Source organism: Microbulbifer sp. Q7 (assembly GCF_001639145.1).
Classification (GTDB): Bacteria; Pseudomonadota; Gammaproteobacteria; order Pseudomonadales; family Cellvibrionaceae; genus Microbulbifer.
This window is the reverse complement of sequence record NZ_LROY01000002.1, coordinates 2474440-2532110: the sequence shown is the minus strand read 5'-3', so window position 1 is coordinate 2532110 and position 57671 is coordinate 2474440. Positions and strand designations below refer to the sequence as shown.

The window sequence follows — 57671 nt, the reverse complement described above, 5'->3', positions numbered from 1 at the left end:
GCGTGACGCCCGCCGGTAGCGGAGAGTCAATGATTACCGCAAACGCGACATCGGCGGAGGCACCCGCCGCCACATTGCCCACATTCAGGGTAAAGGTGTTGCCATTTTGCACCCAGCCGGCGGCAGAGTTGGCCGCGTCAAAGCGTGCAAAGTCCGGCAGGGTTTCCGTGATGACCACGTCCTCCGCTTCGGCGGTACCGTTGTTGGTATAGGTCAGCGTATACACCACCACATCACCGGGCGTGGCGGTGATCCCGCCATCGTCCTTGACGATGGTGAGATCCACATAAGTGATATCGAAGGTTTCACGGTCCGTATTGTTGTTGGGCGTGGGATCTGGCCCGTTGCTGCCATCATCGGTCACCTCGACGGTATTGGTCTGGGTGGGAATGGTGGTAGGCACCGTGTCATTGACGATGGCCGACAGTGTGAAGGTGACCGAATCGCCCGCCGCGAGATCGCCCACATCCCAGATCACCGTGCCCGCCACCAGATCGATTACCCCGCCACTGTCGGCCGTAATACTGTTGAGCAGGCTGGTATCCGGCAGGGTGTCGGTGACCACCACTCCGGTGCCGTCCTGGTTGCCGGCATTGGTGACGGTGATACTCCACTCGATGGTGTCGCCGGGGTTGGCCGGATCGTTGAAGTTTTCCACCTTGTCGATCTGGTAATCCGGTGCGGCGTCGATGGGGGTGGTGTCCTCGTCATTGTTGTTATTCAGGTTTTGATCCGGGCCGCGGCCGTTGTCATAGGCAATTTCCGTACTGTTCAGGACCTCCTCAATGCCTGTGGGAATTGCGTCATCCACGATGACCACGAAAGTGACATTTCCGCTTTCACCGGCGGCCAGCGTGCCGAGATCGAGGGTGAGCGTATTGCCGTTTTGTACCCAGCGCGGGTCCGAATTGGCCGCGTCGAAGGTGGTGTAAGTGGGTAACTGCTCGGTGATTTCCACATTGTCTGCCGGCGCCGTCCCGAGGTTGGCATAGTTGAGCGTGTAGGTGATGGAACCAGCAGGAGTTGTGGTGATACCACCATCGTCTTTGGTGATCGAGAGATCGACCTCGGTGATATCGAACGTCTCGCGATCCGTATTGTTGTCTGGCGTCGGGTCGGGGCCGTTGTTACCGTCATCTGTGACGCTGACCGAATTGACCTGTTGTGGAATACGCGCGGGCACGGAATCATCCACAGTCGTGGTCAGTGTGAGACTGATACTGTCGCCGGCAGCGAGGTCGCCGATAGCCCAGGTCACGGTACCCGCCGCGAGATCCACGACCCCTCCGTTGCTGGCGGTGAAGCCCGCGGAGAAATAATTGCCGGTGGGCAGGGTGTCTGTCACCACTACACCGGTGCCATCCTGATTTCCCTGGTTGGACACTTCGATGGTCCAGCTGATGGTTTCTCCGGGGAAGGCCGGGTCAGCGAAGTTTTCGATTTTGTCGATGACGTAATCCGGGGCCGCCACCAGAGGGGTTTCGTCCGTGTCGTCGTTGTTTTCAATATTCTGGTCGATCCCCGGGCCACCATTGGAAAAGATCTGAACCCCGTTATTCGTCTCTTCCACACCCGCGGGTAGTGGGTTGTCGATGATCACCGCGAACTGCAGCGTGCCGCTGGCACCCGGCGCCAGGTCGCCCACATTGATCTGGTAGATGGTGGTCGGTGATGTGGCAGAGAGTGTCCACCCGGCGCTGGAATTGGCCGCATCGAAGGTGGCGTACTCCGGCAGGGTTTCTTCGATCACAACGTCCAGAGCATCGCCGCTGCCATCGTTGCGATAGTCGATGGTATAGATCAGCAGGTCACCGGGCGAAGCGCTGACGTCGTTGTCGGTTTTGGTGGCAACCAGGTCATAGGCCACGATGTCGGTAGTAGCGTCATCCGCATTGATGTACCGGCGCTCGATGGCATCGGTACTACCCGGTAGTGACGTGTACTCGACCTCGGCATCGTTAACGACGGTGACACCCACATCGGCAGGGTCGGTGGTAATGGCAACGTCGTAGGTAATTTCAATAACCGTATTCTGATCGAGTTTGCTCACATTGGCGGTAAACAGGTCACCGGCTACCTGAGTGTTTACCGTTGCGCTACCACTGACCACCGTGGTTTGTACGCTGGAGGTATCCAGCAGCAATTCACGGGGGATGCGATCCACGACTTCCAGATCATAGGCATCGGCGGTGGCACCGGGCGCGAGGCTGATGGTGAGTTTGTAGCTCGCACTCCCGCCCAGGTACGAGGGGTTGCTGCTGACCAGTTCTTTCTCGATTAATACCTCGGGCTCCACCAGGGTAACTTCTGCATCGTCGTTGATCTCTGCATTGTTGTTGCCATCACCGGTGGTGTCATAGCGTAAAACCGCGTTATTGGTCAGGATGCTGCCCGCGGTGTTGGCGGCGATATCCAGTACGCGTACGCGATAGGTGAGTGTGACGCTCTCTGTGGTGGTGTTGTCCGTATCGAGATTGATCAGGGTGCCGAAGTCCAGAGTGACTTCATTGGCCGTCGGGTCGTCGGTCAGCGTGATGGAGCCAACCAGAATAATCGACGACGGATCGCTAAAGGTCACCGACTCAAGGCTGATAAATTCGAAGCCCGGGCCGTATTGGTCTACCAGCACGCCGGTAAGCTCCGCTTCGGGCAGGGTGGCAGTTACCGAAAACGTAACAATCTCACCAATGGTGGCTTCATCGTTGTCATTCAGGGAGTCGTTCAGGTCCGTATTGAGCAGGTTTTTTTCCAGTGTGGGGGCAGCCACTGAAAATAAGTCCGTAGCGCTGGCAACGTAATTGTTGAGGCCAGTGGGGCCATCGGTGCCGGTACGTTCATTCGGATCCGGATCTGGCAGGCTGGTCCACTCTGCGGTGGCGGTATTGGAAATCTGTTGTCCGGCTAGGGTGTTCTCGAGAGTCCCTGCCACCTCGATGGTAATCGTAGCGCCGGGCGGCAGGTCGCGACCCGGTTGCAATGTGGTGACCAGCTCACCGCCAACGATATCAAAGAAATTGGAGACGTCGGCCGTAAGGCCCTGAAAAGAGATGATGGCTACAAAGCTGACATTGGTCAGTTCCGGCGGCAGCGGATCACGGAAGGTGACATCATACGCCTGGGTGCCAGACTGCCCGCCCATATTTTCGATCGTGATGGTGTATTCAACCAGATCGCCATTATCCACGTTGTTACGTGCGCTGGTCTTGGTGACCTGAATATCCGGCTCCAAAACGGTGACGTCGACGCTCTCCATGGCGGCCTGATCAACCGGATCTGTATTGTTGCCGTTGTTGTTGACGTCGTAGGCAAAAATCGCCTCATTGGTGAGGACGGTACCCGCCTGATTGCTGGCGACATTAGTGACACGCACCGTATACACGAGTGTGAGCTGGTCATTCTCATCGACCACGTTATCCGCGATATTGTTGATATCCCCGAGCGCAAACGTAACCACTTGCGGATCGCCCGTAACCACTGCGTTGACCGTGCCCGGCTGGTTCAGGTCGCCAAGCGATGACGTCAGGTTGCCCCCGGCAATGACGTCGTCCAGCGAGATAAATTCCATGCCTGCAGGGAGGTTATCGCTGACCTGGGCGAGTGGCACGGATCCTTCCGGAATCAGGAAGGTTACGGCATAGATGAGCGACTCCCCAATCACTGCCTCATCGATCCCGTTATAAGCGTCCTCAATACTGCTGGCAATCACCGATTTGTCCTGTGCAATGACACCGCGGGTGGTAAAGCGAAACGTATCATCGGTAACGTAATTGTTCAGCCCGCCAGGGCCATCAACACCGGTGCGCTCGCCAGTGATGCTGCCATTCAGGCTGGTCCACTGCGCTGTGGCGGTGTTGGATATTTGTGTTGCCGCGATGATATTCGCATCAACAATGGCACTGACCTCAAGGGTAATCGTATCCCCCTTGAGCAGGTCAAGATCGTTGTTAGTGAGCTCTAGCAGGCCGCTGGTTGCATCGAGGCTGAAGTCGCCTGAGATATCGCCGAGACTGGAATGTACTGCAGACACCAGCATATAGCTGTTGAGTTCTGCCGGTAGCTGATCGGTAAATGAAAGGTCAAAGGCATCCGTGTCTGATGCATTGGAGTGGGAAATGACGATCTGGTAAGTGATCATGTCATTGGCGTCGATGACGCTCGGTGTGCCCGTCAGTGTTTTGTCGATTCTCAAATCCGGTTCAATGATGCGAGTGTTTTGCGCGCTGTTGCGGGACTGCTCTGTCGGATTGTCCGTGTTGTCATCGGTGGCATCCCAGAAAAAACGTGCGCTGTTGTTCCGCTGCGTTCCACTCTGATTCCCCTGCACATTGCTGACTTTTACCGTGTATTCCACGGTGATGGTTTCCGCAACCGCATTATCCAGGTTGCTATTGGTCAGATCGCCCAGGTCAAACGTCAGTTCCCGACCACTGATAGATGGCGCCAGCCCCGCCGGATCGAGATTGACCGTGGAGGTAACGTCGGTGGAGGAAACATTGACACTATCGATACGCACAAACTCAAGCCCGGGGTCGAGCCGATCGACAATTTCTGCCAGTGGCGAGCTCCCCTCGGCGAGCGTTAGCGTCAGCCGGTAGGTGATCTCCTCGCCAATGACGGCCTGGCTGTTACTGTTATTGGCGTTAACGATGGAGGTACTGACGCGGGTTTTCTCGACGGTATTTGGCAGCGTCTGTACGAGGGCATCATCCTGCCATTTCTTGTTCTTGGCGCCGGCTGTGAAATCTGTGCCGTTGTTTACCCCGGCAAAGGTCTCCAGCTGGGCGGTGTTCTCGATGACCTGATTAGGACGCACGGAGTCTTCCAGCACCAGGTCAAAAATGATGACAACGATATTGTCACCGGACTGTACCGTGCTGCCGTTATCCGGGTCACGCCCCTGGCCGATCGCGCCGCCGGTGCCGGCACTGTCTGCCGGATCCGTCAGGGTGATGCCGCTGGAGAACAGATCTCCGGTGAAGTTCACCTGGTCGCCGGCCCCGGTGAATACCTGCAGATTGGTGCCCCCGGTCCCTGTCGGAATGGCGAATCCATCGGGCAGGTTATCCGAAATGCGCACATCATAGGCATCGGTCGCCCCGGAATTTTCCAGGGTAATCACAAATCGCACCAGATCGCCGGCGTCGACATTGGCCAGGTCCGCATCAATGGGAAGACTGGAAATACCGCTGCTATTGATGACTCCCGACCAGGGTGCGACCGCGCCCGCGGGTGTGCCGGCTGGGGCGAACGTCACCGGGCCCAGGTCGGTGAGGGTGTATTCCGCATTGGGGTTCAGCCCGGATACAATACCCTTGGTCACCTCGATTTCCGGCGAGAGCACCTCCAGCTCGGCGCCTTCCGGCGGCAAGTCCACCACTCCCGTGGTCGTGCCAACACCGACCGAGGAAACGTTGGTAATAAATAAGCCGTCGGCGAAGGCCTGGTCCTGAACTTCTACGGTAAACAGCAGCTGGATGGTGCCCCCCGGGGAGGCGTTCTGCGCGAGCAAAGGATAATCCCATTGGATAGAGTTCCCGGCACTGTCTGAGGTGACATTTGCGCTGTTCAGGTAGCCCGAGGGGAATGTGCCGAAATCGGTGCTGGCACCGTAACCCCATTCATTGAGCCCTGGCAGGTTGGTGCCGGACTGGGTGTCAATAAACGTGGGGGTGCTGGCAACAAAAATCGGTTGCGGGAGGTAATCGGTAATGGACAGACTTTCCACATCCAGTGTTGAGAGATCCACCGTGATTGAGAAGGTGACCTGGTCGCCAATCTTGATCTGGTCCAGTGCTGATGTATTGGTGTCACCATTGATGGCGAATACGGTTTTGTCCTGATCTACCCCTGCGACGGTGACATTCTCGTTACTGTTATTATCCACTGTCACCTGGTTGGTGGAATTGTCGAGCCGTGCGGAGACCGTGACCTGGTTGTTGAGCTTGTCCAGGGAGTCGACAGTTTCGTTTGCCGTGCCGGCGAGTGGCGCGCCGGTATAGTTTTCGAGAATCACCGCCTCAAATGTAATATTAATCGAGGTGGTTCCCTGGATCACAAGATCACTCAATAAATCACCGAGAAACACACCGTTTTGCGACAGGCCAATATCCTGGAACTCCTGGGACACATCGAACTGAATGTTGGTCGTGCCATTGCCGGGGGCGGGGTTCTCGGTGAAATTGATATTCGCCGCGGTCATGGATTGCGGCCCTTGGGTGGCGCCATCAATGAAAAATTCGATTGTGACCGAGTCGGGGTCAAATTTCAGGCCATCGCCCAGTACGTCGCTGAGTTGCAGGTTTGAAACCTGTGCATAATCAGAAATCTGGGTACTCAGCGTATATTGCAAACGGTCTCCAGGGGTAAAGCCCGGCGCCCCGGTATCGGCAATATTTTCAACTTTTTTCTGAACCGCCAGAGACGTGGCGGTGATGATCTTGGACTGGGCATCGCTGGTCACGGTGGTGCCTTGGTATTGACCCGTGACATCGACATCATTGATGACCGCTTCGGTACCACCATCATTGATGACAATCGGGTCACCATTGGCATCCACATCCGGTACATAGCCGGTGTAGGTAATCTGTATATCATCAGCGTTGGTGGTGCCGGCCACCGGGTTGAGGAAGGTGATGACCAGCTGCGCTCCCAAGGCTGTGCCCATCGCCGGTTCACTGGTGATCTCATAGTCGGTGCCGAGCGTGAATGGGCCCGCGGCTCCTCCCACCGTCACATTGCCGAGATAATAGAAGTTATCCGGTATGCGGTCGGTGATGACGATGTTTTCCACCGGCGTGTTGTCGGCGAGGTCGACGTTGATCGTCCACTTGATTTCCTCGCTGGGCCCAGTCACCGTTTCGTTGTCATCGCCGACAGAATTATTGTCGCCGTCGTTATCGGCCACTGTCTTGTCGGCGATCAGCACCGTGGGCGTAATGGTATCGGCCACCGGGTTGCCGACCACCGGCGGATCCACATCCGGATTATTGAGAGCATCCTGCTCACCGAGGTAGAATCCGCCTCGCGCGCTGATCGCGATTGGCACGCCCACCTGGGCACCCGCGGATTCGTCAAGGAAGGCGGTGACAGTGGCGGTATACGCCGGTTGGTCGGGGGTGAACGAGCCGAATGGCAACTCTGCGGCATACCAGGTGGAACCCGCCGGCGCCACCGGTGGCAGTGGAATGCCGCCTGTTTCGGCTCGGTCAAACGGGTGGAACTGGACAACCTCCCCTTTGCTGTCGATCCAGTTGAGGCCGTCCGAGGTGAACGTTTCGAAGGTCAGGCTACCACCCAGGCCGGTTGCGTCCTGAATGACCAGACCCGGCCCAACCACCAGATCACCGAAAGGTCCAAAACCGGTATCGGTCCCCAAATTGTCAAAGGTGATCTGGAACGACGTGCCCTCATTGATAAAGTCTTCCGCCGGTACATCCAGGGTCAGCGAAGGCGTCGCTGCCAGCAGGCCCTGCCACTCGCCCTGCAGCAGCTTGGAAAAGACGATGTCGGTTTCCACTTCACCCTGCTGTTGTTCGAGTTCCCAGTCGCCGCCACGCAGCAACGCACCGGTAGGGTCATCGGAAGCGGCCACATCGGCGCCGGTGAGCAGGCTGACCTGCTCGACAAAGCTTTCCCCGGTAAGGCTGTAACCGGTGTTGCAACCGTAGAGCAAAATGTCGGCGTCTTGTGCGAGGTGGTTTTGCCAGCTTTGCAGTTGCGCACTGTGGTTGCCGTCGGTGAAATCCTGCAGGCTGGTCAGCGAAATCTGCTCGCCACCCACAGACACGCCGCCGGCATCCCCGTGAGAGACCAGATGTACCGCGTTGAAGGCGCGCTCGCTTTGCTGAATAAATTCGGTCACCGTATGCAAGCCGTCATCGGCGCCCAGTGTGAGCAATGTGATACTGCGTTCGCCGATGGTGATCAGAAAACTATCCTCCTGCGCGGTTACCGAATCAGCCTGGCCCATCAGGTCGTCGACCAGGGCCTGGGCGTCGTCCAGTTGCAAATCGATGACCACCAGCTCGTGCTGGACGGTGCCGGGGGAATTACCCGCTTCGCTCTCGGTATGTTGCTGTTCGGATTTGTCCTGTTGATGGGAGGCCGCGACTTGGGCATCGTCACCGCTGCCAGTGTCCGGACCGGATACATCATTGAATGTTTGCCCGGCATCTACCGCCACCGAGGCATCCAGCAGCACGCGCTTTTCCAGGGTGTGACACACACTGCTGAGCTTGCGTCCACGTGATTGAATGGCCGCTGCCAGGGATGATCTGGAAAACGCATTGATTTCCATGGAGTACCTCTTTCCTTGCGGTTTGTAGGCGCCACTTCCCGAGCGCCGCGAGCAATTAAATGATGTGGCTAAACGCCACTCTCTCTGACGAGAATGCCGGCGATCCGCCGGCTGATTAACGCGGCGAGGCTCTCTGGCCTGCCGAGCAGTACCAGGTGGCCCGTGCGCTGTGCGGTTGTCACTGCCGGGGCCCCCTGCTGCTGGGTTTCCAGTGCGAACGTGATGAGGTGCAGTGCCTTGGCGCTGCGCCTCGCATTATCTGGCTGGACCTGTAGCGGCCCACCGTGCTCGGAGGCTAGCGCCGGATCCTGAACAGCGCGCGAAGCAATTTGTTCAATAGCCTGAACGCGCACCGCGATGGGCTGCCATTGCCCCTGAAGGAACAAGTGACCGCTAAATTGAGGCTGTGACAAGGATTCTGTCAGCCGCGCCACTTGCTCGGCTTCCGCGTAGGCGCGTCCGGCGAGGCTGTCACGGTTGACGATACTGATGAACGGCTGGTTGAGCTCTAGAAATTGACCTGGGTATAGCCCTGGTTGAACCCAATCCACCGTGCCTGATATCTCTGCCGAGATTTGCAGTAAAGTGCGCTCGGCATTCAGTGCGCGCAGTAACTGCTGCTTGCTGAGTAAATCCTGCAGGTAAATGGCATCCAGGGCATCGAGGCTTTGCGCAAACCCATCACTTTGCAAGCGCCGCTGGAGCAGGCGCAATTCTTTTTCGGTGCGTGTGATGCGGTACTCCAGTTGCTCGTCTTGCAGTACCGCAAGAGGCTGGCCAGCCTCTACCATGCTGCCCCGTGTCAGGCTGAAGGTCTTTAACAGCGCGCTGGTGGGCGCTTCGGCGCGCTGATGTTCGGTAAAGAAGGTACTTGCGGGTATTTGCACGGGCCAGGGCAGTGGAACGAACAAAAGCAACAGAAAGCACCCAGTAGCCATCAGGGCACCCGCGTGAAACTTTCCCAGCTTTTTCACGAAAGCGGTGTGTGCAAAGTTGCGCAACGCGGCGCGTGCGTCCGCATCTGCTTTCATTGGCATGGCATTGTCCGATTCTGCGGTTGGTGGGGGCGCTTCTGCATGATCGGGGGCTTTAGGTTCATGCTTTTGCAACTGCGCCCACAGCATCTTGCATTCCCGTATACCGGGGACAATGAACAACAGCCCGAGGCAGAGCACGAAAATCACCACGCCGGCCACCTTGAAAAGTAACAGGTAGGCGCCGTAGGCGATGACCGCAAAAATGAAAAGACGATAGATCAGGCAGGCGAGCCCGAAACCCGCTAGCAGGCGTTGCCTGGCTCCGGGCGGTGCCTGAATATCGCGCAGGAGTAATGACCAAACCCGGGTGCGCAATGCATTCGTTGCACTCTGGTGCAGGTTTTTCTCTCCGGTTACATCGCTCAGTAAAAAATATCCATCGAACTTCATCAGCGGGTTGGCGTTAATCAGCAGCGTGGTGATCAGCGAGGTGGTAAACAGGTAAAACATCAGTGCCCGCACAGGGCCGTCATCCAACAGGCACCAGGCTAAAGCTGCAGCCACGCCAAGGGTTAGCTCAAAGGCCACGCCCGCGGCGGATATATGCAGGCGGGCCGTGCGTGGCAGGCGCCAGGCGTCGGTGATCTCGCTGTACATGATGGGCATCAAGGCGATGAGGCCGATACCAATACTGTTGGACTGGACGCCGTAAAGTCTCGCCACACTGCTGTGGCCGAGTTCGTGAAAGACACTCAACATCAGGTAGCAGCAAAAGAAGGTAAGCGTACCCACCGGGTTCCAGCTGGCATTGAAGTAGCCGAGGAATTCGTGCCAGTGCTGCCCGATGGAAATGGCGCAAAACGCGGCCAGTACCGCCAGCAATAGATAAAACACCGGGCGCGCGGTACAGCGCGCGAGAGGGGCAAGTAGCTGGCTACTGATCGTGGGAGTAAACAGTGGACGCCGCCAGAATAACGTCTGCTGTAACTGCCGCAGGCGCTTTTGTGTGACCGTACCCCGGGACTGGAATTCCGCGACCTGATCGCTGTTGCACTGAAACAATTCGTTGTTGAGGCAGAACTGGCGCAGTGCTTCGATGCGCCGGGGCTCGATGGTGCAGCCGTTGTGTTGCGTGATGGCCGCGATGATGCGCTCGATACTGCCCCGGTGCCAGTGTTGCAGGATGAGAATCTCTACTTCCCCGAGCTCCAGGTATTGGCCGCGCAGGGGGTCGTAGAGAAGCCAGCTGGGCGATTCTGCATTGTCTGCTACCCGGTGAAATACGAGATCGTTGCGCAGTAACGGCCACTCACCCGGAGGTGGGAGCTGCGTATCGAATTGGTTGCTGGCGTGCGCCGGGGCCTGTTCCACGGGGTACCTCTTTGAAATGCTTAAACCCCTAGCCAGCGTCGGGCGGAGGCCAGGGGGCGGCGCAGGAGGTAGTAAGCGAGTGGTACCCGCGCACCGTAGATACGGGCGTGACCGCGTGTGTTGATACGAATCGCCGGTTGATCCTGGGCGATGGTGGCAAGCAGCCGGTAGCTCGCGGGAAGGTTTTCGCCTTCGTTTGTCTGCAGGCTGTGGTAGTGCAGATGGGCTTCGATGGGTTGAAAAGGAGCGGACTCTGCATAAAACACCACTTCGGCATTCTCTGGCAGGGCGATGGCGTCGGCACTGGGAAGATCAATCTGAATCTGGCGCGCGTCGGTCTGTACAATTTCCATCACCTTTTCGCCTGCATAGACACGCCGGCCGATCCATTCCGCCTGGTCGGTGTAGATCGCGACTCCAGCAGTGGGTGCCGTGATGCGGGTTTTCTCCAACTGCGCCTGCTGGTAGTCCAGGTCCAGGTGTCGAATGGACAGATCCGTTTCTGCTTCGGCCAGCTTGTGCCCGGCGGAGGCTTGCTGAAAATTGTATTGCCGGGTCATGCGCAGGCGTTCGCTGTAGAGCGCGATTTCCTCACGCACACGACCGATTTCCGCGGTAACTTCGGTATCGTCCAGGGTGAATAACAGCTGCCCCGGCGAAACCGGTGCATTGGGTGGCACGCCAATGTTGCGGATAACCCCGTCGATACGGGATGAGACGATGCGCGGTTCGATGGCGGCAAGACTTGCCGGCGCGAGAACACTCTGACGCACCGGCACTGCACAGATCATTGCGACGATCGCCGCGATCATAAGCGGGCGGCGGGAAAGCCAGTGTCTTGGTGAGAACGACCGTGCGCCGCGCAGTGCCAGCAGCGCCTGGCGCGCACTTGCCGCCAGCTCTTTCAGAATTTCCTGTTCCTGTGGTGTCAGCGGCTTGCTCCGCAGCAGCGCGATACAGCCGAGGCTTGTGGAAAGGGGCATCACTATCAGGAACTGATCATTGCCCCTTACGGTGCCGGCTTCCTGCTGGGTGCTGGGGCCAATAGAAATCTGCAGCGGCCACTGATTGCCTGCCGGCTCTATATTTTGGCGCACCAGTTGTTGCCACTGTTGGGCAGTACTTGCGGTGGCATCGACGGTGGCAACATTGGATGCGGCAACCAGCTTCAGGCGCGCGCCCTTGAAAAACAAGCAGGTATCAAAGGACAGGAGCGGTTGGCTGTCGTTACACACAATACGTAGTACATGCTGCTCACTTTGTGCCGTGCGCAGTTTCTTCTCGAACGCCAGGTAGCTGTTCAGTTTCTCCAGTAGCCGGGTGTCCACGTCAGTTTGCCCCGCTTGTGGGCGTTGGCTGGCTGCGGTCGGCGAGTATGTCCTCTGCGCCCTCATCGAGGGTGAAGCGGGCTTCTCCGCTCATGCCGGAAATGAGCAGCGCGGGAGACCCGATGACCTTGGCGGTTTCGTCGATGTGCCCTATCACACGCACGGTGCGGGTCACTGGATCCACCACGGGAACAATACGCTGTAACGTGGCGCGGTACTGGCGGCCGGTTTCGTTGATGGTGACCTGGAAGAAGTCGCCGATCTTCAGTTTTTCCAGCCAGCCGGAGGGAATGATGGCCTCTACCTCCAGCCCGCGATTGTCGATGAGTTCGAATAGCGGGGTACCGATCTCCGCGCGCTGGTGTGGTTCCACCTGACGATTCACGACGAACCCGTCGAAGGGGGCGCGCACATCGCAAAAACCTTTGCGGTGCTGCAGCACCTCGGCATTAGCGGTGGCCTCCGCCAGCTGGGCTTCGCTCTGTACCATTTCCAGCTCACTGAGATTCCCCCCCAACTGGCGCAATGAAATATTGGCTTCCAGCTGGCGTCGGGCGAGGGCGCGTTGGGTTTCTGCCCCGCGCAGTTTGGCCTGTAGTTCGGTGCAGTCGAAGCGCGCGAGAAGATCTCCTTGTTGAAACCGGTCGCCAGCGCGAACTCTTACATCGGTGATGCGTGTGGCGAGCTCGCTGGACAGCTGCACTCGACTGAGCGCGTTGAGCTTGGCGGGGGCAGATTGCTGCTCGGTCGCGGCGAGGGTGTTCGCCGCGGCGAGCAGGCAGCCGATGATGAGCAGGGCTGCGGGGGTAACTCTCGAAATTGTCATTGCGGGTACCACGATTACATCCTGACGGCTTACATCACACTGCGCGAGGTGCGCTTACCAATGGGCGGCGGCTTCCCCGTCTTCGCGGATCTCTGCTTCGCGCAGCTCCACGCCCTGGGGGTTGTAGCCACCAGTGGGCAGCAGTTCCATACCCGCGCTCTGGCTGCGCAGGTCGGCGACCTGCTGTTCTATCGCCTCCAGTGGCTGGCGGTAATCAATGTAAAACTCTGGCTGAAAGCCAACGGCATTGCTCAAGCGGCCGTTTGCGCTGCGCCAGTCGGCGTAGCTCACATCCCGCTGCACACTCGACAGTAGCGCCTGGGTGCTGGCATGAATGCTTTCCAGCTCGGTGCCCTGGCTGGATTGCCAGCGCGCACGCGACTGGTTGGCCAGTGCCTGATCCAGCTGAGACATTTCCAGCGCGTAACTGTGGTTGAGTTCGGCCCGTTTCACATGGCTGAAGGCGAGATCAACCTGGGTGAGCACGGCCACCGTGAGCGCGGCCCGGCGCACATCGCCCAGGCGCTCGTTATCCCGTGCATATCCCACCAGATCGCGGCCCGCCACCACCGTGCCGAGCAGATCCCAGGTCAGGCGCAGGCTGCTTTCCGCCCAGTCGTTGTAGAGCAGGAAGCTGTTGTCGTCGTAGAAATAGCCGGTGCGCAATTCAAGGCCGGGTAAAAGCTGCAGGCAGGCTTTGCGGATCTCCGTGGCGGCGATGCGCTGGCGGTAATCCTCCTCCAGTAATTCGGGGCGGTTGCGCAGGCTGTACTGTTCCAGTTCCAGCACGCTCATTTCGGCAAAGGGACTGCGCAGTACATCGCTCGGTGTTGCACTGACGGTGAACGCGGTACCGGGGGGGAGCCCCATCAGCGCGGCGAGCTCCATCTTGGCGTTATGCATGTCGCCTTCGAGCGCCAGCAACTGCTGCATCAGGTCGAGCAGCTCGCGGCGGTAGCTGAGGCTTGCCTCGGTCTGGCGCAGTCCGCGCTCGGCACTTTGGCGTGACTTTTCCAGCGCGCGGCGGGTCTGCGTAATCAACTCCGGTAACTGGCTTTGCGCGCGCTGAGCGGCGGCGGCCATCCAGAAGGCATACTCCACATCCATGATCACGTTGTGCATCAATTTTCGTTGACGCTCGATCGCGATCATCACGCCATCCGCAGCCTGTTTCGCCGACAGGTAATTGATGCCGAAGTCGAGGACATTCCAGGAAAGTTCGAGGCCCGCGGTGCTGTAGGTTTTATCCAGGGAGGTGGACTGTGCGAGAGACTGGTTGCTGTTCACATCTTCACTGCTGGCGAAGTGCTGTTTGTTGCGGTGGTGGTAGCCCGCGCTGGCCGCGATCTCCGGCAACATGTCCCAGCGCGACAGGCTGAGATTGCGATTAGCGACCACTGCCTCCATTAGCTTGAGGCGGTTGTCCATGTTGTAGGCGATGGCGCGGGCAATGGCTTCGTTCAGATCGATAGGACCGGTGACGGGCTGCTGGTTGCCGAACGCGGTTTGCCAGTCGCTGCTGGCGCGCTGGTCAATGGTCACGTCGTCGATGGCGACGGGTTTCACCGAACAGGCGGAAAGCGCCGCCACGGTGAAGCTGAACGCCGCCATGGTAGCGAAGGGGGCCGGGCGCATATCTCTTTGTCCTTAGCATACTTATAGACTTCGGAGTGCACGGTACTGCTGCGCCCAATTAATTTAGTAAAGATATGCAGGGCCGCTAAATGAATGGCGGGTGAACATTTTTTTGGCAGCAGAAAGGCGTGAGGGTCGACCGGGGGCGGAATGGCTGACCGGCGTGCGGATGCCCGACGAGATACCAATCCTTCTCCCCGTCGTATACTGTCCCACCATGCCGGAAATGGCGTAAAGCAACGCAGAAGAGGCAAATCTGCGAATCCGACGATGAGCGAGAGACCCGTTGGCGAATATTGAATTCAGAAATGTCAGCAAGCGTTACGACGATGGCCCCCTTACCGTGCCGGGGCTCGATCTGGACATTCGCGATGGCGAGTTCATGGTGCTGGTGGGCCCCTCCGGCTGCGGCAAGTCCACCATCCTGCGCATGATTGCCGGGCTGGAATCTATCTCTTCCGGCGACCTCTATATCAGCGGTCACCGGGTCAATGACCTGCCCCCCAAAGACCGGGACATCGCCATGGTGTTCCAGAGCTACGCCCTGTACCCGCATATGACCGTGTTCGACAACATGGCCTTCGGTCTGCGGGTGCGCAATTTTCCCAAGCTGGGTATCGAGCGCCGGGTGCGCGAGGCGGCGGAGACACTCGGGCTCGCTGATCTGTTGCAGCGCAAACCGGCCCAGTTGTCCGGCGGTCAGAGCCAGCGGGTGGCCCTCGGGCGCGCCATGGTGCGCGATCCGCAGGTGTTTCTGTTCGATGAGCCCCTGTCCAATCTGGATGCGGAGCTGCGTGTGCAGATGCGCAGTGTGATCAGTCGCCTGCACCGCCAGCTGGGCACCACCTCGGTGTACGTCACCCACGATCAGGTGGAGGCCATGACCCTGGGCTCGCGCATTGCCATTCTGAATCAGGGATGCCTGATGCAGGTGGGCACGCCGCTGACCCTGTACAACGATCCGGACAACACGTTCGTGGCCGGCTTTATGGGCTCGCCGCCGATGAACCTGCTACCGGTAGCCAACGATGGCCGTCGCTTGACTTGCGCCTTGCTGCAGCTGTCACGGGCGGACCTGGCGGGGCAGGGCGCACAACTGGTGCTGGGGCTGCGCCCGGAAAAGCTGGTCTACGCCGCCGGTGCGCCCGCCAGCTGGCCGCGGCTCAGCGGTGAAATTGAGCTGGTGGAAAGCCTCGGCGCGGAAATGCTGGTACACCTGCAGGCAGGCGGCGCGCAGCTGGTGGCGCGCCTGCCCGGTTTGCGGGCATTCACTCCCGGGGAAACTCTGCAGCTCGCGTTCGATCCCGCCGCGGCGTATCTGTTTGATGCGCAAAGCGGGCAGCGTATCCGCGCGGACCGCAATCCTGTAGGGGCCGCCCCGTGCTGAAGCGCCTGGGAGCCGCTCTCTGCCTGCTGGTGCAGTGGGCACTGGCATTGGATGCCAGCGCGGTGGAAACGCTCACCCTCTGGCATGGCTACCGCGGCGCCGAGCGCGCAGCCTTCGAACAGTTGATCCAGGACTACAACCGCAGCCAGGGCGAGGTGGAGGTCAAGGCGCTGGCGGTCCCGTTCGGGGGCTACGCCGACAAGCTCTCGGCCGCCTTGCCCCGCGGCCAGGGGCCGGACCTGTTTGTATTTGCCCACGACCGCCTCGGCGGCTGGGCCAGTGCCGGCCATACGGTGGCGCCGATCGACCGCTATGTGAGTGAGCGGGTGTTACGCCGTTTCGCGCCCAACCTGATCGATGCCATGACCTTCGGGGGTGATCTCTACGGGCTGCCTCTGGCGTTCAAGAGTCCCGCGCTGATTCTCAATACCGATCTGGTGCGCACCGCGCCCGCCACCACCGACGCGCTGGTGGCCGAGGCTCGGCGCCACACCGACCGCAACCGCGGGCGTTTTGGGCTCGCCTACAGCTATACCGAGCCGTTTTTTCACGGCGCGCTGATGAACAGCTTTGGCCGCGGGCCTTTCGATCGCGGCGGCAATCTGGACCTCGACAGCGAGGCCAATGTCCGCTCTACAGAGATGCTCGCACACTGGGTGCGCGACGACCGGATACTGCCGGAGGAGCCCACCAGCACACTGGTGACCAGCCTGTTCAATCAGGGACGCGCGGCGATGGTGATCAGCGGCCCCTGGATGCTCGGGGAAATCGCCCCGGGGGTGAACTATCGCGTGGTGCCACTGCCGATCAACAGTGAGAGCGGCCGGCCGCTGGCGCCTTGGGTGGCGGTGGAGGGTTTGTTCCTGTCGCCCTGGGCGGATAACCCGGCGGCGGCGGTTGAGGTGATGGACTTTCTTACCCGCCGCGGGTCCGCGGAAATAATGGGCATTGACGGTGGGCAGTTGCCGGCCAATATCAGCGCCTTCGCGCATCCACAGCTCGCGACCAATGATGCCGCCATGGCATTTCGGCGCCAGCTGGAGGTGGCGGTACCCATTCCCAATTTGCCGGCCATGACCCTGGTGTGGGTGCCACTGGAAAATGCGCTGAAAAAAATCGTGAAGGGCGCGGCGCAGCCGGAGGCAGAGATGCATCAGCTGCAGCGACAGCTGAGTATCGACCTGGCACGGCTGGAGCGCTCGCGGGTGCGGGGGGAGTCGCCGGCACAGATGCCGGTGTGGCTGTGGCTGATTCCCGTTGCGCTGGTGTTGCTGGCACTGTGGGCCTGGCGGCGCTACCGGCGGCAACTGGCGGCAGGCTGGCGGTCCAATCGCACCGCTTACCTGTACCTGATGCCCGCGGTGCTGGGCATGCTGGTGCTGGTATTTTTCCCGCTGCTGTACGGTCTGCTGCTGTCGTTTACCGATACCACCGTGTTCAATGAACAGGCGCCCCTGTGGTCGCGCTTTATCGGGTTGGACAACTATGTGGCGATCCTCGGTGACTTTGACCTCTGGCGTGGTCAGGGCGGCGAGCGCAGCCTCGACTTCGACAACTTTTACTGGACCCTGCTGATTACCATTTTATGGACCGCCTGCAATGTGATGGTTTCCGTGGGGCTGGCGCTGGTACTGGCACTGGCCCTGTACAAGCCGATTCCCGGCCGCGCCTGGTTCCGCCTGATCCTGATCCTGCCGTGGGCAACTCCCAATTACATCACCGCATTGGTGTGGAAAGGCATGTTCCATCCCCAGTTCGGTGCCATCAACCAGGGACTGCAGGTGCTGGGTCTGGCCCCGGTGGCCTGGTTCGACACCATCGGTGCGAGCTTTTTTACCGGGGTGGTGACCAATGTTTGGCTGAGCATCCCGTTTATGATGGTGGTGATCCTCGGCGGCCTGCAGTCGATTCCGCGGGAGCTGTATGAGGTGGCCCGGGTGGAAGGCGCCGGACGCTGGTTCCAGTTCCGTTCTATCACCCTGCCATTGCTGAAGCCGGTGCTGATTCCTGCGGTGATCCTGTCGGTGGTGTGGACCTTCAATATGTTCAATGTGATTTACCTGGTCAGTGACGGTGCGCCCGCCGGGGCCAACGATATCCTGATTACCCGGGCGTTTCGCATCGGCTTTGAAAAATACCAGTACGCCTACGCCGCCGCCTATTCCATGGTGATCCTGGCGCTGCTGTTCGGCTACGCCATGTGGCAGATGCGCATCAGTCGCACACTGGGAGCGGTGCGATGAAACTCCGCTTGCCGCAGCGATTGGCACGAATCCTGAGCGACATCCTGAGCTGGCGCTTTGCCCTGCTGGTGTTCGCTTCGCTGATCGTGCTCTACCCGATGCTGTGGGTGGTCAGCCTCGCGTTTTCCGGGCAGCAGTCCCTGATCGTTGGCCTGCCGCAAGACGCCAGTCTCGCCCAGCAGCTGAAGGCGCTGATCCCGCTGCCGGAGCGGTGGACCCTCGACAACTTCCGCGCGGTGCTCACCGAGCAGCCGTTCCTGCGCTGGCTGCTCAACAGCCTGGTGGTGGCCGTCGCCACCACGCTGGTGGGGCTGTCGCTCAGCTGTACCGCCGCTTACGCCTTTTCCCGCTTCCGCTTCGCCGGTCGCCAGCGGGGCATGTTGCTGTTTCTGATCTCGCAGATGTTCCCCGCGGTGCTGATGCTGATTCCTCTCTATGTGATCGTGGTGCAGTGGCTGGGGCTGGGGAATTCCTGGCTGGGGCTGATACTGGTGTACTCGATTACCGCGCTGCCGTTCTGTGTGTGGATGCTGAAGGGCTACTTCGACACACTGCCCTATGAGATCGAGGAGTCCGCGCTGCTCGACGGGGCCAGTCACTGGACCATTTTCACCCGAATCATCCTGCCCCTGGCGCGCCCGGCCATCGCCGTGACCGGGCTGTTCGCATTCATGACCGCCTGGAACGAGTTCATCCTCGCCTCGATATTCATGGACGATGAGTCACTCTACACCGTGCCGGTGGGGTTGCGTTTCTTTGTCAGTGACTACGCCTCCGAGTGGGGATATTTCGCTGCGGGCTCCATTCTGGTCTCTCTGCCGGTAATGCTGCTGTTTCTGGCATTGCAGCGCTTTCTGGTTTCCGGGCTTGTTGCGGGTGCGGTGAAGGGCTGAGTCCGGCCTGAGGCACTGAATCTCCCTGCAGGCTCCGTAGCCGGTGTCTTTGTGGTCACAGAATCCGGTTGGCTATTTTTCGCCCTTTCGGTAAGGTCGTCTGCTTCATCCAATACATCGCGCACCCTTCTGGTTCAGTTTTTCGTGATATCTGTAACTTATTGAAAATAAATAACTTTTTTGTTCCCGCTTTGTGGGCGGGAAGGTGGGAAAGTCCATTTTTCCGTAATTCGGAAAGGTGGGACGACTCAATTTGGCACACCGGCGGAGTATACGTTGGCGCCAGAGCGGGTCGTTTGTTTGTGTTTTCAGGGGCCCCCTCATGGCGAAACCAATAAATAAAATGACGTGACGATGGGGGAGACAACTCCATGAATAGAACAGCCGGATTCAAGAAGAAATCCATTGCCGTGGCGATTGCCGCCATGGCAGGAATCAACAGCCAGGCATTTGCCCAGGGCGAAGGTGATGCCGCTCTGGAAGAAGTGGTGGTAACCGGTATCCGTGGCAGCCTCGAGCAGTCAATGGATATCAAGCGCGACGCCCAGGGCGTGGTGGATGCCATCTCTGCGGAAGATATCGGTAAGTTCCCCGATACCAACCTGGCGGAATCTCTGCAGCGTATCACCGGTGTGTCGATCGACCGCCAGAACGGTGAAGGCAGCCGAGTGACCGTGCGCGGTTTTGGTCCCGACTACAACGTCGTGACCCTGAATGGTCGCCAGATGCCGGCGGCAAACCTGGAAAGCGGCACTGCCTCTTCCTCCCGCTCCTTCGACTTTGCCAATCTGGCAGCTGAAAGTGTGAGCGGCGTTGATGTGTTCAAGACCGGTCGTGCGAATCAGCCAACGGGCGGTATCGGTTCCGTGATCAACGTGCGTACCCTGCGCCCGCTGGATCAGTCCGACACGGTCCTGAAGCTGAGTGCCAAGAGCATGCACGACACCTCCAGCGAGGAAGGTGATTCCCTGACTCCGGAGCTGTCCGGTATCTACAGCGGCAAGTTCGCGGACGATACCATCGGTGTTTCTTTCGCCGGCTCCTTCTCCGAGCGCCACTCCGGCCAGGCCGGCTCCGAAACCGGCCCCGGCTGGTACACCATTCCGGGCGGGCAGGGCGACTGGGGCTCCATCGCTCCGGATAACCCCAACTTTGAGAACGCCCCACAGGCCGGGGACATCTACTCTGTACCGCGCGGTATCGGGTTCAACTTCTCAGAGACCCAGCGTGAGCGCACCAACGCCATCCTGACCCTGCAGTGGGCGCCTTCCGACGAGTTCGAAGCGACCCTGGACTACGCCTACGCCGAGCAGGATGTTGAGCACCAGTACAATGCCATGGGTGCCTGGTTCAACGGTGTACCGGTTTCCGGCTCCTTCACCGAAGGTTCGGGCAACGGCAGTGTGGTAGCGCCAATCATCTACACGGATGGCACTGGTTCTGACGTAACCTTCAATGCCGGTGAGTGGGGTTCCGTTAACGAAAACAACTCCGTTGGCCTGAACCTGGTCTGGAATCCCCGTGAGGACCTGACCCTGGCGTTTGACTACCACAACTCCAGCGCCGAGAACGGTGCCAAGGACGACCGTGGTACCAACAACAACATCGCCGGTGTTCAGTACAACCGCGCAGCCACGACCGTGAACTACGGTTACGACCTGCCGGCCGTAAGCTTTGACTTTATCGACGGCCAGGGTTTTGACCCGTCCCAGATGCTGACTTCCGGTAACGTGTTCAATAACGCATACATGAAGCACGACATCGAACAGGCACGCTTTGATGGCACCTTCGATGTTGACGCTGGCGTGGTGAAGAGCATTGACTTCGGTATCGGATTCAGTGAGTCCAGCAACCGCTCTGCGTTCGCCAATGTGCAGAACGATTCCTGGGGTGGCTACGGCACCGCTGCGGACTACGACGATGCTCTGTTTGTACAGAAGAGCATGGCGAACGCGCTGGATGATTTCAGCAGCGCCGACAGCGCCGAGATGACGCCGTATTACTACGCCTCTGACTTCGAGGGTATGCGTGCTGCTATCGCTGCGATTGCTGCCGCCAATGGCGATGTTCTGAGCCCTTGTGGCCCAGTGCTGTGTGCCAGCAACGACTTCAGCACCGATCGTACCGCCATCGAAACCCAGCAGTCTGTTTACGCGCAGGTAAACCTGTCCTGGGACGACGCTGCCATGCCGATGAATTTGGCTGTGGGCATGCGCTTTGAAGATACCGAGGTGGATGCCAAGGCAAAAGTACCGGTATATGACCGCATCGAGTGGGTCGGCGACAACGAATTCCGTGCGCAAACTACCGGTGAAGGCTTTAGCGAACAGAAGGGTGCTTACAGCAACTTCCTGCCGAATGTCGACTTCGACATTCAGTTGCAGGAAGACGTAGTTGCGCGCGCCTCTTTCAGCAAGACCATTACCCGTCCGGGGTACGGCGATATTCAGGGTGGCCAGACCATCGACTCACTGCTGCGCTTCAACGGCGGTAATGCATTCCGCGGCAATCCGGACCTGGATCCGTTCGAGTCTACCAACTTCGACTTCTCTGCCGAGTGGTACTACGGCGAGGCCAGCTATGTCTCTGCGGGTTACTACAGCAAAGACGTAGAGAACTTCATTGGTCTGGGCTCTTTCTCAGAAACCACCTTCGACCTGGCGCACCCGGCACAGGGCCCGCGCTTTGAAGAAGCAGCTGCGGCTCTGGGCACAAACGATCTGGGTGCAATCCGCGCTTACCTCGAGTCTATTTACGGCGGCCCGATCGTCGGTTCTGCAGCAGATGGCGATGCGCTGGCGGTATTTAATGTACTGGCTCCGGTTAACGAAAAAGAAGCCAGTATTGACGGCTTCGAGTTCGCCGTGCAGCACATGTTTGCGGATACCGGCTTTGGTACGCAGTTCAACTTCACCACGGTAGATGGCGACATCGCCTACGACAACTTCAACACCAACAAGGGTGAGGGTGTCGAAAACCAGTTTGCACTGCTCGGCCTGAGTGATTCCGCGAACCTTGTCGGCTTCTATGACAAGAACGGAATTCAGGCGCGTATTGCCTACAACTGGCGCGATGACTTCCTGGCTGGTACGTTCGATGGGAACGGTGAGCGCAACCCGGTATACGTTGCGTCTTACGGCCAGTGGGATGCCAGCGCAAGCTACGACGTGCAGGACAACCTCACCGTGTTCTTCGAAGGTATTAACCTGACCAGCGAGACCAAGCGTCTGTATGGCCGTGCCGAGAACATGATGATCGGTGCCTACCAGACCGGTGCCCGCTATAACCTGGGCGTGCGTTACAGCTTCTAAAGCAAGCCCCGGGGCGACACGAAAGTGCCGCCCCCGTCTCACAGGACGTGAAGGGCGCGCGCAAGCGCGCCCTATCTTTTACATCACCAACTTGTGGGAGACGTTGTAATGCAACAGGCTCCGTTGAGCATCCTGATTCTCGGTGGCGGTGCGGCTGGCTGGCTGACGGCCGGTGTGCTGGCGGCCGAACATGGTCGTGCCAGTGGGGGTGCCTGTGATATCACCCTGGTGGAGTCGCCGGATATTCCCACCATCGGTGTGGGTGAAGGCACCTGGCCATCCATGCGCGAAACCCTGCGGCGTATCGGCCTCAGTGAGGCACGTTTGTTTGCCCAGTGCGAGGCGTCTTTCAAGCAGGGGTCCCTGTTTACCGGCTGGCATAACAACGGGCCACAGGATCATTACTACCATCCCTTCTCTTTGCCACACGGCTACTTCGAACAAGATTTATCACGCTTCGCAACCACCGACTACGCCCAGGCTGTTACGCCCCAGGCGGCGGTATGCGATGCGCAACTCGCCCCCAAGCAACTGGCGACACCGGACTACGCCGGCGTACTGAATTACGCCTATCACTTTGATGCGACCAAGTTCGGGTTGCTGCTGCGCGATCACTGCACGCGACACCTGGGGGTGCAGCATATCCGCGCGAACATAACGTCGGTGGAAGGGGCAGCCAGCGGCGACATCAGCGCTCTGGTGAGCGATGCGGGGGCTCGCTTTGATGCGGACCTGTTTGTTGATTGCTCCGGTCGCGCCGGCAAACTCATCGGCGAGTTTCTTCAGGTGCCCTGGGTGGACCGCTCGGCAACCCTGTTCAATGACCGCGCACTGGCGGTGCAGATTCCCTACCGCTCATCGGATGCGCCCATCGCATCGGTGACCCGCGCCACCGCACGCGCCAACGGCTGGATCTGGGATATCGGCCTGCCCACCCGTCGCGGCATGGGCTATGTGTATTCCAGTCAGTTTTCCGATGCGGCACAGGTGGAAGCCGACTTCCGTAATGTGCTCGCGCAGTCGGTGCCCGCAGAAACTCTTGATGCGCTGCAATTTCGCGAGCTGGCCTTTGCGCCGGGCCATCGCGCGCATATGTGGCAGAGCAATTGTGTTGCGGTAGGCATGTCGGCGGGTTTTATCGAACCGCTGGAGGCCTCCGCGCTGGCGTTGGTTGAGCAGAGCGCGGGCCTGATCCGTGATCTGTTGCCCGCAAATGTCGACGAAATGGCCATCTCGGCAAAACGCTTCAACCGGCAAATCGTCACGCACTGGGACAACATCCTGGACTTCCTCAAGCTGCACTATGTGCTGTCCGAGCGTACCGACTCCGAATACTGGCTTGCCCACCGGGACGATGCCTCCATACCGGAAAGCCTGCGCGAGAACCTGATTCAGTGGCGACACCGGCCACCGTCCAAACAGGATTTCCCGCAGGCGCAGCCCCTGTTTCCACCGGCCAGCTACCGCTATGTGCTGAATGGAATGGGGTTCCCCTGCGACAACAGCCGCGCGCCGCGCAAAGATGGCGACCAGGCACGCGCGCAACAACTGCTGGCCGAGGTGCAAAAGCAGCTGGCAAGCTACCGCCAGGGGCTGCCAACGAACCGGGCGTTGCTTGCGCAGCTGGTCGCGCGCAGCGCCTCGGGGGCACCCGTATGAACATGTATCCAGAATCCATCCCGGCGGTGGAAACCTGCTCGGGTGTGACGGGCGAAGACATTGCCGCGCTTACCGCGGATCGCACAACGCCGCTGCTGATCAAGGGTGCGACGTCGCACTGGCCGATGGTGGTTGCGGCAAAGGCGGGCAACCTTTCCCAATATCTTGCCGCGTTCGATCGCGGTCTTCCGGTTATGGTGTTTCGCGCGGCGGCGGAAACGGAAGGGCGCATCTTCTACGATGACACCATGAGCGGGTTCAATTTCAGCCGCGGTGCGGGCGATCTGATGACGACCCTGCGCAGCCTGGAGCAGGAAGTGGATCGGTCGGAACACTGTTACGTGGGCTCCACACCGGTAGACCGCCACCTGCCCAGTCTGCGCGCGCAAAACGACCTGCCCATCGGTGAACTTCAGCCGCTGGTATCCCTTTGGTTCGGCAATCGCACCCGAGTCGCTGCGCATTTTGACTTGCCGGAAAACCTGGCCTGCGTAGTCGCGGGCCGACGCCGTTTCACCCTGTTTCCGCCGGAGCAGGTGGCCAATCTCTACCCTGGCCCGCTGGACTTTAATCCCGCGGGCCAGGCCATCAGTCTGGTGGATTTTTATAAGCCGGATTTTGCACGCTACCCTAACTACCAGAAGGCACTGGAAGCGGCGCAGGTGGCGGAAATGGAGCCCGGTGATGTGCTCTATGTGCCCAGCATGTGGTGGCACCAGGTGGAGAGCCTGGACGCAGTGAATATGCTGGTGAACTACTGGTGGCGCTCCACACCCAACTGGACAGGCCTGCCGCAGGATGCGCTTATGCACGCACTGCTGAGCATCGGCGGTTTACCAAAGTCGCAGCGTGAGGCCTGGGGCCAGCTGTTCGAACATTTTGTGGTGAACCGGGACGCGGCTGCCGAAGCCATCCCGGAGCATCGCCGCGGCTTGCTCGCCGACCTTGATCGGAATGCCGCGGCAAACCTGAAAAAGCATTTACTCGAAAAACTACAGCGGATGCCATGAACTTCCGCAATTTGAAATAGAACGGACGAGAGAAGCATGAGCCAAGCGATAAAGAAAGTGGTCATTGCCGGCGGTGGTACCGCCGGTTGGATGACCGCCGCCGCGCTGTCCAAACTGATGGGTGGGCAGATCGAAGTCACTCTGGTGGAGTCGGAATCCATCGGCACCATTGGCGTGGGTGAAGCCACCATTCCCACCCTGGTATTTTTTCACCGCCTGCTGGGAATCGACGAGGCGGAATTCCTGCGCGAAACCCAGGGTACCTATAAATTGGGTATCCGCTTCGAAAACTGGCGGGATGTGGGAAAGGATTACACCCATGCGTTCGGCGTGACCGGTAAAGACTGCTGGGCATGTGGTTTCCAGCATTTCTGGATGCGCGCCCGGCAGCTCGGTCTGGCGGAAGATTTTGGTGAGTATTGCCTCGAGCGCCGCGCCGCGGAAGCGCATAAGTTTTCCCATCTGCCCAACATCGGTCTGAACTACGCGTTTCACATGGATGCCAGCCGCTACGCCGCCTACCTGCGCAAGTTCAGCGAGGGCTTCGGGGTGCAGCGGGTGGAGGGCAAGATCGACCAGGTCCAGTTGCACCCGCACAACGGCTATATCCGCGCACTGAAACTCGACTCCGGTCAGGAAGTGGCGGGTGACTTTTTTATCGACTGTACCGGGATGCGTGCGCTGTTGATTGAAAAGGCCCTGCATACCGGATACGAGTCCTGGTCGCACTGGCTGCCCTGCGACAGTGCCGTTGCGGTGCAGACGGAAGCGGTGGAACCGCCGGTGCCGTTTACCCGCTCCATCGCCCATGAAAGTGCCTGGCAGTGGCGGATTCCCTTGCAGAACCGGGTGGGCAACGGGCTGGTGTATGCGGGCAGCTATCAGAGTGATGAATCGGCCCGTGAGCAGCTTTTGGAAAATATCCGTGGCAAGACGCTGACCGATCCGCTGCTGATCAAATTCCAGACCGGACGCCGGCGCAAGCAGTGGCACAAGAACTGCCTGGCGGTGGGTCTTTCCAGCGGGTTTCTGGAGCCGCTGGAGTCCACCAGCATCCACCTGATCCAGCAGAATATCGTGCGCTTTCTTCGGTTCTTTCCCCAGACCGAGATTCACCCGCGGGAGGTGGATGAGTTCAACCGGCAGTGTGCATTTGATATGGAGCGCATTCGCGACTTCATCATTCTGCACTACAAGGTTACGGATCGGGACGACACCGAGTTCTGGCGGCACTGCCGGCAAATGGAAATCCCGGATACGCTGGCGGCGAAGATCGACATGTTCCGCGAGACCGGCCACGTATTCCGCGAGGCCAATGAACTGTTTGTGGATTCCTGGCAGCAGGTGATGTTGGGGCAGGGGCTGATGCCGGAACGCTATCACCCGCTGGTGGACAGTATGTCCGAGCAGGAGCTGGCAGGCTTCATCCAGCAGATCAAGCGGGGCGTGGACCAGCAGGTGGCGTCCCTTAAGGATCACAACGACTATCTCGCGAACTTTGTTGGTGGTGCCAGCAAGTCCCATTCCTAGTGGGTTTCACAGGTTCCCAGTTCGTCCGCAGCGGTGGGTGGGAAGGTGGTGTGCACCACATTGGTCCGAGAATTCAAAGTGGGACGACGCTGTTCACCGCACGTCGTAAAAAAGAAGACTGGAAAAGCCGGGTACGCACTGGGATTTTTTTGAATGGCCCGCGACCATCTGGCGACAGCAAGTCATAAAACGTTACAGAAAAATAAACGGGAGTTTTGCGGTGATGAAAAAGCGAATTTTGCTGGGGGGCATCTCCGGACTGATAGTGGCAGCCAGCCTCGCGGGCTGCGATGGCGAGAAAGCCTCCACCGCCAAACCGGCGACAGATGCGACCAGCAAGGCCGTGCTCACCGCAGACTGGCCAATGTTGACCAGTGCTATCCAACAGGACCCGAGTATTGAATCACGCATCGACGCATTGCTGGCGCAGATGAGCGTGGAAGAGAAAGTGGGTCAGATGATCCAGGTGGAAATTCGTACGGCCACACCGGAAGAGGTCCGGGAGTACCATATCGGCTCCATTCTCAACGGTGGTGGTTCCTTCCCCGACAACAACAAGCATGCCAGTGTCGCCGACTGGGTGGCCTTGGCGGATCGTTATTACCACGCTTCCATGGATACCAGCGACGGCGGTGTGGCGATTCCCATGATCTGGGGTACCGACGCGGTACACGGCCACAACAACGTGATCGGCGCGACCCTGTTTCCGCACAATATTGCCCTCGGGGCCACGCACAATCCTGAGCTGATGCGCAAGATTGGTGAAGTGACCGCCGCCGAGGTGTCCGCCACCGGAATCGATTGGGTGTTTGCCCCCACCCTCGCCGTGACCCGCGATGATCGCTGGGGCCGCAGTTACGAATCCTACTCTGAAGACCCCGAAGTGGTGCGCGACTACGCCGGTGAACTGGTGGAAGGGCTGCAGGGCACCCCGGGCAGTGGTGACCTGCTGCGCGGCAAGTATGTGGTCAGTACGGCCAAGCACTTCCTCGCCGATGGCGGTACCGAAAATGGTATCGACCGTGGTGATGCCATGCTCAGCGAGCAGGAGCTGATGGATATCCACGCGCAGGGTTACTTCTCTGCGATCGAGTCCGGCGTGCAGACGGTGATGGCGTCCTTCAGCAGCTGGAACGGCAAAAAAATGCACGGTCACAAGTATCTGATGACCGATGTGCTGAAGCAGCAGCTGGGCTTTGATGGATTCATCATCGGTGACTGGGCTGGTCACCAGTTTGTGAATGGTTGTAGCAATGTGAGCTGCCCGCAGTCCATCAATGCCGGCCTGGATATGTTCATGGCGCCGGACCCCAGCTGGAAAGAGCTGTTCGCCAATACGGTTGCGCAGGCCAAAAGTGGTGAGATCTCAGCCGAGCGCCTGAACGATGCGGTGCGACGCATCCTGCGTGTGAAGCTGCGCGCTGGCCTGTTTGACGCCGGTGCGCCTTCCGAGCGCGCTTATGCCGGTGACGAATCCCTGATCGGTGCGCCGGAGCATCGCGCCATCGCCCGCCAGGCGGTGCGCGAGTCCCTGGTGCTGCTGAAGAACAACGATGGACTGCTGCCCCTGGCGCGGAACCAGAAGGTGCTGGTGACCGGTGACGGTGCCGACAACATCGGCAAGCAGTCCGGCGGCTGGAGCGTGACCTGGCAGGGCACCGGCAACCAGAATGCCGATTTCCCCGGCGCCACCTCGGTGTACGGTGGTATCGCAGAAGCGGTGGAAAGCGCGGGCGGCAGTGTTCAGTTGTCGACAGACGGCAGCTTTGCCACCAAGCCGGATGTGGCCATCGTGGTATTCGGAGAAGATCCGTACGCCGAAATGCAGGGCGATGTTTCCAATCTTCGCTACCAGGGCGAGCAAGACCTGGCCCTGATGCAGCGCCTGCGTGCGCAGGGTATCCCGGTGGTGGGACTGTTCATTACCGGCCGCCCGCTGTGGATCAATCCGCAGCTCAATGCGAGTGATGCCTTTGCCGTGATCTGGCAGCCGGGTACCGAAGGCGCGGGTGTGGCGGACGTCATTTTCCGCGATGCGCAGGGTAACGTGCAGTACGACTTCACCGGCAAACTGACCTTCTCCTGGCCGGATGATGCCACCCCGGTGGTGCGCAACCGCGGTGAAAACGAAGCCCAGGCGCTGTTCCAGTACGGTTACGGCCTCAGCTACAGCGATAGCGTGCAAATGGCCGCGCTTTCCGAGGAGAGCGGACTGCAGCAGGCGGAAGGCCGCGAGTCCCTGGCGATCTTTAACGGCCGTGCGCTCGACCCCTGGCACTTTCAGGTGGTGGATGCGGCTAACCATCAGTCGGTCATCTCCAGCAGTGTGACCAAACTGAACGGTATCAGCGTCAAATCGGTGGACCGCAATGTGCAGGAAGACAGCCGCCGTCTGCAGTGGACTGGTGAGGGCGATGCCACCGTTGGTTTCTTCGCCAACAGTCGCACCGACCTGTCCCGCTATGCGGCCAACGGTGGGGCGCTGGTATTTGATGTGAAGATCGACCGCGCGCCCAGTGATGCGGTGAATATCGGTATCAACTGCGGTATGGACTGCGGGGCAGAGCAAGCGATTACCGAAGTCCTCAGCGGCATGACCGCAGGCGAGTGGAAAACCGTGGCGGTGGACCTGCAGTGTCTGGCGACCGACGGGGTGAAAATGGACATGGTGCTGTCGCCCTTCTATGTACGTACCGCGGGTGCGCTGGATATGACCGTACACAACATCCATGTCGCCGCCGATGCGAAGGCCGATATCCATTGCGGGTAATGCCGCCGACGTTGGGCGGTGAGTAAAACCTGTGAGCAACAAAAAAGCACCGACCCAGTCGGTGCTTTTTTTTATGCCGGACGGAACATCGCGGCAGTTTGCCCTGCTTGTCGGGAGCGGCGGGATGCCGCGGCAGTGCTTAGGGTTCCGCCGGGCCCTTGGCCATGGCCTGCTTGCGAAACTCCGTGGGTGACATGCCCACCAGGCGGCTAAAGAAGCGGTGGAAGGCGGACTTGCTGTTGAACCCGGATTCCAGCAACACATCCAGCACCGTCATATCCGCATTCTGCGGATCGGCCAGCAACGCCTTGGCGGCCTCTACCCGGTAGCTGTTGACGAATTCAAAGAAGTTGGTGCCGAAGTGCTTGTTGATCACCGCTGACACTTCCTTTGCGGGGAGGTCAATGCGCTCGGAAAACTGTTCCAGGTTGAGGTTCTTTTTGAGGAAGATGCGGTCGTTCTCCATGGCGCTGCGCACCTTCTCGATGGCGGGCTCTGTCGGCTCCTCGGGCTCGGACGCGGGTTCGCGGGGCTCTTCCTTGGGCTGGGTCGCCAGCAACTGGTGCGCGTAGGTCAGGCTGTAGGCGAAAAACGCGTTGATCAGGATAAATGACAGGTAGTTGTCGGCAATACCCATGTAGTCGGCGACGTTCTCGCTGGAAAATTTGGCCACCACATGCACCACCATGGTCCATGCCCAGGCGATGCACACCCCCCAAGCCAGGGCCGAGAGCCAGTCCAGCTCCACTTCCGAAAAGTGCGAGTATTCATCTTTCAGCGCGTGGCGATAGCGGCGAATCTGCAGCAGGGTGGCAACTGCGTACAGGAACGGCACCAGCGAGACCAGATCCCAGATCAGCTCGATGACCAGGGAGGGAGATGGGTTCGCGGTATCCGAGGCGAGGCGCAGATCCGTGCTGGAAATGCCGAATATGGCAAGGCACAGCAGTATCGCGAGGGCCGGTAGCAGGTGCACCGCCAGCTTGGAGTTGAAGGCCAGCTTTTGCCGTGTCAGCGAGCAGACGTACAAGTAGATCGCCGGCCCCTTCAGCAGCAGGGCGGCAAACAGCAGGTACGGCAGCAGCGTCTGCTCAAACCAGGGGGCGAGGGCGAACTGGTCGTTCCACAGGATCAGTGTGCAGCTCGAGGCCACCGCAATAATCAGCAGGAACGCGGTGAGCAGGCGGCCATCGTGTCGGGCCCGGGTGGGGAGTATCGACTGGAACACGGCCAGCAGCAGGCACTCGGCGGCTGTCATCAACAGCACTACATCGTGGATATTGAATATATATTCTTTCATGGAGTCATCGCCGGTCGGACATTGTCGTTGTTATTTTTTATTGGTCTTGTGGGGTAGGGAGTATATGAGAATTCCCGTTGTGGGAGGAGCTGAGGCTGGCCGCTCCAGTCCCTCCGGGATATCCCATGTAACGAAAAGTGCAAAGTGAACTGCCCCAGTTTGTCGCGCGCATGAAAGTGGGGCGACGCGCCGAGCGGGGCGGCGCAGACTGGCCCCCGGGTCTCTGGTTCACAATGTCCAGGCGCAGTGCATCCCGGCGCTGGGGCACGGTGACACAGGGAAGCTCGTATTCATCTCTCTTCTTCCGCTGAAGGGGCTTTCTCGTCGCCCTTTCTCGCTTGGCAAGACCGGCAGGGATACCTGCCGGTGTTTTTTTTCTTTTGCCCGACACTCTCTTCCCACGCTCGGCGGCACCAGCCTCCAGCCCAATGCGGCGTGCCCAGAATACTGCAGACGCGTCATTCCCCCATATTTGTATCTCTCCCGCAAGGAAGGGCTGGAGTTTTTGTCGGCGAATCATTACCTTATAGCGCCTTTTTTGGGGCCGGCCCGCACGGTTCACGCTGGATGGTGCACTATGCGATAGCCCCCATCAGGCAGTGGGCGTCGCGCAGGTGTGCGGCGGGCTAAAATTCAAACCCGTGTGCTGGGAAATGCGGCAGGCGGGGCTCGAGGAATGTATAAGGAAAGTGCCATGACCAGAATCGTTGCGGACATCGGCGGCACCAATGCCCGCTTCGCTATCGCTCATCCTCACCAGGGGGGCTACCGGCTGGAGGCCATTCAGGTGGTGAATTGCGCCAAGTTTGGCGACTTCTATGCCGCGATGGCGCAATGGCTGGAAGGACTGGATCAGGCGGCCCCCAAGGACGCGTGCGTAGCGGTGGCGGGGCCAGTGGAGAAGACGCCTCAGGGCGGTCGCGTGACCATGACCAATCTGGGCTGGGATATTCGCGCCGAAGAGCTCTGTGCGCGCTTCTCCCTCGACCGAGCACTGGTGGTGAATGATTTTGCCGCGCTGGCACTGTCCCTGCCGCGCCTGCCGGAAGAAGACAAGTGGGCGCTGCGGGATGTGCCCGCGCAAAAAGGCGGCCCCATGGTGGTGCTCGGCCCGGGCACCGGCCTGGGTGTTGCCGCGCTGGTGAGCGACGGCGGCAGCTACCGAGTGGTGCCCGGGGAGGGCGGCCATGCCAACCTTTCCGCTGGCAGTGAGCGGGAGCTGGAGCTGCTGCGCATTCTGGCCCGGGAGCAGATGCCGGTGTACAACGAGTATGTGCTGAGCGGCGGCGGCCTGGTGAACCTGTATCGCGCCGTATGTGCCCTGCACGGCCGCTCGGCGGAAGAGCTGACGCCGCCGGACGTGAGCGGCCGCGGCCTGGATGGCTCCGACCCCCTGTGCCGGGAAACCCTGATCGATTTCCTCAATTTCCTCGGCAGCGCCGCCGGCGATGCCGCGCTCTACTACGTGGCCCGCGGTGGTGTGTTCCTTGGCGGCGGCGTGCTGCCGCGGATCGAATCCCTGTTGCCGGAAAGCCAGTTCGAACAGCGCTTTACCACCAAAGGTTGTCTGGGCGACTGGCTGCAGGGCGTGCGTGTGGACGTACTGAAAGCCGGCTATCCGGCACTGATCGGTGCAGCCGCCTTCCTGGAAAGCTGACCGCCGCGTTCTCCCCCGATAAATCCTCTCCTTAGTGCTGAACAATATTTGTTCATTCCGTATAATCGCCCCGCAATGGTGACCGGGGCCGGCTCCGTTACCTCCTCTACTCCTCCGCCGGCCCCAGCTTCTCCCCCCTCCTCCCCCCCTGGGGGTGGAGGATATGGACTTCGGGTAGGCCTAGGATGGCAGTACTCACCATAACGATAAGTCCAAGGGAGAAGATGATGAGTCTGACGAACAAACGTTTCCGACCGGCACTGCTGTCTGCAGCCATTGCCGCGTCCACTGTTTCCGGTGCTGCTTTTGCCCAGGAAGAGGGCAATACCGAGCTGGAAGAAATTACCGTTACCGGTTTCCGCAAGAGTGTTATGGACTCTATCGGTACCAAGCGTGACGCCAAGGCCGTAGTCGAAGCCATCTCTGCCGAAGACATCGGCAAGCTGCCGGATTCCTCGATTGCCGACGCCATCTCTCGCCTGCCCGGTCTGGCTACCCAGCGCCTGGACGGTCGTTCCAGCCGCGTATCCATTCGTGGTTTCGGTGAGAACGAAAGCGCCACTACCTTTAATGGTCGTGAGCAGGTTTCCATCAGCGATAACCGCGGCGTAGAGTTTGACCTTTACCCCTCCGAGATCATGAGCGGTGTGACCGTTCACAAGACCCCGCAAGCCAACATTGATGCTGAAGGTATTGCCGGCGTAATTGACATGCAGACCGTCAAGCCGCTGGAGCGTGGTGAGCGCGTTGTACAGTTCAATGGCCAGATGGAAATGACTGGATTCGACAAGCTGAATCCGGACGGTGAAGACAAAGGCCAACGGTTTACCTTCTCCTATATCGACCAGTTTGCTGATGACACGATCGGTGTGGCACTGGCGGTCAACTCCATGAGCTCTCCGAGCCAGGAAGAGCGCTGGAACTCCTGGGGCTATCCTGAGTTTGAAGTAGACGGCGAGCAATACTCTATCCTTGGTGGTGCCAAGCCGTTCGTGCGCTCTTCTGTACTGGACCGCGACTCGGTTATGTTGGTTGTTGAAGCGCAGCCCAACGATCGCCTGAGCACGACGTTCGACGCACTGTACGTTGATTTTTCTGATGAAAAAATCCTGCGCGGTATCGAAGTACCTTTCGCGTGGGGACAGGGTTCTCTGTCTGCTGACCTCGCAGATGTTGATCCAGCCACCGGCTTCATCACCAGTGCCAACACCGATGGCCAGCGCGTGGTTGTGCGTAACGACTTCGAAAGCCGCAAGGCTGAGCTGAGCTCCTTTGGCTTCAATGCCAAGTTTGAAGCGACGGAAGATCTGCAGCTGGAATTCGACGCCAGCCATTCTTCGGTTGAACGTCAGATCTGGAGCTTCGAGAGCTACTCCGGTACTGGTCGTGGCAACGACAACGGCGTTGCTGACAACCTGGGCTACACCTTCAAGCCGGGCAATACCGGTGTGAACTTCACCCACGAGTTGGATTACAGCGATTTTGACCTGATTCAGCTGGGTGGCCCGCTCACCTGGGGCTGGAGTCAGGCGCTGAATGACAACCTGGGCATCACCGGTACTCCGCTGGAAAACTCTGGTCAGGACGGCTTCCTGAATACCCCGGAAATTGACGACGAGCTGACTTCCCTGAAGCTGGCCGCCACTCAAATGGTTGAAGCTGGCATCGTTAATGAAATCAGCTACGGCATCTCTTACCGCGACCGCGAAAAGACCAAGCGCTCTCAGGGTTACTACATGACCCTCGCGGGCTTCCCGAATGAGTTCGAAGGTACCCTGGTGGTTCCGGAAGAATATCGCCTGGGCAGTACTTCTCTCGACTTCATTGGTATGGGCGACATGATCGCGTACGACGCGCGTGGCCTGCTGAATGACGGTTACTACACCCTGACCGACGAAGCCCTGACCGGTATCCAGCACCTGACTGGTTCCTACACCGTGCAGGAAGCGGTTACCGCTGCCTTTGTACAGGCAGACTTCGAAACTGAAGTGGCTGGCTTCCCGCTGACCGGTAACCTCGGCGCGCGCTATGTGCATACCGATCAAAGCTCCAAAGGCTTTGCCGGTGACACCATTGACGGCCTGGTTGTCGGTGTCGAGAACAATGTCGACCACGATTACGGTCACTTCCTGCCCAGCCTGAACATGGCGCTGGCCCTAACCGACGCCCAGACTGTGCGTTTTGGTGCAGCGAAAACCATTTCCCGCGCACGCATGGATGAGATGAACTCTTCCGTCAGCGTCACTCCCGGTACCAACGAAGATGCTAACGGCAACTACTGGTCCGTCAGTGGCGGCAACCCGACACTGGAACCGAAAGAAGCGGTAGGTCTCGACCTCTCCTACGAGAACTACTTCAGCGACGAAGGTTACTTCTCTGTTGCGCTGTTCTGGAAAGACCTGAGCAACTGGCACTTTGACCAGAACTACGTGATCGATATCGCCGATATGCCTGGATACGATCCAGCGCGTGCGCCTGCCGAAGCAAGTTCTCTGGCCACTCGCTACAGTAAAGTGAATGGTGGTGGCGGTACCCTGCAGGGTTACGAGCTGTCCGGCTCCCTGCCGTTCAACATCTTCCACAAGAGCCTCGATGGGTTTGGTCTGCTCGCCAGCCACACTGGCCTGAGCCAGGATATCGAAGACCTGAATGGCAACGAATTTGAGCTGCCAGGACTGTCTGAGAGTATCCAGACCTTTACCCTGTACTACGACAATCACGGTTTCTCTGCCCGTACCAGTCTGCGTAAGCGTGACGACTTCAAAGGTGAAGTCTACGGTGTTGGCTTCAAAACTGATCAGGTTAACGTAGTCGGCGAAACCCTGGTGGATGCGCAGATCGGTTACGACTTTGCTGAGTCCGGCATCGGTGGCCTGGAAGGACTGTCCGTATTCCTGCAAGGTCAGAACCTGACCGACGAGCCGTTCACTACCCTGAGTGGCGACAATGCTCTGCAGGTTCGTGACTACCAGAGCTATGGTAAAACCTACCTGATGGGCTTCAGCTACAAGCTGTAATCCCAACGGAGTAGAAAAAAGCCCTTGTAATCTCGGTTACAGGGGCTTTTTTATTTCTCCGACAAGACTATAAATAAAGGTGTCAGCGTTTCGTGCATTGATAGGCAGAGGTATCTAAATTGCAAAATACAATAATAAAAAACCTGGTTATTCTCGGCGGTGGTACCGCCGGTTGGATGACCGCCGCACTGATGGCCAAGGTGCTGGGCAAGACCGTTCAGATCACACTGGTGGAGTCGGAGCAGATCGGTACCGTGGGCGTTGGCGAAGCCACCATTCCCCCGATCATCAATTTTAATCAGGCCCTGGGCCTGGATGAAAAAGAGTTCCTGCGCGAAACCAATGGCAGTATCAAGCTGGGGATACAGTTTGAGGGCTGGTCGCAGCCTGCCGAAAGCTACATGCACGCCTTCGGAAATGTTGGCAAAAATTTTCCTTTTTGCGATTTTCATCACTTCTGGGTGCGCCATTGCCAGCAGGGCGGTCGCGACAGTTACTGGGATTATTCACTGAATTACCAGGCGGCAATCCAGAATAAATTTTCCCCGATCGCGAAAATTCCCAATACCAATCTCCCGGGCATTTCCTATGCGTACCATTTTGACGCGGGTCTTTATGCCAAGCTTTTGCGCCGTTACGCCGAGGAAAAAGGTGTAAAGCGCGTGGAGGGCAAGGTCTCCGATGTGCGGAAAAACCCGGAGAGCGGTTTTGTGGAAAGTCTGCTGCTGGAGAGCGGCCAGGCTGTCACAGGGGATCTATTCGCGGACTGCTCAGGATTCATCGGCCTGCTCATTGACAAGGCCGTGGGTAGCGAGTACGAGAGCTGGAGCCAGTGGCTGCCCTGCGACCGCGCCATGGCGGTACCCAGTGCTTCCGGCGAGCGTATTCCGCCGTACACGCGCTCCATTGCCCACGCCTGTGGCTGGCAGTGGCAGATTCCGCTGCAACATCGCACCGGCAATGGTCTGGTGTATTCCAGTAGCCACTGGAGCGACGAGCAGGCGCACGAAGCGCTGTTTGGCAATCTACCCGGCGAGCCGCTCGCCGAGCCACGGATTATCCCGTTCAAAACGGGCCACCGGCGTGAACAGTGGAAAAAGAACGTGGTAAGCCTCGGGCTCGCTAGCGGATTCCTTGAGCCTCTGGAGAGCACATCCATTCACCTGGTGCAGTCCGCGGCCACACGGCTGATCAAGTGTTTCCCCCATCGCGGTATTCGCGGCGAAGAAGTGGCGGAGTTCAACCGCCAATCCCGTGTGGAAATGGAGCGCATTCGAGATTTCATTATTCTGCATTACAAGGCCAACCAGCGCCGCGACAGCGACTTCTGGCGCGCCTGTGAAGTCATGCCGGTGCCCGACAGCCTGCAGGAAAAAATGGAATTGTTCCGCAGCTCCGGCAAGGTATTCCGGGATTTCGACGACTTGTTTACGGAAGTCGCGTGGCAGCAGGTAATGATTGGTCAGGGCATCGTGCCAGAGGATCACCACGGCATCGCCGATGGGCTGACGGACGCTCAATTGGCGGAGCTGATGCAGAGCCTCAAGACCCTGATTCAGGGTACGGTAAAGCAGTTGCCTCCCCACGAGGCATTTCTTTCCCACAAGTAGCCCTTTTTTCTTGTCTCTCGCAGTGCGCGTTCAGCATCCAGCGGATGGCTTGCGGAAACTCGCGTTGCCAAAAGGCTTCATTGTGTTCTCCTTCCGCGTCGAGTTTCGCTCGCCAGGTATCGGCATTGGCGTTTTGCTGCAGGAGCGTTTGCATCTGCACAAAGCCGCGGGTCATGGACTCGCCCTCCTTGCCACCGGCCACCAGGTAAATTCGGGTATTTTCTAGTGCGGGATTGGCTTCGGTGGCCAAAAATATTTGCGGGGCGATCCAGTATGAGGGCGAAAAAAGGCCGGCACTGCCAAAAACTTCCGGATAACGGTTAATCGCGTGGTTTGAAATCAGCCCGCCCATGGAGCTACCGATGATCAGGGTGTGTTCGCGATCGGGCAGCGTGCGGTATTCGCGATCAATGCGCGGCTTCAATTCCTGCACCAGGAAGTCCACATAAGCGTCGCCTTCGCCCTTGCCGAAACGCGCATTGTCGTAGGGATTCAGTTCGGTCATGCGCAACTGGTCCCCATGATCGATGCCCACCACGATCGCTTCCAGGCCGCAATCCGCGGCTAACTGATTGAGGCTTTCGTCCACGCCCCATTCGCCCACATAAGACGTGGCGTCGTCAAACAGGTTCTGGCCGTCGTGCATATACAGCACCGGATAGCGTTTATCGGTGTGTGCGTAATCGGTGGGCAGGTAGACACGGTAGTGACGCTCACGCGGTAGCGTGTGCATTGCAATGGCCGGCATGACATGCACATTGGGTTGTGCCGTGGAGGTGGCGGGTGCGGTTGCCGCCGCGGGCGGTATCTGTGCTGCGAGCAGCAGAGGCAGCGCCTGTGCGATTGTTTTATACATGGGTAGGGGCTCCGCTCCAAGAGTAGGCTGCAAGTATCCAATGCGCTGCGCGAGAGGGCTTCATCCTTGGGTGGGGAGGAGACCTTTGGGACTAAGCGCTCACAAGTTGACCTGCGCGCCGGCGCCTTCTCTATTGATGAGAAAGTGGCACGAAAGGTATTGTCCCGCCCACTATCCGTGGCAATCCCCTCCTGCGTGCGCTAATTTCAGAGCGCACCGCTGCAAATAATAAATTCTGCGAAACGCAGTAACGTCGAGAGCGCCATCAGGCCCCATCACCAAATCCTCACGCCCCGGAGTCCGCGATCATGGATCGAGTCGCCAATTATCGTGTAGTACCCAAAACCTTTCTGTGGCTGTTATTCCTGTTACTCAGCCTTGTCAGCAGCGTTAGCTGGGCCTCCTGCGGAGGCGTGAATGAACGCGCCTGCTGCTTCTTCGAGCGTCTGCCCTCCTGTGACTCGGGACTGATTGAGGTGGCGGCGGGGGAGTATCCCGGCGCCTGTGATTTTATTTTCGGTCCTTTGCCTGCGGGCACCTGCGTTAAACCCACCAATTGTGGCGGCGCCGGTGAACGGGGCTGTTGCAATGGCGCCGGTGAATTCAGTGACGTCTCCGGGGTATGCGATTCCCGCAGCCTGGCACCGCTGGACGGTTGTGTGGGTGACAACTGCTGGTGCTCGGCGTTTGGTGCCTTTTTCGGTGGCAAGTCGCAGCACACCTGTGCCCAGGAACGCTCGACCGGATGTGGCGGTGAGGGGCAGCGCGCCTGCTGTGTGATCGAGGGCGGGCTGCCCTGTGAATCCGGGTTAATCCAGCAAATCGATGGCTGGGCGGACAAGTTTATTGCGGTCAGCGGAGACGCCACCTGCACCGATGGTATTACCGCGCAAAGGTCCATTGGAACCTGTGTCAAAGCGAGCCCCGGTAATATCCCAAGCGAACCGGCCACGGGCTGGGCGCCCCCCGGGGTTAAAAGCAGCAGTGTGATGCGGGGCTATCTGGATATGCACCTGCACCTGCTGGCGGACACCGCCCACGGCGGCAATGTGTTTGTGGGTGAGCCGGCACCGCGGGATGCGAACGGTAACTTTACCCTCAACCAAACCTACAACATCAATACCGCCCTTTCACCCGACGGGGATCTCGCCATACACGAGCACTCTGACCACGGTCTCGGTCGCGATACCATCGGCGATGGCACCCAGGATGGCACCCGCTCCCAGTACGGCGCGCCTTACTTCAGTGGTTGGCCTAAGTGGACCAGTACCACCCACCAGCAGGCTTATTACGTATGGCTGGAGCGCGCCTGGCGCGGCGGCCTGCGTGCGGTCTCCATGCTGGCAGTTACCAACGAGGCGCTGTGCAAAAGCACCAATGATACTGGGCGCTGGGCCGCCTGTGAAAACTCGATGAAGCCGATCATTGAGCAGCTACTGGCGGCGAAAAAATTCGAGGCGTTTATCGATGACCTGGCCGACGGGGTGATCAATGGTAACGGCGTTGGGGAGGGCTGGTTCCGTATTGTCACCACCCCGGAGCAGGCGCGGCAGGTGATTAGCAGTGGCAAGCTGGCAGTGATGCTCGGTATCGAGGTGGACAACCTGTTCAACTGTAAGGAGTCAGGTTGTCCGGCGGACTTCGGTTTGCCCGCCGAGGCCACGGGATTGGAAACCCCTGCCACCTTGGAAGAAGCGGTTCAGGTTATTTATGACCTGGGCGTGCGTCATGTTTTTCCGGTGCATAACTTCGACAATGCCTTCGGCGCGGCGGCCACCTGGCAGGACGCTATCGGTGTTGGGCAGGCGGTGGTCGAGCAGCGCTGGTGGAGTGTCGAGAACTGTGGTGTCGGCAAGGGTGACTACGGTTTCAAACTCAATACCTCTGTTGGTGCCTTGTTGAATCTACTCGGGTTCGGCGGCGCGGCCCCCGGGCTACCGACTTACCCCGCGCAGACCGTTGCCGAGGCCATGTGCAACGCGCGCGGCTTGCAACTGGGCACCGATGGCCAGCTGGGCAAGGGGGCGGAGCTGATGCGCCTGCTGATGGAAAAAGGCATCCTCATCGATATCGACCATATGTCGAATAAGTCCATCGACAATATGATCGGACTGAGCCGCACATTCTCCCCCACTACCGGTGAGGCTTACCCACTGATTGCCAGTCATGTGCAGTTCTTCGATCTGTTCCCCCGAGTGTATGGCGGCAAAGGGCGGCACGAACGCATGCGCACACGGGCGCAGCTCGAGGCAATCCGCGATAGTGGCGGCATGATCGCCGCGATGCTCAAGGACGATGTGCAGGACACCGATTCTTACGGCGACAGTTTCAATCTTGCTTACCGCACACCGGAACACGGCAGTGTGATTCACAATAATTGCCGCTATTCCTCAAAAACCTGGGGGCAGGCCCTGCAGTATGCGGTGGATGTGATGGGCGCACCGGTGGCCATGGGCAGTGACTTCAATGGCATCGCCGGCCATCTTGGGCCGCGCTTTGGCAGCGACGCCTGCGGTGGCTGGGAGGCGGACAACGGGCAGGAGCGGGCGCGGCAGGAAGTCGACAGAAACGCGGTGCAATATCCGTTCGAGCTGGAGGGGTTTGGGGTGTTCGAACGGCAGCAAACCGGCTTCAAGCGTTACGACTACAACGTGGATGGTCTCGCGCACATCGGCCTGCTGCCGGATTTGATTGCCGACCTGCGTCAGGTCGGGCTCGACGCCCACTACGAGGATCAGCTGTTTTGTTCCGCCGAGGCGTTTGTACGGGTCTGGGAACGGGCTGAAGCCATCAGCCGCGGTGAGCCGGACCCCGCCAGGGAATTGCTGTGCAAAAAGGAAGACGCGATACCGCCGCTGGTGACGGCGGACGTGTCCCCCGCCGCAGAGCCCAGTGGCTGGCACAGCAGCAAACCGGTGCAGGTCACCTTGCGGGCTACCGATGAAGGCTCGGGACTTGCCGCCATCGACTACTTGGTGCGGGAGCCGGTGCGGCTCGATGGATCAACGGCCGCCGCGGAAGTGGCGGTGGCGCTGGACGCGGAAGGGGTGAATCGCCTCGAATTCAGTGCGCGGGACCTGGCCGGCAATCGCAGTGCCACCACCCGCTTGCCCATCTCGATTGATACCGTCGCGCCGCAGATCGCCGGGGAGTCGCTTCCCGATGCCAATGAATTTGGCTGGAACAATACCGAGGTTGCGGTGCGCTTCTACTGTGACGACGTCGACCCGGACACCGGCATCGCCGGCTCCGGCGTTCCCGTGGCGGACTGCGGACCGGACCAGTTACTGGCCTCGCTACCGGCCGGCAGTGACGGCGTCACCGTTCGTGGCGACGCCCGCGATCTGGCTGGCAATACCGACACCATGGAGGTAGGGCCCATTCGCATCGACCGCGAGCCGCCGTCCATTGTGGGCGCGGTACAGCCGCCCGCGAACAGTGCCGGTTGGCACAACGCCGCGGTGCAGGTGTTGTTTACCTGTACCGACAGCCTTTCCGGTGTGCAGTCCTGCTCGGCGCCGGTGCTACTGGACCAGGAAGGCGCGAACCAGAGCGCCAGCGGTGCTGCGCGGGATCGGGCAGACAATGATGCGTCGACCACGCTCAGCCCCATCGCCATTGATACAACACCGCCAGACGTTGCGGTAACCGTGATCAGCATGGGCGATATTTACACCCTCGGTTCGGTGCCCAGCCACGGCTGCACCACCAGCGATAGCCTGTCCGGTGTGGCCCGTGAGGCGATTCCGGTGGTGAGTGGCGGTACCAGCAATGGCGTCGGGCGTTTTACCGCAGCCTGCAACGACGGGCTGGACCTCGCAGACAACCTCAGCGAGGCAGCGGTTACGTTTGACGTGCACTATGCCTTCAGTGGTTTCCTCGAACCCATCGACGCCCTGCCGGTGAGCAACCAGGTCAAGGCCGGGCAGGTGGTGCCGGTGAAGTTTGGGCTGGCTGGTGACCACGGCCTCGATATTCTCCTCGGCGGGCAGCTGTTCAGCACCGCAGCCAACTGCTCTTCCGGGGTGCAGGTAAATACACTGGAAGACGCGGCGTATACTGCCGGCAGTAGCACGCTCAAATACAGCCCGGGCAGCGATACCTACCAGTACAACTGGAAAACAGAAAAGTCCTGGAGCGGCAGTTGTCGCGTGCTGTTACTGAAGCTGGATGACGGCACTGTGCGTCGCGCACTGTTCTCGTTCAAGTAACGCGGAATAAGGAATCGAAGGTGGCGGCGGCAAGAGCGTCACCGCCGCAGAACGCGGCGGTGCAATTTGGGGAGCGGTTACTTGGTGCTGGTAAAGGCGTTACACACCATCACATCGGTTTCTACCGAACCAATGACACGCTCGGCAGTGTTGCCGCGCAGCAGGGAGCCGGTTTCGCCGTACTGGTTCAGGGTGCCCATTACTACCAGGTCTGCATCGATTTCCTTGGCAATCTCGGCCACGACCTCGTTGGTATAGCCCTGCTTCACGTGGATACGGTCGGTGGGTACGCCGGTCTTCTGTGCCAGCTTGGCCAGCGCGCCGCGGTCCGGGTACAGCATGGAATCCAGAAAGGCATTCACCAGGTGCAGCTCGGCACCGTACACCTCGGCAATATAACCGGCGCGCTCGGTGATCTGGCGGTTGAGCTGGCGCTGCTGGGTGGTTTTGGCCTGGTAGTTCACCGTGGCCAGTACCACCTTGCGGCGGTCTTTCGCATTCGGGCGGATCAGCACCACCGGGCATTTTGCCTGCTTCAGCACCTGCCACTTTGACTCGGCAAAGGTGAAGCGGCGGCTGCTGGTACGGGCGTGCACCGGCAGGTAGATCATTTCCGCGTTGCAGCGCTTGGATTCCTGAATGATCGCGCCCTGCCAGTCACTGGACCAGCACACGGTAATCTCGAACTCCACGCCCGCTTCTTCAATGGGCTTGCGGATCTGGTCACGGAACCAGAATTCGTCGCGGAACAGGTGGTCGTTGACCGCGCGGGTGTCGACCGCTTCCCCATCCACCGCAACGAATACGGCCAGTTTGGGCTGCGGGTTGCGCTCGCGGGCGGTCGCCAGTGCGCGCTCCAGGGCTACTTGGCGGTCATCGTTCGGGTCTACCACAACGAATACGACGGGTTTGTCCTGCATGTTCACTCCTTCAATTTAAAAAATCTGTTCCCTAGGTTCTCGCTACGTCGCCGGGTCCGGCGCGGTCTATCCTGCCGCGCGTCTGCCGGGTGTCTCGCAGTCGCCACCTGTTTTTGTACAGCCGCTTTCCGGCTTCTGGGTGGCCCCAAAACTGGGGCGTCAAGCCTATCACCGGTGTTCGATCATTTCATCTACGCCCCGCCCCGGGAGGATGAATCTGTGGGCGAGGCGGTTACAGTAGGCTGCTGTGATGACCGTTCGATCACGACGGAGAGAATATAATGAGAAAAGTTACCGGTTTGAGTGCCCTGATTCCCGCATTGGCACTGACCATCACCGCCTGTTCCGAGCGCCAGTCCGGGGCTCTGTCTGATGCTGAATTGGCGCCATCTTCCCCTGAAGCCAGTGCCCCTGCCTTGACCGAGGTCAAGCCGGACAGCGCGGATCCTTTCTGGAAAAACGCCACCGTCTATTTCATGCTTCCGGACCGCTTTCACAACGGCAATCCGGACAATGACCTGTCTTATGGCCGTAAAGATGACGCGGCGCATTTGCGTGGTTTCCATGGGGGTGACCTGCGCGGTGTGATCCAGAAGCTGGACGAGGGCTACTTCAACGATCTCGGCGTGGACGCCATCTGGATGTCTCCGGTGATCGAGAACGTGCACGGCTTTGATGAGGGCGACAAACGCACCTACGCCTTCCACGGTTACTGGCCGAAAGACTGGACCAGCGTGGACGCGAACTTTGGCACCGAGGAAGAACTGGCCGAGCTGATCGCCAAGGCGCGCAGCAAAGGTCTGCGTATCCTGCTGGACGTCATCATCAACCATACCGGCCCGGTGACCCGCGAAGATCCGCTGTGGCCGTCCGACTGGGTTCGGACCAATCCGCAGTGTGACTGGAGCAGCTTTGCCCAGAACGTCACCTGCGCACTGACCGATAACCTTCCAGACATCCTGACCGAGAGCGAAGAGCCGGTCGACCTGCCGCCGCAGCTCACCGAAAAGTGGCAGCGCGAAGGCCGTCTGGAGAAGGAAGTGGCCGAGCTGGACGCCTTCTTCGAGCGCACCGGCTACCCGCGTGCGCCCAAGTACTACATCGTGAAATGGCTGACCGACTGGGTGCGCGAATACGGTGTGGCAGGCTTCCGTGTGGATACTGTAAAGCACGTTGAACCGGAAATCTGGGGCGTGCTGAAAAAAGAAGCCAGCCTGGCCCTGGCGGAGTGGAAGGCGAACAATCCAGAGAGCAAACTGGATGATCGCGAGTTCTTTATGGTTGGCGAGGTTTACCATTACGGTGTAAATAATTTCGCCAGCAGCGAAGGTCGCTACTACGACTTCGGTGATCGCAAGGTCGACTTCTTCAACCACGGCTTCGACAGCCTGATCAACATGGGTTTTGCCACCCATGCCAAGCAGGACATGGAGAGTATTTTCAGCGAATACTCCAGCATCCTGAACGGTGGCGAGCTGGACGGTGTTTCTGTTCTTAACTACATCGGCTCCCACGACGACTTCAGTTCGTTTGATCGTGAGCGCAAGCAGGTAAAAAGCGCCGCGCTGAAACTGATGCTGGCACCGGGTGCCGCCCAGATTTACTACGGCGACGAAATTGCCCGCCCGATGATTGACGAGCAGGCCTACGGCGATGCATCCATGCGTGTACCCATGGACTGGAACAGTATTAAGCAGGAACGCACCAGCGATATTCTCAGCCACTGGCAGAAACTGGGCCAGTTCCGGCAGTCGCATCCCGCAGTGGGTGCCGGTGTACACCAGCAGCTGAGCGAAGCGCCCTATGTTTTCTCGCGCACGTTTGAAAGCGATCGCGTCATGGTTGCGCTGGAATTGGACGCCGGCGAAAAAACACTGAGCGCCGGTGACGTGTTTGCCGAGGGTACGCTGGTGAAAGATTACTACTCCGGTGCGGAAGCCCGGGTGGAGAATGGCACGCTGACCTTTGACACCGAGTTTGACATCCTGCTGCTGGGCACAAGTCAGCAGGGGCAGCTCAGCGCGCGCTAACGCGTACCAATAGTGTCCTGAGTTTTGGCTTGTTTTTTTGGTTTGGTTTTTGGGTTTAGCTTTTTGGTTTGGTTTTAATGTGCAGGGCCGGATTCGGCCCATGTGAGTGCGACTTCTCTTTCTCGTCGAAAGGCTTGCCGGTATCAGGAAACTGATACCGGCTTTTTTTGGTCACTGCTTTATTGTTTGCGTCCAAATTACGGGCGCCGCAACTACTGTTCGCTGGGCAGGTTCTGCAATGCCGCTTTCAGCTCGCGCAATTTTTCCTTTACCCGTGCCGCATTGTCCGGGCCGATGCGAATCATCAGTTTGTGCAGGCCGGGCATTTTCTCCAGCTTCTCATCCTCAAACTTGTAATACACCGTGGGGCGCACCAGTTTTATGGGGCCTTCCACTTCCGGCGCGGCCAGTGCCTGGTCGATGGCCGCTATTACTGCTGCGTGGAAGTTCTTGTTTTTCAGCCCCAGCTCGCCATAGGCCTGTTTCAGGCGCGGGTACCAGAACTGGTAGAGGTTCACCGCGGTATCGGTATCCACCATGGCGAACAGGCGCACCGGCTGATCGTAGCGCTGGTAGTTCTCCTGCGACAGCACATACACTTTTTGCCCATCGTCGCGGGTTTCCAGTTCCTTGACCGCGAGTTTGCCATCCACATTGTTGAACGGGCGGTTCTTGTGCATCAGGTCGCCCTTGGTCGCAGTGTTTACCGCGGCCACCCATTTGCGTACCACTTCATCGGGCACAATCCATTTTGCAAGGGCGCCGTCGGAGGAAAGGCTGATGATGTCGGTGTGCGCTTCGCGATCGCTGCTATTGAGGGCGGGCAGTTGGCGCGGTGGGTCTTCAGGCTCGACAGGTTCCGGTACCGGAGGGATGACAGGCTCCGCCGGCTCTTCCAGGTCAACGCCGGGCTGGGTTTCCGGTGCGGGCTCGGTCACGGGGGCGGACACTTCCGGTGCTGGGGCTTCGCGCACGGCAAACCAGTAGATGCCAAAAACAACCGCGGCCACCACCAGCAGGGCGATCAGCCATTCTTTGATATTGCCACCCATCCGTATTTCCTCCCGTTAGTGTCTGCGCACAGACCTGGCGCCTCAAGAATCAGTGTAAACCACTGACTGTGAAGTCTCAGACAGTATCAGGTCGTGAAGGTTTCGCCTATGGCGGCGACGTCGGGCGAGAGTGGGGAGCGGTGGGCAAGCAGTGAGGAGGGAATCATCAAGAAAGGACAGGGGTGCGTGGCACCCCTGTCCGGGAGGGGGTCGAGTCAGTGGCTGAGGCGCAGAATCTGGCCGGAAAGCCGCGGAGTGTCCAATGACACTGCTGCACTCAGGTCATCGCGCACGACCATTTTCGCGGTCCCCTGCTGCAGCTGGTTGGTAAGGGTGTACTTACCGGGAGCCAGCTGCCACGCTTCAATCAGCGCTTTTGGCAAGCGCAGGGTGGTGGTGCTGTCGCGGTCGCCGAAGTTGGCAATCACCAGCAGGCGTTCGTTACCCGCCCAGCGGGCGAAGCTGTACAGCTTGTCGGAGTAGTTCTCGCCCTGGGTACGGTTAACCTGGTGCAGATCGAAAAACTCCCCGGTGAGCGCCGGGCTCTGGCGGGAGAAGGTGAGCAGTGTGCGGTAAAATCCCTGCAGGGACTGTTCGGCGTCGCTGAGCTTTTCGCTATTGAAATTGCCTTCATTATTCCAGCGCCGAATGGTGGGTACCGACCAGTAATCGAAAATGGTGGTGCGGCTGGCCTTGCCGAAGCCCGCATCGCCGGCACCGGGCTCACCCAGTTCCTGGCCGAAGTAGACCAGCGTGGGTGCACCGCTGAGGGCGGCGGACACCACCATGGCCGGCTTGCCGGCCTCGGCGTTGCCGGCAAACTCCGGGCTGGCGATACGCTGCTCGTCGTGGTTTTCCATAAAGCGCAGCATGTTGTCTTCGATACCGCTCAGGCTTTCCTGAATCTCCACCAGCGGATCGGTAGCGGCCTTGCCTTCCATAACAGCACGGATGGCATCGTAGGTGCCCACCTTGTCATACAGGTAATCCATTTTGCCCAGGTGCACATAATTCCGGTACAGATCTGGCTGGTAGATTTCTGCCAGCAGCAGTGCATCGGGCTTCTGCATTTTGATGGAGGAATTTAGGTAGCTCCAGAACTCCACCGGCACCATGCCGGCCATATCGTAGCGGAAACCATCAATACCAAACGCGAGCCAGTAGTCGGTGATCTGGCGGAATTTTTCCCAGCTGCTCGGTACGTCTTTATCTGCCCAGAAGGCCGCATGCGCGCGGTAATCTTTTTGCGCGTAACCGGCGGGGAGGGCGGGGAAGTCGTGGCTACCGTCCGGGCGTACGCCGAAATTGATTTTTACCGTCTCGTACCAGTCGTCCTGCTTCGGCTGCGGCGCGCGGCTGCCATTGCCGGTCCACTTGGCCGGCGTCTCGGCAAATTCACCGTCTACCAACGGATGGGCTTCACCATTCAGCGGCTGGTAGCCGTCTTCGGCTACCGGCACCAGGAAGGGCTCGCCGGGCACGTAATAGAAATTATTGTCGCGGGCATAAGCCACGCTGGTGTCGTCATCGGCTCCAAAGTCACGCACGCCTTCGGGTTTGGCCAGCGACTGGTAATTGCGGGCTACGTGGTTGGGTACGATGTCGATAATCACCTTGAGGCCGGCGGCGTGGGAGCGCTCTACCAGCGCCTTGAATTCTTCCAGGCGCTTGCCCGGGTCATTGGCCAGGTCGGGATTTACGGTGTAGTAATCTTTCACCGCATAGGGTGAGCCGGCCCGGCCCTTGACGACGTCCGGGTCGTCGTTGCTGATACCAAAGGCGGTGTAGTCACGCACCACTGCATGGTGCAGCGAGCCGGTGTACCAGATGTAGTCAGCGCCCAGTGCGCGGATTTGCTGCAGCGCCTCAGGGGTGAAGTCACTGAATTTACCCACACCGTTTTCTTCCATGGTGCCCCAGAATTTGTTGGTGGCATTGGTGTTGCCAAACAGGCGCGGCAGCACCTGGTAAATCACCGGTTTGCCAAAGGTCTCTACCGGCGAGGCGATTGCCTCCGCGCTGGCTGCCTTGTGGGTGTGCTCGGGCTCGACCGCAGACGGTGCTGCGGTAGGCTTGGCGTCACAGCCGGCCAGCAGGTTGGCGGTAATCGCGGTGGCCAGAATCAGTCGAGAAATGGTTTTCATAACAGCGTTTATTTCCTGCAATTATTCGGTGATCGTCAGCGCGAGGTCCTGTTTACCCCAGGGGAACTGTACCCGCAGGGTCTTGCGGCGCTTGTCGAAGAAGGCGGTGTTGTCGGCCAGTTCGGATTCCCGCTTCACCAGCGGGATATTCACGGCGCCGAGCGCAATACTGGCGGGCGCCTGTTGCCAGTTGTGCAGCACCAGTTCCAGCGCGCGGGATTCCGGAACTCCGGTGTAGCCGTTGCCTTCGCGGGTAAAGGTAAACTGGCTGTGCTCGCCGTTGCGTTCGCCGGCAAAGTGCAGCTTTTCATACTGGCCCTTGGCAAAGGCATCGGCGGTGACACCGTCGTCTTCATACAGATAGCTGCTGGACTGGCTAACGGAGTGATCCGCGTAGTAATCCAGGCGCAGGGTTTTGCTGGTGTACTCGCGGGTATTTTTCATGTCCGCCACGGTGGGGATAAACGCCCCCGCGCGTACCAGTACCGGAATGGTGTCGAGCTCCACTTCCACCTTGGCAATGTCACCGCGATAGGCTTCGTCGGTCCAGTAATCGAACCACACGCCGCCGGGCAGCTGCACGGCCACCTCGTCCATGTTCCCGTCGGTCACCGGCGCTACCAGGAAATCGTTGCCCCACAGGTAGGCGTCCTTGTTGTCCATGAGGGCGAGGTTGGACTCGTCTTCGAAAAACAGCGGGCGCATTAGTGGCATACCGGTCTGGCTGTTTTCAAACGCCAGGGTGTAGTTGTAGGGCAGCAGGCGGTAGCGGAGTTTGATGAATTTGCGGGTAATGTCGCGGGTCTCGCGGTCGTGGAACACCGGCTCCGGGGCGATATGGCCCTGGGCGTGAGGGCGGTAGACTGGCTGGAAGGCGCCGTACTGCAGCCAGCGGATGTAGGGCTCGCGGTCAAAGCGCTCGCCATCGGCAAAGCCGCCGAGATCCGAGTGGGTGTAGCCGAAGCCCAGCAGGCCCATTTGCAAAGACAGCTCCACCTGCGGCTGCAGGCCTTCCCAGCCCCGCGCCACATCGCCGGTCCAGGGGATCATGCCAAAGCGCTGGGAGCCGGGGAAGCCGGCGCGCATCATAATAAACGGACGCGCATCGGGGCTGTCAGTCTTTTCGTTTTCAAACAGCATCTGCGCCCAGCGGTGGCCGTAGGCATTGTGAATTTCATCCGCCATGCCAATGGCGTGAACGGTGTCGGACGGGTGCACTTCCGGCTCACCCAGGTCACCCCACCAGCCGGATACACCCTGATTTTTCAGGTCCTTGTAGATATTCCAAAACCAGTCGCGGCCGTCTTCCGCAAACACATCAATCAAGCCGGTATTGCCGAAGTAGAAGTCAAATTGCTTGGGTTTGCCGGCGAGGTTTTTTGCCAGGGCATTGCTCGCCACCGCCTCATCCCAGCGTTTGGAGGTGGAAAGTACAAACGGCTCGGTGACCAGAATGGTTTCGATGCCCTGTTCTTTCAGCTCCGCCATCATTTCCACCGGTTGTGGAAAGGCGTTGGTATCCCACGCCAGGTTGCCCATATGGCCCTTGATGTCCGGGCCGAACCAGTACAGGTCGAGCACCAGTGCATCCAGCGGGAAATCCTCTTCGCGGAACGCCTTGATGGTTTCGCGTACCTGATCTTCGGTGCGGTAGCCAAAGCGCGAAGCAAAATTGCCCAGTGCCCAGCGCGGCGGCATGGGCTGGTGGCCGGTCACGTCCACATAGTTTTCGATCAGTTTGGGATAGCTTCCCCCGGCAACCACGATATACGCGGTGCGCCCGGCGATGGCCTCGAATTGCATCACATCGTTTTCACTGGCGCCGAGATCCATGTTGCCAGTGGCGCTGTTGTCGAACAGCAGGATGTACTTGTTGCTGCTCATTACCGCCGGCAGGCCAAAATACATCTGCTCGGATTCGGTGGAGTAACCATAGTGGGCCTTGTTGTACAGCGGTAGGCGCTGGCCGCGGCGGTCCATGCCCAGCACACGCTGGCCGCCGCCAATCAGTTTTTCCTGATCCTGCAGGGCGAAGCGAAAGCCGCGCAGGGTCTGGTTGGCAAAGAAACCGTGTTCTTCCGCCAGCAGCGTCTCGCCATTGCGCAGGTACTCGATCGTAAACGGTGACTTGTGGATCACCGCGGTGATGTCGCCCAGTGCGTAGCGCAGGGTATCCGCGGAGACGCTCAGTTGTGCCTGCACATCCGCCTTGAGTTGCGCGCGGGCGAAGGAGGGTAGCTGCTTCATGCCCTCGCGCTGGTAGTGCACCTCTAGTGCGCTGCTATTCAGTGGTGTGAGGGTAACCTGGCTGTCGCTGGTCTCGATCACCAGCTTGTCGTCGAGCAACTGGTGGCTCTGGTAGCTGCGCGTGGTCTCCGCGAAGGCCGGTTGCAGGGCGGTGGCCAGCAGTGTGGGCAGCAGGGTCGCCAGCCCGAGTTGTTTGAACAGCCTTTTGGGCTTACGGGGTTGTTGCTCTTTCATCGTCGGTTACTTCTGTTTTTAACTATTTTTGGGAAAATCTTTTCAATAATTTTTAAAAGATTTCGGCAACCAGTACATCGCTGGGCGCGATCACCAGTTCGTTCAGTGGGGTGGCGTTGCCGTTGGTGATGTCGTTTGCGGAGGCTTTATTCCCCAGCATTTCCGCCAGATGCGTCAGCGGCAGTTCCCTCGGACGGTCGCTTTTGTTGATCGCCACCATCACCGTGTCGTTTTCGTCATAGCGGAAATACACGTACAGGCCATCGATCGGCGCAAAGTGCTTGAGCTTACCGCGGTGAATCACGTCTTTTTGTTTGCGCCAGGTAAACAGGGTGCGCACAAACTGCTGAGCCTGTTGCTGTTGTGGGCTGAGGTTCTTGCCGGTAAAGCCATTGAACATGTCGCCTTCCCAGCCGCCGGGAAAATCACTGCGCACTACACCGTCGTCGCGCTGTTTGGGGCTTTTCGCCAGGATCTCATCGCCGTAATAAAACTGCGGGATACCGCGCATGGTGGCGAGGTAGGCCACCGCCATGCGGAACTTGCCCAGGTTCTCATCCAGCTGGCTGTAGAGGCGGCTCATATCGTGGTTGCCGCCGAGAATCACCAGGTTGTTGGGGTTGGGGTAGAGCACATCGTTGGCCAAGGCTTCGTACAGGGTCACCAGCCCGGTGCTCCAGCTTTCCGGTTTTTCGAGCCCGTCGCGCAGGCCGTACAGCAGCGGGAAGTCCATCATGCTTGGCATGTGCGAGACATAGCCGTTGCGGTTGTTGTTGCCGGCCTGCCAATAGGCCACCAGCGCTGCCTGCCGGGTCCACTCTTCGCCCACCAGATTGAAGTTGGGGTATTCCTGCATCAGGCGCCCGGACCAGCGGGTGAGGAAGTCCGCATCGGAGTAGGCATAGGTGTCTACGCGAATACCGGAGAGGTCGGCGTACTCCACCCACCAGATGGCATTCTGGATCAGGTAATTGGCCACCCGCGGATTGCGCTGGTTGGGGTCCGGCATCACATCCACAAACCAGCCGTCGGTGAACAGCTGGTGATCTTTGTGGCTCGCGTAGGGGTCCATGTGCACGGTGCGGGCATGGTTGGTGTACTCGAACTCGCCCGGCTTGATGCCGCGGCCGTTCAGCCAGTCGCTGCTGGGCAGGTCCTGCAGCCACCAGTGCTCGCTACCAATGTGGTTCGGCACCATATCCTGGATCACGCCGATGCCCTGTTCGCGCGCGGCCGCAACAAAGCGCTGGAAACTTTCATTGCTGCCGAAGCGCGGATCGATACGGTAGAGGTCGGTGGCGGCGTAGCCGTGGTAGGAGTATTCCGGCTGGTTGTTTTCCAGCAGCGGGTTGGGCCAGATCTGGGTGAAACCCATAGCGGCCACATACTCCAGATGCTGCCGCATACCGGCGATATCACCGCCATGGCGGCCACTGGGATTGCTGCGATCGGCACCCTCAATGGTATCGGCGGTGGTGTCGTTGCCCGGGTCGCCGTTGGCAAAGCGATCCGGGGTGATCAGGTAGATGGCGTCGCTGCTGTCAAAGCCCTGACGCTCGGCAGAAGCGGGGCGGCGCGGCTTCAGCGCGTAGCTCAGCACCTGCTGCCAGTCGTCCTTGCGCAGATGAATCTGCAGAGTGCCCGGCTTGGCATCGGCAGACACCGACAGGTTGATAAACAGGTAATTGGGGTTCTGTTCGCGCTCGGTGCCGGTCACGGTCACACCGGGATAGTCGAGGCTGACCTCGGCGCCGGCAAGGTCCTTGCCGTGCAGCATCAGCTGCAGGCTCGGCTCGGCCATCTGCGTCCACCAGAAGGGCGGCTCAACCCGTTCAACGGCGGGCGCTTCCGATGCGCTGCAGCCCACAGATATAGCCGCAAGCAGCGGCAACAGCAGTGCCATCAGTATGGCGCGGGGGCGGGGTGTATCCATCATCATCTGGTCACCTGTGATTGGGGTTGGGCGAGTAACCCGGGGCGAACGATTCGCACTTTTTTTCACCATTGTGCCCGCTCATGCCACCCCTGTTATCCCCCTCCCGCCGGGGGGAGGCCGGTAGTAATGGGCGACACTGACACCCGATCTGACCTGGCGCGCCTTTTCTCCACGCCCCGGTCGGGGAGGAGGTATCGACCGGGGAGTCCGCCAGTATGTTGCCGCGCCGGGAAGTGTGTGGACATGCAGAGACAAGTCCCCTCCGGGCCCGTGACCGAAAACAATAATCAACCGAGATGATGAACATGAAAAAGAGCTACCTGGCCCTGGCGGCACTGCTGCTGGGCGCGAGTTCTGTGGCACAGGCGGAATGGTTCCTGCGCGGCACCCACAACAACTGGCAGGCGGATCAGATGCAGAATCTGGGCAGCAATACCATGCTGGCAGACGATGTGGTCTTCACCACTGCCGGCGAGATCAAGTTTGACCGCTGGGGCGACTGGAGCGAAAACTACGGCGCGAACGGCCAGCAAAACGGCAACAACATTGCCGTCCCCGCCGGCACCTGGGATATCAAGTTCTACACCGATACCAAGGACTACCACATCCTGCCTGCGGAAGAGCCGGAAACCCCGGACGCCATTCTGCATCTGCGCGGTACCCACAACGGCTGGGCTGCCGGAGACCTGCTGGCGCGCATTGGCGAGACCGACGAGTACGATGCCTGCCGCAACTTCGCCAGTGGCGACGGCAACGGCGGCCCGCGTTTCAAAATCGACCCCAGTGGCAGCTGGGCGGGCAGCCAGTTCCCGGCGCAGGATGTGGTCGCCAGTGGCTGGACCTACATCGTGGCCAATGGTGCCAATAACAGCCTGGTGAGCGTCACCACCGATCTCGGCGTAAATTGCGGCGTAGTAGCGGCGGACAGCGATGGCGACGGCGTGCCCGACAGCATTGATCAGTGTCCGAACACCCCGGCAGGTACCAGCGTCGATGCAGACGGCTGCGAAGTCGTTACCCCTCCGCTCAGCGACTTCCGTAACCGCAGCATGTACTTCGTATTTGTGGACCGCTTCCACAATGGCGACACCAGCAACGACGGCGGTAACAACCCGGCCGGCACTTCCGCCAGCAAACAGGCCGGTGGTCTGTCCGAGTGGAAGAAGTACTGGGGTGGCGACATCCAGGGCCTGATCGACAAACTGGACTACCTACAGAACCTCGGTATTACCGCCATCTGGGTAACCCCGCTGAATGACAATATCGACAACACCGGCAGCGATGGCGCCTACCACGGTTACTGGGGCCGCGACTTCTATGAAGTGGACGAGCACCTGGGTGACTGGGCACTGGTGGATCAGCTGGACGCGGAAATGGAAGCGCGCGGAATGAAGCTGGTACTGGATATTGCCCTCAACCACTCCAACCAGGACGACCAGTATGAATTCGGCGCCCTGTACAAAGAAGGCGCCTTCATCACCGACTTCCTGCAGGACGATGGCACCTGGTATCACCGCAACGGCGCCATTGCCGATTGTGGCGACAGCGACCCAACCACCCAGTGTTTCGGCGAGTGGGATGACCCCTGGGCCTTCACCAACAAGACCCTGTTCAACCTTACCGACTTTAATCACGGTATAAGCAGCAACAGCGTTGCCGACCAGTACCTGATTGATGCCGCCATCAAGTGGATGCAGCACGGTGTAGATGCGTTCCGTATCGACGCCATCAAACATATCGAACCGAGCTTCATCAAGCGTTTCAATGACGCCGTACGCGCGGTGGATCCGGATGTGTATATCTTCGGTGAGTGGTATGGCGCCGGTGCCGGCGATGCGCTGTCGATGGAGTTCCTGAGCTCTGCAAACGGTAAGTCCGAACTGCTCGATTTCCAGCTGCGCAACAACATCGAAGCGGCCATCGCCGGTGATATCACCATGACCGAACTCAATACCCACATTGAGTCCCGCCCCGGTGCTTTGGGCGGTAATGGACGTGAAAGCTGGCAGCCGATCTTCCTCGACAACCACGACGCTACCCGCACCAGCGTATTCCTGCAGACCACCGGTCCTGTGGATAACGGGCGTACCGGTAAGGGCTTCAACAAGGCGCTGGCGGATGCGCGTCAGAACCTGGGTATGGCACTGGTGATGACCCTGCCGGGTATCCCGACCATCTATTACGGCAGTGAGCAGAACTCCACCTGGTTCGACGCCAACGGCGACGGCCAGATTGGCCACGACCCGTACAACCGTGAAGCCATGCCATCCTTCAGCGAAACCAGCGATGCATTCCTGCTGATCAAGGCGCTGGCCGACCTGCGCGCTCAGAGCCCGGCGCTGGCCTCCGGTAGCTACAACCAGCGCTGGGTGAACGGCGACATTCTCGTATTCGAGCGTGTTTCCGGCTCCGACAGCGTGATGGTGGCGGTCAACCGCGGTGGCAGCACCTCGATCAACGTGAGCAACCTGAGCCTGGCCGACGGCCAGTACAACAGCCACACCAGCAGTGATGTGGTGAACGTGAGCGGCGGTTCCGCGGTGCTAAACCTCGATGCGAACGAAGTGATCGTATTGCACTGAGTTTCTGCAAGACATCACTAAAACAAAAAAGCCCCGGGGTAAAACCCGGGGCTTTTATTTTCTGAACAAATCTCAGAAATTCAATTGGCAGGCATTGAAAGAACTGTTGTACCTGGCTCTGATTAACGGTGTTGATCAATTAATATCGGATTACCGTCCGGATCTTCAATCACGATGCTGCCGGGGCCAGACTCGCCAGTTGCACCGTCGCTGACAATCTCAATGCCACGCTGTACCAGTTCATCGCGCAATACTCTTACATCGGTAAATGCTTCGGTCGCCTGTGCGGATTGGTTCCAGCCGGGATTGAAGGTGAGCATATTCCTGTCGAACATGCCCTGAAAAAGCCCAATGATATGGTCGCCATTTTTAAGAATGGTCCACCCCTGCCCGCAGTCACCGCCCATCGACTCAAACCCGAGGCTCTCGTAAAACTTCTTGGATGCCTCGATATCCTTAACGGTAAGGCTGATTGAAAATGCACCTAAATCCATAGCGCGTTCCTTATGTAGAGATGTGTTCGTAAGAAGTGCGTTCTGTAGCTGTTAGTTATCCGATTCCGGGCCGCGTTCCTGCTCCAGCTTCGCCCGTTCCGCCTTGGAGATATAGCGCGGCTTCTGCTTCGGGTTTAGCTTGTCGTTGGCCTTTTTGGCCTTCTTCTTCAGGATCTGGTTGACCTTCTTTCTTCGGTTCATGGTTCACTGGTGCTCGTACGGCTAAGCAGGGCTAGACTGGGGGTGACGTGGCCCCGATCGCTCGTGACCTCTAGTAACAGGAGGCACAACGGGCTCATCATAGCGTTGCCGGCCCGGATCACCAACGTGTGCTACAGTGCGCGCGCTACCCGCACCGCCCCAATGGCACCAGACGACAGAGAATCACACCCATGAAACCCTGGATCGAACTCGGCACCGCACAGATCCCTAATGGCGGCGGTACCCTCACGCTGCGCCAGCGCGACCAGGAGTTTTCCATCGCCCTGTCGGGCCCGCGCGGTGAGCTGATGAATAGCCGCCGCTTCCACAGTGAGCAGCAGCTGTCCGTACTGGGCTGTGCGCACCTGAAGGACAAAAAGAGCGCCCGGGTGCTGGTGGGCGGAATGGGCATGGGCTACACCTTGGCGGCGGCGCTGGAGGCGGTGACCGACTCTTCGCAAGTGATCGTTGCGGACCTGATTCCTGAGGTGGTGGAGTGGAACCGTGGCCCCCTCGGAGAGTGCGCCGGGTGGCCACTGGATGATCGCCGCGTGGTTGAGCACATCGGCGATGTGGGCGAATTACTGGTCAATCGCAACGCTGAATACGATGCCGTCCTACTGGATGTGGACAACGGCCCTGAGGGGCTGACGCAGGCCGACAACAACTGGCTGTACTCCATTGAAGGCACCAGCAGTATTTACAAAAGCCTGGTGCCGGGCGGCGTACTGGCTGTGTGGTCGGCATCACCGGACGCGGTCTATGCCAACCGGCTGAAAAAGGCGGGGTATCAGGTGGAGGTCAAGACCGTGCGGGAGCGCCCGGGCAAGGGCGCGCGCCACGCGATCTTCCTGGCGAAGAAACCGGGAGCGCAGCGCCGCTAGCCGCGCCGATCACTCCACGCGCTGCCACACCTCGTATTCCACGCGCTTGCCATCTTCCCAGCGCTCATTGGTCCAGGTGGTGTCTTCAACTTGTGTGGTGAACGCGAAGATTGCCCCGGCCTTTTCGCCAAATGAGTTGTAGCGCAGGGTCTCAATATACTGGCCGTCTTTCAGTGCATAGGTCCCGGTACCTGAGGCCCAAAAGGTACCGCCCTTCATAGACGTAAAACTGAAGTGTGAATCTGTGATCACCTTCAGCGCCTTCATGTCGAGTTCCTTGTAATCCACCAGCTTGCCGCTGCCATCCACATAGTTCCCGGACACCAGTTCCCAGACGCCCGTAAGATCCTTCGCCAGCGACAGCGAACTACCCAGCGACAATACGATAGCGATAACCAGTTGCTTCATGAAACTTCCTTTTTACTCGTTGCCTGTTTGTTCATTGGTTGTTGAGTCTTGCTCGCTTACCGCCTCGCTTACCGCTTCGCTGCGCCTGATTGCCTCTTGCTCGGCAGGCGTCAGCGGCTTGTACCCGCGGCCCATCGGCCAGCCGTAGCCCCAGCGGAAATTCGTCGGCAGGTAAGGCGAACCGCCGATGCGCACCCCCGCCAGCATAAGGTTTGCGATTTCTTCCTCGCCGGTACTTGCCACACAAGCCTTGAGCGCATCATCCGCCGCCACGCGATCCTCATAAGACCCGCCTTTCCAGTAGGCATAATCATGCGCCCGGCAGCAAGCCAGCCACAGTGCTTCCTGCTCGATGGTTCCATCGGGAAACGCGCTGCAGCCGTCGGAGGTGAAGGGCGCAATCTCCACCGCCTCTGCACAACAGCTGAGGGCTAGAAGTAGGGTAGGTAGGTGTCTGAGGATCACGTGTACGTTGTTACCATATTCATTAAATGCCGAGCACTTTTGATCCTTCAGGTGGGGCGAACGGTCTGGCGCTCGGGCAGGTCATTGCACAATCAGCGTGCAGGGTGCTAGATAAAATTACATCAGCAGCGCAATGGCCCTACCTATTTCAATGCCGAATGTTAAAAGAAATACCCCGGCAAGAAAT

General features: G+C 59.2%; 32 protein-coding genes (2 of these 32 only partly in view). 15 read left to right on the top strand and 17 right to left on the bottom strand.

Going from position 1 to position 57671, the window contains the following annotated elements; genetic code table 11:
• The 5 genes from AU182_RS16070 to AU182_RS16050 form a co-directional block, all read right to left on the bottom strand.
• Window positions 1-8296, bottom strand: partial view of an isopeptide-forming domain-containing fimbrial protein gene (locus tag AU182_RS16070; RefSeq protein WP_066967492.1) — the 5' portion only. It extends 512 nt beyond the left edge of the window; the window shows 8296 of its 8808 coding nt (coding positions 1-8296); the start codon lies at window positions 8294-8296; its stop codon lies off the left edge, out of view.
• 68 nt (window positions 8297-8364) lie between these two features.
• Window positions 8365-10644, bottom strand: a complete 2280-nt coding sequence (locus AU182_RS16065) for a hypothetical protein (RefSeq protein ID WP_066967490.1) — start codon at window positions 10642-10644, stop codon at window positions 8365-8367.
• 20 nt (window positions 10645-10664) lie between these two features.
• Window positions 10665-11972 (bottom strand): efflux RND transporter periplasmic adaptor subunit, encoded by a 1308-nt coding sequence (locus tag AU182_RS16060; RefSeq protein WP_066967487.1) that lies wholly within the window; start codon window positions 11970-11972, stop codon window positions 10665-10667.
• 1 nt (window position 11973) lies between these two features.
• On the bottom strand, window positions 11974-12798 hold the full coding sequence (locus AU182_RS16055; RefSeq protein ID WP_066967484.1) for an efflux RND transporter periplasmic adaptor subunit: 825 nt from the start codon (window positions 12796-12798) through the stop codon (window positions 11974-11976).
• Window positions 12799-12852: 54 nt separating this feature from the next.
• The gene (locus AU182_RS16050) at window positions 12853-14433 is read right to left on the bottom strand and encodes a TolC family protein (RefSeq protein ID WP_066967481.1); all 1581 of its coding nucleotides are present in this window, start codon (window positions 14431-14433) and stop codon (window positions 12853-12855) included.
• 286 nt (window positions 14434-14719) lie between these two features.
• On the opposite strand from AU182_RS16050, the gene AU182_RS16045 reads away from it, so the two are divergent.
• The 8 genes from AU182_RS16045 to AU182_RS16010 all read left to right on the top strand — a co-directional run bounded on the left by AU182_RS16045 (window position 14720) and on the right by AU182_RS16010 (window position 29236).
• The gene (locus tag AU182_RS16045) at window positions 14720-15820 is read left to right on the top strand and encodes an ABC transporter ATP-binding protein (protein ID WP_066967478.1); all 1101 of its coding nucleotides are present in this window, start codon (window positions 14720-14722) and stop codon (window positions 15818-15820) included.
• Window positions 15814-18063 (top strand): extracellular solute-binding protein, encoded by a 2250-nt coding sequence (locus AU182_RS16040; RefSeq protein WP_066967476.1) that lies wholly within the window; start codon window positions 15814-15816, stop codon window positions 18061-18063. The genes AU182_RS16045 and AU182_RS16040 overlap by 7 nt, the downstream gene beginning before the upstream one ends.
• Window positions 18060-18956 (top strand): sugar ABC transporter permease, encoded by an 897-nt coding sequence (locus AU182_RS16035; RefSeq protein WP_153039261.1) that lies wholly within the window; start codon window positions 18060-18062, stop codon window positions 18954-18956. Before AU182_RS16040 ends, AU182_RS16035 begins: the two co-directional genes overlap by 4 nt.
• Window positions 18957-19327: 371 nt before the next feature.
• A complete protein-coding gene (locus AU182_RS16030) occupies window positions 19328-22267 on the top strand; it encodes a TonB-dependent receptor (RefSeq protein ID WP_066967472.1) in 2940 nt (979 codons plus the stop codon).
• Between the two features lie 108 nt (window positions 22268-22375).
• Window positions 22376-23926, top strand: a complete 1551-nt coding sequence (locus AU182_RS16025) for a tryptophan halogenase family protein (RefSeq protein ID WP_066967469.1) — start codon at window positions 22376-22378, stop codon at window positions 23924-23926.
• Window positions 23923-24936: a cupin-like domain-containing protein gene (locus AU182_RS16020; protein WP_066967466.1), complete on the top strand. Its 1014-nt coding sequence runs from the start codon at window positions 23923-23925 to the stop codon at window positions 24934-24936. Before AU182_RS16025 ends, AU182_RS16020 begins: the two co-directional genes overlap by 4 nt.
• Before the next feature lie 36 nt (window positions 24937-24972).
• Window positions 24973-26466, top strand: a complete 1494-nt coding sequence (locus AU182_RS16015; RefSeq protein ID WP_066967463.1) for a tryptophan halogenase family protein — start codon at window positions 24973-24975, stop codon at window positions 26464-26466.
• 223 nt (window positions 26467-26689) lie between these two features.
• Window positions 26690-29236: an exo 1,3/1,4-beta-D-glucan glucohydrolase gene (locus AU182_RS16010; RefSeq protein ID WP_066967460.1), complete on the top strand. Its 2547-nt coding sequence runs from the start codon at window positions 26690-26692 to the stop codon at window positions 29234-29236.
• 139 nt (window positions 29237-29375) lie between these two features.
• Here AU182_RS16010 and AU182_RS16005 read toward each other — a convergent pair whose 3' ends face one another.
• Window positions 29376-30536, bottom strand: coding sequence for an AraC family transcriptional regulator (locus AU182_RS16005; protein WP_066967457.1), 1161 nt, complete (start codon window positions 30534-30536; stop codon window positions 29376-29378).
• A 694-nt stretch (window positions 30537-31230) separates the two neighbouring features.
• Here AU182_RS16005 and glk point away from each other — a divergent pair.
• The 3 genes from glk to AU182_RS15990 all read left to right on the top strand — a co-directional run bounded on the left by glk (window position 31231) and on the right by AU182_RS15990 (window position 36820).
• Entirely contained in the window at window positions 31231-32193 is a 963-nt protein-coding gene (gene glk, locus AU182_RS16000; protein ID WP_082859535.1) for a glucokinase, read from the top strand.
• A 227-nt stretch (window positions 32194-32420) separates the two neighbouring features.
• On the top strand, window positions 32421-35210 hold the full coding sequence (locus AU182_RS15995; protein ID WP_066967451.1) for a TonB-dependent receptor: 2790 nt from the start codon (window positions 32421-32423) through the stop codon (window positions 35208-35210).
• 119 nt (window positions 35211-35329) lie between these two features.
• On the top strand, window positions 35330-36820 hold the full coding sequence (locus tag AU182_RS15990) for a tryptophan halogenase family protein (protein WP_066967448.1): 1491 nt from the start codon (window positions 35330-35332) through the stop codon (window positions 36818-36820).
• Here AU182_RS15990 and AU182_RS15985 read toward each other — a convergent pair.
• Window positions 36753-37676: an alpha/beta hydrolase gene (locus tag AU182_RS15985; RefSeq protein ID WP_066967445.1), complete on the bottom strand. Its 924-nt coding sequence runs from the start codon at window positions 37674-37676 to the stop codon at window positions 36753-36755. The genes AU182_RS15990 and AU182_RS15985 overlap by 68 nt on opposite strands.
• A gap of 308 nt (window positions 37677-37984) precedes the next feature.
• On the opposite strand from AU182_RS15985, the gene AU182_RS15980 reads away from it, so the two are divergent.
• Window positions 37985-41887: a PxKF domain-containing protein gene (locus tag AU182_RS15980; protein WP_066967442.1), complete on the top strand. Its 3903-nt coding sequence runs from the start codon at window positions 37985-37987 to the stop codon at window positions 41885-41887.
• A 77-nt stretch (window positions 41888-41964) separates the two neighbouring features.
• Here the strand turns inward: AU182_RS15980 and AU182_RS15975 are convergent, their stop codons facing one another.
• Entirely contained in the window at window positions 41965-42807 is an 843-nt protein-coding gene (locus AU182_RS15975; RefSeq protein ID WP_066967439.1) for a universal stress protein, read from the bottom strand.
• Between the two features lie 281 nt (window positions 42808-43088).
• Between AU182_RS15975 and AU182_RS15970 the strand changes: the two genes are divergently transcribed.
• The gene (locus tag AU182_RS15970) at window positions 43089-44837 is read left to right on the top strand and encodes an alpha-amylase family glycosyl hydrolase (RefSeq protein ID WP_082859480.1); all 1749 of its coding nucleotides are present in this window, start codon (window positions 43089-43091) and stop codon (window positions 44835-44837) included.
• A gap of 212 nt (window positions 44838-45049) precedes the next feature.
• On the opposite strand, the gene AU182_RS15965 is transcribed toward AU182_RS15970, so the two are convergent.
• From AU182_RS15965 to AU182_RS15950, 4 genes are all read right to left on the bottom strand, one after another.
• Window positions 45050-45889 (bottom strand): DUF3014 domain-containing protein, encoded by an 840-nt coding sequence (locus AU182_RS15965; protein ID WP_066967436.1) that lies wholly within the window; start codon window positions 45887-45889, stop codon window positions 45050-45052.
• Window positions 45890-46104: 215 nt separating this feature from the next.
• On the bottom strand, window positions 46105-48033 hold the full coding sequence (locus AU182_RS15960; RefSeq protein ID WP_066967433.1) for an alpha-amylase family glycosyl hydrolase: 1929 nt from the start codon (window positions 48031-48033) through the stop codon (window positions 46105-46107).
• 21 nt (window positions 48034-48054) lie between these two features.
• Window positions 48055-50514, bottom strand: coding sequence for a TIM-barrel domain-containing protein (locus AU182_RS15955; RefSeq protein WP_066967429.1), 2460 nt, complete (start codon window positions 50512-50514; stop codon window positions 48055-48057).
• A 52-nt stretch (window positions 50515-50566) separates the two neighbouring features.
• Entirely contained in the window at window positions 50567-52453 is a 1887-nt protein-coding gene (locus AU182_RS15950) for a glycoside hydrolase family 13 protein (protein WP_082859479.1), read from the bottom strand.
• Between the two features lie 302 nt (window positions 52454-52755).
• Here AU182_RS15950 and AU182_RS15945 point away from each other — a divergent pair, with 302 nt between their 5' ends.
• Window positions 52756-55032 carry an alpha-amylase family glycosyl hydrolase gene (locus AU182_RS15945; protein ID WP_304439095.1) on the top strand — a complete coding sequence of 759 codons (2277 nt, stop codon included), beginning with the start codon at window positions 52756-52758 and terminating at the stop codon, window positions 55030-55032.
• A 122-nt stretch (window positions 55033-55154) separates the two neighbouring features.
• On the opposite strand, the gene AU182_RS15940 is transcribed toward AU182_RS15945, so the two are convergent.
• Window positions 55155-55526: a VOC family protein gene (locus tag AU182_RS15940; protein WP_066967425.1), complete on the bottom strand. Its 372-nt coding sequence runs from the start codon at window positions 55524-55526 to the stop codon at window positions 55155-55157.
• 51 nt (window positions 55527-55577) lie between these two features.
• Window positions 55578-55727 carry a DUF2986 domain-containing protein gene (locus AU182_RS16350; RefSeq protein ID WP_082859478.1) on the bottom strand — a complete coding sequence of 50 codons (150 nt, stop codon included), beginning with the start codon at window positions 55725-55727 and terminating at the stop codon, window positions 55578-55580.
• Window positions 55728-55918: 191 nt separating this feature from the next.
• Here AU182_RS16350 and AU182_RS15935 point away from each other — a divergent pair, with 191 nt between their 5' ends.
• Window positions 55919-56611: a hypothetical protein gene (locus tag AU182_RS15935; protein ID WP_066967422.1), complete on the top strand. Its 693-nt coding sequence runs from the start codon at window positions 55919-55921 to the stop codon at window positions 56609-56611.
• Between the two features lie 9 nt (window positions 56612-56620).
• On the opposite strand, the gene AU182_RS15930 is transcribed toward AU182_RS15935, so the two are convergent.
• From AU182_RS15930 to AU182_RS16695, 3 genes are all read right to left on the bottom strand, one after another.
• Entirely contained in the window at window positions 56621-57019 is a 399-nt protein-coding gene (locus AU182_RS15930; RefSeq protein ID WP_066967406.1) for a hypothetical protein, read from the bottom strand.
• A gap of 12 nt (window positions 57020-57031) precedes the next feature.
• Window positions 57032-57427 (bottom strand): FAD-binding oxidoreductase, encoded by a 396-nt coding sequence (locus AU182_RS15925; RefSeq protein WP_227718302.1) that lies wholly within the window; start codon window positions 57425-57427, stop codon window positions 57032-57034.
• A 174-nt stretch (window positions 57428-57601) separates the two neighbouring features.
• A protein-coding gene (locus AU182_RS16695; RefSeq protein ID WP_193754362.1) for a hypothetical protein crosses the window boundary here: on the bottom strand, window positions 57602-57671 show its 3' end. It continues 74 nt past the right edge of the window; only the last 70 of its 144 coding nucleotides appear in the window; its start codon lies off the right edge, out of view — the gene reads right to left on this strand; it ends in the stop codon at window positions 57602-57604.

Excerpts from the sequence above, each read along its gene's own strand:
- AU182_RS15965 (WP_066967436.1), bottom strand. The coding sequence starts at position 45,889 with ATGGGTGGCAATATCAAAGAATGGCTGATCGCCCTGCTGGTGGTGGCC.
- AU182_RS15955 (WP_066967429.1), bottom strand. The coding sequence starts at position 50,514 with ATGAAAGAGCAACAACCCCGTAAGCCCAAAAGGCTGTTCAAACAACTC.
- AU182_RS16055 (WP_066967484.1), bottom strand. The coding sequence starts at position 12,798 with ATGACAATTTCGAGAGTTACCCCCGCAGCCCTGCTCATCATCGGCTGC.
- AU182_RS16015 (WP_066967463.1), top strand. The coding sequence starts at position 24,973 with ATGAGCCAAGCGATAAAGAAAGTGGTCATTGCCGGCGGTGGTACCGCC.
- AU182_RS15960 (WP_066967433.1), bottom strand. The coding sequence starts at position 48,033 with ATGAAAACCATTTCTCGACTGATTCTGGCCACCGCGATTACCGCCAAC.
- AU182_RS16350 (WP_082859478.1), bottom strand. The coding sequence starts at position 55,727 with ATGAACCGAAGAAAGAAGGTCAACCAGATCCTGAAGAAGAAGGCCAAA.
- AU182_RS15945 (WP_304439095.1), top strand. The coding sequence starts at position 52,756 with ATGAAAAAGAGCTACCTGGCCCTGGCGGCACTGCTGCTGGGCGCGAGT.
- AU182_RS15975 (WP_066967439.1), bottom strand. The coding sequence starts at position 42,807 with ATGCAGGACAAACCCGTCGTATTCGTTGTGGTAGACCCGAACGATGAC.
- AU182_RS15970 (WP_082859480.1), top strand. The coding sequence starts at position 43,089 with ATGAGAAAAGTTACCGGTTTGAGTGCCCTGATTCCCGCATTGGCACTG.
- AU182_RS16050 (WP_066967481.1), bottom strand. The coding sequence starts at position 14,433 with ATGCGCCCGGCCCCCTTCGCTACCATGGCGGCGTTCAGCTTCACCGTG.
- AU182_RS15940 (WP_066967425.1), bottom strand. The coding sequence starts at position 55,526 with ATGGATTTAGGTGCATTTTCAATCAGCCTTACCGTTAAGGATATCGAG.
- AU182_RS15980 (WP_066967442.1), top strand. The coding sequence starts at position 37,985 with ATGGATCGAGTCGCCAATTATCGTGTAGTACCCAAAACCTTTCTGTGG.
- AU182_RS15930 (WP_066967406.1), bottom strand. The coding sequence starts at position 57,019 with ATGAAGCAACTGGTTATCGCTATCGTATTGTCGCTGGGTAGTTCGCTG.
- AU182_RS15935 (WP_066967422.1), top strand. The coding sequence starts at position 55,919 with ATGAAACCCTGGATCGAACTCGGCACCGCACAGATCCCTAATGGCGGC.
- glk (WP_082859535.1), top strand. The coding sequence starts at position 31,231 with ATGACCAGAATCGTTGCGGACATCGGCGGCACCAATGCCCGCTTCGCT.
- AU182_RS16025 (WP_066967469.1), top strand. The coding sequence starts at position 22,376 with ATGCAACAGGCTCCGTTGAGCATCCTGATTCTCGGTGGCGGTGCGGCT.
- AU182_RS16035 (WP_153039261.1), top strand. The coding sequence starts at position 18,060 with ATGAAACTCCGCTTGCCGCAGCGATTGGCACGAATCCTGAGCGACATC.
- AU182_RS16005 (WP_066967457.1), bottom strand. The coding sequence starts at position 30,536 with ATGAAAGAATATATATTCAATATCCACGATGTAGTGCTGTTGATGACA.
- AU182_RS15950 (WP_082859479.1), bottom strand. The coding sequence starts at position 52,453 with ATGATGATGGATACACCCCGCCCCCGCGCCATACTGATGGCACTGCTG.
- AU182_RS15995 (WP_066967451.1), top strand. The coding sequence starts at position 32,421 with ATGAGTCTGACGAACAAACGTTTCCGACCGGCACTGCTGTCTGCAGCC.
- AU182_RS16030 (WP_066967472.1), top strand. The coding sequence starts at position 19,328 with ATGAATAGAACAGCCGGATTCAAGAAGAAATCCATTGCCGTGGCGATT.
- AU182_RS16010 (WP_066967460.1), top strand. The coding sequence starts at position 26,690 with ATGAAAAAGCGAATTTTGCTGGGGGGCATCTCCGGACTGATAGTGGCA.
- AU182_RS16020 (WP_066967466.1), top strand. The coding sequence starts at position 23,923 with ATGAACATGTATCCAGAATCCATCCCGGCGGTGGAAACCTGCTCGGGT.
- AU182_RS15985 (WP_066967445.1), bottom strand. The coding sequence starts at position 37,676 with ATGTATAAAACAATCGCACAGGCGCTGCCTCTGCTGCTCGCAGCACAG.